We start from the raw sequence: 56,136 nt of genomic DNA, 5'->3' as shown, positions 1-56,136 counted from the left end.
ACGCCCAGCGACAGCGGGGTAACGTCGAGCAGCAGGATGCCCTCGACGTCGCCGGAGAGAACGCCGCCCTGGACAGCCGCGCCGATGGCGACGACCTCGTCCGGGTTCACGGACATGTTGGGGACCTTGCCGGTCATGGTCTTGGCGAGCTCCTGAACGGCGGGCATACGGGTGGAGCCGCCGACCAGGATGACCTCGTCGATCTGGCCGGTGGAAAGGCCCGCATCCTTCAGAGCGCGCTCGACGGGCTGCTTGCAGCGGTCGAGCAGGTCCTTGGTGATGCGCTCGAACTCGGCACGGGTCAGCGTGTAGTCGAGATGCTTCGGGCCGGTGGCGTCAGCGGTGATGAAGGGCAGGTTGATGTTGGCCTGGGTGGTGCTGGAAAGCTCCATCTTGGCCTTCTCGGCAGCCTCCTTCAGGCGCTGCAGGGCCATGGGGTCGGCCTTCAGGTCGATGCCGCCGTTGTCGGCCTTGAACTTGTCAGCCATCCAGTCGATGACGCGCTGGTCCCAGTCGTCGCCGCCCAGGTGGTTGTCGCCTGCGGTGGACAGAACCTCGAACACGCCGTCGCCCAGCTCGAGCACGGACACGTCGAAGGTGCCGCCGCCGAGGTCGAAGACGAGAATCTTCTGGTCTTTGTCAACCTTGTCGAGACCGTAAGCCAGAGCAGCGGCCGTGGGCTCGTTGATGATGCGCTTCACATCGAGGCCCGCGATCTTGCCGGCGTCTTTGGTGGCCTGACGCTGGGCGTCGTTGAAGTATGCAGGAACGGTGATGACGGCCTCGGTGATGGTGGTGCCCACGCGCTTTTCGGCGTCAGCCTTCAGCTTCTGCAGCACCATGGCCGAAATTTCCTCGGGAGTGTAATCCTTGCCGTCGATATCGACAACAGCACGGCCGTCCTTGCCGGAAACAACCTTGTAAGCGACGGTCTTCTGCTCTTCGGTGGTTTCAGCGAAGTTGCGGCCGATGAAGCGCTTCACGGACGACACGGTGTTCTCGGGGTTGGTGACGGCCTGGTTCTTCGCGGCCTTGCCCACCACGCGCTCGCCGTCTTTGCGGAAGCCCTCCACAGACGGGGTGGTGCGGTCGCCCTCGGCGTTGACAAGAATGGTGGGCTCGTTACCCTCCATGATGGCCATGGCGGAGTTGGTGGTGCCAAGGTCGATGCCAAGAATCTTGCCCATATGTATCAGTCCTCTCTTTTGTGCGAAGGCCGCTTTGCGCGGCCCCCACGGGCGGTTTCCCGCCGACTGCTATTACCTCGTTCAGGTTGCTCATCCGAATGCCGCCCACGACGGCGGCTTCGACGCCGAGCCTGCGCCTTCGGGGCTTAGCCCCTTCGGTACGATTGCCAATATAAAATCTAAGTCTAGCGTTGTCAACTTATCTCACAATTAATTGGGCATGTTACCTAACTGTCATGTTCGACGGTAATCTGAGCCTTCCGCTGCCGCCCAACGAAAAACCCGCCGCTGCCGTGATCGGCAACGACGGGTTAGAAGCGCCCGCTCAAAGGGAGGGAGGGGAAAGCGGGCGCCTTGGCGAAAAGCCGGGTGTATTTGCCTGGGTTCGCAGCATGCACCGCGCAACGCACGAATGCTGCAAGAATCGGATAAGTCGCACAAAAGCCGAAACGAAAGCCCTCGAACTAGATTTCACCTGCAAGCTTGCGGGCAACATGGCGGCCTTGAACCGACGAGCGGCCCGAAGCCACACCCACGATGTATTCGGGATAATTGCCCGAGAAGAAGCTGCCCGACACATCGCCTGCGGCATAAAAGCCGCCGATCGGCTCGTTTTTCGCATCAAGAACGCGGCACTCTTCGTCGATTTTCAGACCATCGAGCGTGGTAAGCAGCGTTCCGCCGAACCACAGGCCGTAAAACGGCGCGGTGCGGATCGCGGAAAGACGATAGGCCTCTTTGCCGAAGTCGTCGTCTGCCTGCGCGTCGAACTGGGCGTTGTAGCGTTCGACCTGCTCGAGAAAGGCGTCTTTCGCCTCGCCCTCGAAGCCGAGCTGCTCGGCAAGTTCCTCAAGGGTGTCGGCCTTCTTCAGGATGCCCGCATCCTTCGAAGCGGCGACGAACTCCTCGAGCGGCATGCCAGCGGCCATCATCTGTTTCGCGAAACCGGAGCATCCCATGGTGTCGAAACGCAGGATGTCTTCGGGAGCGTTCGCGTCGAACACTTCGCACCACACGCCGCCCGGCTGCTGGCCCGCCTGGAAGCACAAGAAGTCATACGGGGTGGATTCGTTGCAGAAGCGCACGCCCTTGCGGTTCACCTTCATGAACGGCTGGCTGCCGATGTTTTCCTGGAAGATGGTTCCGGGAAACGCCGCGTCGTCGCCTTCGCCCAGGTATCCGCAGTCGACACCCGCATCCACCGCGCCGCGGTCGAAAATCATCGGAGCGGCGTCGGCGTCTTTCACGCCGCCCGCCCAGATGCCGGCGCGCAGGCCCAAGCCGTCGTCGGAAAGATAGTAGCTCGATGCAGTACAGCATCCCACGGCCGCAGATTGCAAAGCATTCATCATGACGGGATTCGCAGGATATCCGCCCGTTGCCAACAGCGTGTTTTTCGCGTTGATGCGCACGTAGCCCTCGTCAGTCTCGAACACGGCGCCCGTCACCGAGCCTTCTGCATGGTCGAGCTTGACCAGCGCATGCTTGAAACGCACGCTGTCAGGGGCCTTCTGCTGAACGTGCTCGAGGATGACGTCGTTGCGCATGGGAGGCTGGTACGGGGTCAGATAGATATGCTGAAGCACCGGGGTCATGTAATCGGTGCCGCCCGTGGCGTGATCGCCCGGCATATCGACGACGACCTGCTTGCCTTGCGCCGTCATCATGGCGTCGACCCAATCGAACGTCTCGGCCGATTCGTCGATCCACATCTTAATAAGACCCTGGTTGCATTTGCCCGACGCATAGCGGGTGAGTTCGTTGAGAAGCTTCATGCCGTCCACTTCGCCACCCTGGGCAAGCGCAGGCTTGGAATTCACGATGCCCCAATATTCGCGCGTTTCGGGAACCTTGTCGTTTTTCTCAGCCACGATGAACTTCATGCCCGCATCGGCCGCAGTGCCCGCCGCACAAAGGCCCGCCGTGCCTGCGCCGATGATCAAAAAATCCGTCTCTTCGGTTTTCACGATGTCGGCATCGGCGATTTCGGGCTCTTGGCCAAGCCACGCGGGAATGTTGGCGGCGGCATCAGTCTTCGCAGCACCGGCTTCAGGCGCGCCTTTCGGAGCGCATCCCGTCATTCCCGCGCCGAACGCGGCAGCACCTGCCAAAGCCGCTCCGGCAACGAAATTACGACGCGTCATGCGCACGCCGTTTCCCTGGTTCGTTTTGCTCATAGCACCCTCCTCTGGTTCGTGCAGTGGATGCCCGAAACATTACGACCGCCTTGGATGCGTTGCGTCACCCTGCAGACGCGAACCGTCTTAACCCTCTTACGAACTGGTCTTTTACGGAAATTCATCAAGAAAATAGCCTTCAGGGGGTGAGAAGCGGCGCAATGTTTCCTCGCCTGTTCCGGTACGCTTTCCACAAAACAAAGGGCAGCCTGCCGCCCATGGCGAAGCGCCCGCCGAAAGAGCAAAAGACGCGCAACGCATGCGGCGAACGCCTCGCAACGATTGCCGCAGCGAGCAGGCGCCGTCGCGCCGCCGACAGGCGCAACTTCGGTGAGAATGCGATGCAGGCAGCGCGCGAAAGGACCTCGATGAAGCCTTGCAACACAAGCAGCCCCGCACAAGACGCGGGCTTTTCCGACGCCGCACGCACGTGCCTCGCCTTGGCGCTCGTGCTCGTTTCGTCCCACGTGCTGAACACGAGCATCTTTCCCGCCGTCGCCGAAGGCCTGCCTGCCGCACGCGAGGTTTCCACCTATGGCGGCGTGGCGTTTTCCGTCTTTCTTGCCGTTGCCGCCTACCGCAAACCATCCCTCTTGCGCGAACGGTTCTGGTCGATCGTCTGCCTTGGAGCAACCGCAGTCGCGGCGGCAAGCCTTTATGGGGGAATTTCCGGGCAATACACGCCCATGCTTGCAATGGGAAGCCCGTTCGGCGGAATCGGCGGAGCATGGGTGTCGGTGCTCGTCGGTGTTTCACTGGCGCAACGAGGCCCCAAACAGGCAGCACTTGCCGTTCCTGCAGCCTTCGTCATGCAATATGCCGCCAATGCGGCGGTCGATGCCCTTGGCAAGCCCTCTATAGAAGTCTCGATCGCGTTTTACGCCGTCACGCTTGCCGCCGCATGCCTGCTTGCACGCTCCGATGCGCACGCGGTCATGAAAACCATGCGCGACGCAAACGCCCCCGAAGTGCTGAATGTCACAAGCCCCTCTTCGTATCTTCCCTTTTCGCATCTGATCTTCGTATCGATCATGCTCTTCAACGTGGTCTGCGGCTATTCGCTCGCAAGCAGCGCGGCCGCCCTTCCCCTTGGATCGGCTGCCCTGTCATGCTTGCCCGTTGCAGCGGTTCTTGTGGCAACAATGCTCCGACGCTCCCCTTCGCTCGATACTTCCTACCGCGCGGCGGTTCTCTGCATCATCGCAGGGCTGCTTGCCGCGCCGTTTGCACTGCCGCTTTGCTACGACGCAATGGGGCGCCAGGCGCACGACATCTTGCTTTCCGCAGGATCCGACCTTTTCAACATGCTTGCCTACTGCATTGTTGCCGCCGTGGGATACCGCAATAAGCTAGGAGCCGTCTTCGTTGCATCGACGGTGCTTGCCGCCCAATGGCTCGGCATCGGAATCGGCGCGCCGATCGCACAGGCGGCAACGGCGGCCGCACAAATCGCCCCTTCGGCCCCATTGTGGACAACGGCAGCTCTGGCCTTCGTGTTCATTGCCTACAACTATGTCGTGTTACGCAATTTCAGCTTCGACCGCGCGATCGAATCGGTTTTGCCCGCACATGTCGATGAAAATGCAGGCGGCGAAAATTCCGCAGAGAATGGACTGGCCTCCGAAGTAGAACCTTCGCGAAACCAATCGGCAGACGCAGGCAGCGAAGCAAACGAACCCGAAACGGCGAACCCGGCCATAACAACCCAGCCCACCATCGACCCGATCGACGAAGCATGTTTGTCAATCGCCCGCACATGCAACCTGACGAACCGCGAAACGGACGTGTTGCGCCTCTTGGCGCGCGGGCGCACAAGCCCCTTCATCCAAGAAGAACTGGTGCTTTCGCGCAACACCGTGAAAACCCATGTGCGCCACATCTACACGAAGCTCGACGTGCATTCCCACCAAGAACTGATCAGCAAGGTGGAGAAGCAAAAGACCGGCCTCGAATAGCCGTTAGAGGAAGCGGGCAGTTCGATTCAGTTCGCAGCATGCGTCGTAATGCACGGCGCGCGGCGTTCGGAGCGCATCAGGACAAGCACTCTTTGAGAAGGAACTTCCATGCTGGAAGCACTTCGATGACGCAACCGTCCTCTTCAATCGTCTCCTCTTCGCTTTTCGTGACAATGAACAGGCGTTTCACTTCGGCATCAAGTCGGTGCAGCTTCACGAGATTTTCAATCTCGCGCCGCCGCGCGGGGCCCGCTATGGAATATGCCACCTGGACGGCGCATTTCACGTCGGGAAGATAGAAGTCGATGTCGATGCCGTGCTTGCTCGACTTGAGATAATGCAGGGCATCACCGTATGCATCACGCAGCGCAACGGCAACTTCGTTTTCCAGCAGCGCGGTGTCGCGGTCGGCCAAGAAGAGGTTCAGCAAGCCGTTGTCGGAGAAATAGTACTTGGGATTGCTCTCGCGCTCGACAAATTTGGTGACCGCATTTTTGATATCGAAGATAAGATAGGCCTCCTTTGCATACCCGAGATAGGCGATGAGCGTGTCTTTCGAAATGCCATAGCCGATCGATTTGAGCGTGTTGTAAAGCGACGAATACGAAACATCGCTGCGCACAGTTTCTGCCACCTTCTTCATAAGAACACGCAGGGCATCGGGGCTGCGAACCTGATTGCGCATTGCAATATCGCCGAGCAGCACCTTTTGATACACGCTTTCAACGTAAGCGCGGGGCAATTCGTAGCGCAACGATTCGGGAAAGCCACCGTTGCGATAAAAGCCATCGAAATGGCGCGCAATCCTGCCGATTTCCTTCGAAGTGAACAACGCCGCTTCGTCGCGCGGCTGACCTTGGGCATCGAGGTATTCATCGAAGCGATACGGGGTTACATGCTGGACGAAGTAGCGGCCACCGAGCGTCGATGCAATCTGGCCGCTTAACATGGTCGCATTGCTGCCAGTGATGTAAACGCGCTCGCCCGCGTCGGCCATACGACGCGCGAACTTTTCCCAGCCAGGAATGTTTTGCAGCTCGTCGAAAAAGTAAAAGCCGCGTTCGTCGCTCAGTTCGGCTTGGACCTGCGTGATGTCCTCGAAATCTGTCAGAGAGAAATCGGCGAGTCGTTCGTCTTCAAAATTGATATAGATGATGCGCGACCAGGCAACGCCCGATTCCACCAGCTGGCGAACAACCCCGTAGAGCAATGTCGATTTGCCCGCACGCCGCAAACCCGTGACAACATAATTGGCCTGCGGATCAAGATGATATCTGCGCGGAACGATCGCCGCCTCGCGAATGATCTGATGCTGGTCGAAGACCACTCGTTTGAGCATATCGTGATTCATCTGACATCCATTCTGTCGAGTATACTGGACAATATACTATCATTTTTGTCCAGTATACTCGACAACTAGACCACATTCGCCCGATTCCAATCATATGAAAAAAGGAAGGCACCCTCGGGTGCCTTCCTTGCGCAAATGCGTTTGTTATGAAACTGGAGACGGCGCAGCCCTTAGGCCTTGCGGCGCCACACCGTTAGCGCGACGACGGCGGCCACGCATGCGCACGCCGCAGTCGCGCCCGCAAGGGTCATCATGCCGTCGGAGGTCTTCGCGAACCCAGTAGCACCATCTTCCCCGTCAGCCGACTCGCCGGCGCCAGTGCCGCCGCCGCTGTCATTCGACGCGTCATCGCCCTGGCCGCCGCCATCGCCGCTAGGATCAGCCGGCTGGTCGGGGTCTTCCACATCAGGATTTTCGGGATCGGGGCCAGGTTCAGGCTCAGGGTCCGGATCAGGATCGGGGTCAGGATCGGGCCCTGGCTCAGGACCAGGCTCCGAAGCAATGTCGTCGTTGACAATCGTCCAGACATCACCCTCATGCGAAACGCTCGAGCTGAACCCTTCGGGAGCATCCACCTCTGCAACCGACCAGCTGTAGCGCCCGCTGAGACCGGTCCAGGTTTTGCTCCACCCGCATGCCTCGTCCAGCTGCGCCACATCGTAACGCTTGCCATCACGCAGCAACTCGACCGAAACGCTTTCGGACGGCTCGCCCCCGTCGTCAAGCTTCCAGGATTTGTTCACGGTAAGGCTTACGTCGATTCCTCCGCCATCCGGCACGCTCGACTTCGTGTTGGTGACAACGTAGCCGTCTGCGGCATTGCCGGAGATCGTCGTTGCATACCCGGGAACGCTCACCTCGGATACTTCGTATTCGTACTTCACGCCGTTCGCATCATGCGTCGGAAGGCCCGTGAACTCGCAAGCCCAGCCACCGTCGGCCGTAAGAGCAGCCGCATCAACCACCACGCCGTTGCGCAGCAGGTTGACCGTGATGGACGCAGGGCGGTCGGCTTCAGCATCGCACTGCCAGACCTTGGAAACCTTCACCAAGGTGACGTCGCCCTGGCCCACCACAACACCGCCGTTGGCGCCGATGCCGCCACCCTTATCGGCCGTGTTGCCTGCAATAACCAGCTTCGCCTCTTTCTCGGCCGCGGCCTTGGCCTCGTCGGAAAAAGGAACGGCCTTCAAGGCAATGCAGCTCACGTAGCTCTCGATCGTCACCGGCAAAGGATCGGCGCCTTGCTGGCCATAACGCGGAACATCTTCGTTCGTCGACGGATACACACCGGACGCGGGCAGATACACGGCGCCATCGTTATGCCACGCAACCGCACCACCGCCGAGCATGCGGTTTGCCAATGTTGCAGGGTGGTTGTCGACAGGACGCGACGAGAAAACGAAGTCGTCGCCCGCCGCCTTTTGGCCGATTGCACTGTCTTTCGCCACGTTGTCGAACATCGCAGCGCCTTCGGTCACATGCACCACGGTTTCGCCTGTCGCACAGAACCACATGCCGCCACCAAGGCGCGCGGTATTCTGGGCGATCAAGGCGTTGGAAAGATGCAGCGTGCTGTAATAGTCGTAGTTGCCTTCGCTGTACACGCCGCCGCCCATGTTGGCGGCCGTATTCTCGGCGATGCGCCCCGCCTTCAACTCGACGCCGTTGCTGTAAGAATACACTCCGCCGCCGGTATTGCCCCTGTTCTTGAGAATGGAGCCGCCTTCCATGACGAAGGCGGTGTTGCATTCGTCCGCCTGTCCGGTTTGCAGCTTTCCATCCACCACACATACGCCTGCGCCCTGAACGCCCTTGTTCTCGCTGATGGAGCCGCCCCGCATGACGAACTCGGCGTTATTTTCAACATGCACGGCACCAGAGCCCTGGACAGCGTTGATGGAAGTGCAGGTGTTGCCCGAAAGCGACGCGTCGCCCGTCAACGAAAGCTTTGTCCGGTTGTTGTCGTCGCTGCCGAACAGCATCACGGCCGACCCACGATGACCGCTATTGCCACTGATCGATCCGCCCGTCAGGTCTGCGGAAGCATGCCCCAGAAGCAGGATGCCGGAAGACGTATTCAGGGCATTCGACGCAAGGGCGCTGTTTCCGGAAATCTCTCCCCCGCTCATGCTCAGGCGCGCACCTTCGGCAATGCGCACGATTCCGCTATACGCCATGCCGTCACCGGCCAGAGCGTTATCTTCGACCACGCCGCCGGTCAGATTGATGGAGGCATTCGCACCCCGAGCATCGAGCACGCCCAGGCCGATCGGGCCAAGAGCGTTTGCAGAATCAGCCGCAAGCCTGGAGCCTTTCACCTGGGCACCTTCGCCCAGCTCGAAGGCCCCCTTGGTCAGCACCACGCTTCCCGTGTTGTGGCGACCGTGCAAAACAACCTTGCCCGACACCACCAGAGAACCGCCTTCTTCCACGACGAGCAGATTCTTCAACGTTGTCGCGCCTTGCTTGGTTCCGGAAATCTGAAATGCCTCGCCAGACGCCTCGTCGGCGGTAACGGTAACGGTTTCGCCCGCAGGAACAATGACGGGCGCGCTCAGCTTGACGTGTTTCTTCAGCACAACCGTACCGCCATCGGCTGCGGCTTTGTTCACAGCATCCTGCAAGGAAAGGGCGCCGGGTTCGCTCGAAATGGCATCGCCCACGTCATCGCCAATGGACGGCTGCGTGAAAATAACCGTGGCGCCTTCGGGAATGGCGCCGGCAGCAATGTTAACGTTGTCCTGGCTGTTGTCGAAAACGATTTCCTTGAGACCGTGCGACTTAAACGCACCTTCCGTAACCTCCCTCAAGCCGCTGCCGACCTCGAAGCGTTCCACCGACGTTTTCTCGAACGCACCCTTACCGACAGATGTAACGCCGTTGGGAATTTTCACGGTGCCCGTCAGATCCGACCCATAGAAGGCATAAGAACCTATCGACTGGAGCGTTACAGGGAATTCGACCTCGGTCGCGCCCGACCAAACGAACGCCCATTTACCAATCGACTGAAGCGTTTCGCTAAATTGGACAGGGATGACGGTGGAATACGTGAAGGCATGATCGGGAATCTTGTCCAGATTGGACAGGTTGACCTCTCCGGTCAGCTTCCTGCACTCATTGAACGCATAAGAGCCCATTTCGGTCACGTTGCCCAGGTCGACCGGGCCCGCAAGAGAGCGGCATTCGTTAAAAGCCGACCCCTCCAGCTTCGTGACCTGGGAAAGGCTGGGGATGGTGGTAAGAAGCGTGCACCCACTGAATGCACTCTGGCCAATCGAAACGATAGAGCCTTCAGCAGTAACGGCGGTAAGGCTAGTGCACCCTTCGAAAGTGCTCGACGGAATACTCGTGACGGATGCCGGCAAATTCACGCTCTTAAGCGCCGTACAACCAGAGAAAAGGCTTCCTTCCGTTATTTCAACCCCTTCGGGCAGCGTGATGCCCTCAAGAGCCGTGGCCCCGCCGAATACATGAGGCGCCGAGATGCGTTTAAGAGTCGTAGGAAGGTCGATCTGGCCCAACGCAGAACAATTATTCACCATGGAATTCGAGGCTATCTCTTCGACGCCCTCCCCGAAGGTGAGCGCCGTAAGGTTTTCCATATTCTGGAAACTGCCGTCGAACATCTTGACCGAACCTGGAATGGCCAAATTGGTCACGTTGGGGAACTTCCCGAAGCTTGCTCCGTTGACATGCGTCAAGGTGTCGGGCAAAACCAGTTCGGTTACATTCTTACGTTTGCTCGAGAAAAAGCCCCATTGCAGCTCCGTCGTGGTATACGAAGCGCCCTCATGCTCGAACGAAGAGGGAATCGTCACTGTTGCCTCGGCTGCCGGATCGGAAATGTCCGTAACACATGCCGTCTTAGCATCAACGTCCAAATCGGCCGTGAAGGTAATGCCATCTTGTTCGAACTCGATGTCTTCTAAAGAATTGGCCGCGAGAGCAGCACCCCCCCCTCGACCGCAAAGGCAACCTGGGTGCAACACGCCAGCGCCAACACCGAGACAGACAACACTCGAAGCAGCGTCGATTTTATTCTTCCCATACCGCGCGCATCCTTTCCGTAGCTCTTTATGTATCGCACGGCATTCTAGCAAAACGCATTTTCCCGCGAAGACGACGACCGTCTTTTCGTCGAGGCCCCTGACCTTGAGAGAAGGCGAAACCGGGTCAGAAAATCCGCGCTTTTCGGCATCGTTTCGCATCGCGCCCCATGAAAGAGCAAAAAGGAAGGCACCCGAGGGTGCCTTCCTTGCGCAAATGCGTTTGTTTGTGGGTTGAGCGCGACGGAGCCTTTAGGCTTCGCTTCGCGGCTCGCCGTCAGGCTGATCACTTGCGGACGAAGTGACCTCGACGGGCTTTTCGGGCTGCTCGGCCCGCTTTGCGCCCGCAGCGCGATGGCCTGCAGAAGCAACAGCTTTCTTCGCGCCCGCTGCATGAGCGCCACGCGGCTCGGCGGCAGCCTTGCGACGCCACACCACCAGCACGGCAGCGGCCGCACATGCACACGCCGCAGCGGCGGCAGCAAGAGCCATCATGCCGTCCGAGGTCTTCGCGAAGCCAAGAGCCTGTGCAACCTTGTCGGCCAGCTGACCCAGGCCTCCGTTGCCACCGTTCCCGGAACCCCCGTCAGACCCGTCGCCCTGATCGTCGCCGCCTGGGCCATCGGGGCCGTCAGGATCGGGGTTCGGATCGGGGTCGGGGCCAGGCTCCGGGTCAGGCCCAGGGCCGGGTCCAGGACCCGGATTGGGCTCTTCCACCTCGAACTTCGGCGACACTTCTACCGAATAATCAAGCGCGTCGCCCACACGCACCGGCACGCCGATAAGCATGGGGTCGCACGAAAACACGGCGTTTGCACTCGCCACCTCGTAGCGCTCGATCAGATAGATGCCTGGCTCAAGCGCAGCGAACGTCACCTTGCCGTCAGGCCCGGTGCGGTCTTTGCGAAGCGGCTCGATGCCCTGTTTGGCAGCATGATCGGCCACTTCACGCGCCGCCGCGCGCAAGCCCGCACCATCGAGCGCAAGCCAATCGCGGTCGACGACACGAAACGCCTCTTCGATGGTATAGACCGCCGAAGCGGTGTCTTCGAACACCTCGGCCGACGCCACCTTGGTCAGCGCATAACCGTCGCCCGTAAGCGGCACCTTGCTTCCACCACGGTCGACCGTGCACGTCAGCTCAATCGAGCCGAGCGTTGCCGCCGAAGCGGGGCGGAACTGCGCGGTGCACAGGAGAGCAAGCACGCAGGCAAGCGCGAATGCCGCGGTAATTTTCATGCTATGGATTGCGCCTTTTCGCATGCGCTCCTCCTTCCTTTCCGTGCGGGCCGCTTGAGCCCGGCCGCGCATACGACGCGCGCGACAATTCTTCGTACGTTCGCGAGCACGGCGCACCCGCCAAAGCCGCCGCCTGCATGGCGGCACGCGCTCTGTTCGAGCGCACCTTCAAAACGATCAGCACCACCGCAATTACCACCAACGCAAGCAAAAGCAGTGCATATGGCAGCGGAATGTTGATGAAGCTGCGCGTTTTGCCCACAACTTCGTCCATCGCCTCCACATAAGGAATGGCATGGGCATGCACCAGCAGGCGGTGGGAATTCACGCCGTATGGCGTGCAAGTGACCAGCGTGCACAGGTCTTCGCCTTCGCGAATGGCCAGGCTTTCCGTTTCGTGCGGAAGCACCGTTTCAATGCTGTCAACCTGATAGGCGCACGTTTCGTTGAGCACGCGGATGTAGAACTCGTCGCCCGTAACAAGCTTGTCAAGCTCGGTGAACAGCTTCGCCGAAGGCAAGCCGCGATGCCCCGAAAGCACCGCGTGGGTTGAAGGCCCGCCCACCGGCAACGACGTGTCGGGCAGATGCCCCGCGCCCACCTGCAAGACGGGCTCTTCCACCGTGTGATAGACGGGCATGGTCACATCCAGCTTGGGGATGGTGAGATATCCCATCACGCCGTCGCCGTTGAGGTTCAGCAGATCGTCGTAGGCCGGAAGCCCCTCGGATGCGGCGGCGGCATCGGCCGAAGCCGCAAGGTCGGACGAAGCGGCAGAACCCGATGAGGAATCTGCCGCCGCTCCGGCCAACGTTGCGAGGCGCTCGTTATACGCGTGCGCCTCGTCAAGCATTTGCGCATACTTTTCTTCGGTGAGATTTTCCACCGCCGCATCGTAGTTCTCGATGACACGACTTGAATTGCGCTCCACCAAGAAGTTGCTCACGGTGGGATAAAGCAGAATGCACAGCCCTATGCCCACCAGAATGAGCGGCAGAAAATCGCCAAGCCGTTTACGCATGCGCTAAGCCGTCCTAGCGAACGTTGCGCTTGCGGCGAACGGCCCAGACCACACCGCCGACGATCACAAGAGCGCCGACGACAGTGAAGGCGATGGTGCCCATGCCACCGGTCTCAGGAAGCAGGGCGCCTTTGTTGTTAGCAACCTGAATGACATGGGTGCCGTCCTGAGCGCTGCCGCCTTCTTTATCGGCCTTCCAATTCTGCAATGTTCCATCGGTATTGTAATTCGCGCTAATCACTACCGTAATGGGGTCCTTAAGCGGGTTGTAGCCTTCGGGGGCCTTCGTCTCGACAAGCTTGTACTTGCCCTCTTTGAGGCCGACGAACTGAAGTTTGCCCTGAGCGTCGGTTTTCACATCCTCGGCTGCTGCAACAGGCTGCTCGCCCTGTTTGGCGGGACGGAATTTGCCTTCCTCGACCTTCACGAGGTCGATTTTCTGTCCGCCCTCGGTCTGCAGCTCGAAGACAGCGCCCTCAAGCTTGGTCTGTGTGTCTTTATCAAACTTGTCGATGTCGAAGCCAAAGGTGTACGAATGAACCTTCGATTCCTCGGATTCGCCGGTTCCGCCCGTCGTGGGGTCGGTGGTGTACTCAACAGTAGCGTTATTGGGGTTGTCCTGGTCAAGAACAGCCGCATTCTCGTTGATAACCGCCTTATAAGTGACAGTGATTTCCCTGCCAGCGTAGTTCTGATAGTTGGTCTTATAGTCCGAAAGCTCGATGACAAGGTTACCAGCCTCGGGATTATCCTTAGTCACCTGATACAGCTGGGGGTCCACAGGAGCAGGCTCGTCTTTAACCTGGACCGTAACCGAGTTATCGACGAACGTCAGACCCTTAGACAACTTATCCTTGAACTTGAACGTATAGGTATTGTAATCGGCTGCGTTGGGGAGCGTGGACGTAAGGGTAAAGGTCACTTCGTCGCCAACCTGGGCGGACGCATGATTGTTGCCTTCGACCTTCTTGTCAACCGTGGGGAAGACGCTCTTGAGGCTGACGAGGTCCTCGTTCGTCTTGGTAACGTTCACCAGCATCGCGTCGCGCTCGACGGTCGTGCCAGCAACGTCAGGAGACATCACGTAGTAGCCGAAATCGAGACCCGTGAAAGTAGCCTGGTACTTATCGCCGACGGGACCCGTTGCCGTAGCCTCTTCCTTCGCCGTAAGGGTCTGCCCCGACGCCCATTTCGCTGCCTTCAAAGCAAAATCGTTCTTTTTGGCACTATTGTCCAGAGCAGCCACGTAATCGTATGCCTTCTGGGAAATCGTGTCATCGTTAGCCAAACTGAGGCTCACAAAGAAAGGTTTCCATTCGTCAACCAGGGTGTACGTCGCAGCGCCGCCATCCGCGTTGGCCTTGGCGTCGAACATCTTCCACGCCTTAACCGTTTTGCCGTTGAATGCCGGATTCGAGCTTTCAACGGTCAGCGTTGCATTTTCGCCCGCCGCATACGCCTTTGCGGGCGTGGCGACGAACGCCATGGCGAACGCCAACATCGCCGCGACGAAGACCGCCGCAACTTTTCTTGCTGTTGTCTGCATGATCCTTCCCTTCTCTTGTGACATGCATCTTCTTCTATGCAGAAATCGACACGCGTCGATGTCTTGCCTTGTTCATTGCGGACACAGCGCCGAACGCTGCGCCCATCCCGCGCCATCAGAGCGGCAAACCAAACAACGCCACCGGCATGAATCGCACAAAGCGTTCTCTCGCCGGCGCATTGCGCGTGGTCACGCGAGCGATTCGCCTCAGACGAAACGCTGCCCGTCCGAACTGCCCACACCACACAAGGACGCTCGGGTGGGCACGCCTCCCGAAGTTGGCGCGCCCGCTTCCCTCAATTGCCTTAGATGCGCGGCAGGTTCAGCACCACCGGCTTGCCCGACGCCCCGCCCGGCACGACAACGCCTTGCGCAACCGCCCCGAAAGCGAACGCCTCGCATGCGGCCTGCGCCGCCCTGCGCCTGCGATACCAAAGTGCGCCGCCCGCCATCAGCACGAGCGCCAGCATGACCAGCGGCCACACGCCCATGCCGCCCGTCTCGGGAAGCGGAAGCGCGTTGGTGACGGTGATCACGTAGTCCGTTTCGCCGTCCGAAACGGTATAGCTGTAGTTGGTGGCGGCGTCGTATGCCCCCACGCGCACTTCGGTTACCGAATAGGTGTAGTAGCGCACGACCGACGGATCGACCGTCGTGTCTTCGAACGCCACAGGCAGGCCGGTCAGCACCTTACGCCAGGTTTCGGACCACTCGGAGGCATCGGCCGCGGTCAGCTTCACCTCAAGCACGCCGTTCGTACCGAACGTCGGATCGTCCACAACCATGTCGTTGGCGTTGGTGTAGGTGCGCTTCAGCTTGAAGGTCACTTCGCCAGGACGCGTGTTGCCCGCATTCGCGTTGTCTTTCCACACCTTCTGCAGCGTGATATCCACTTGCGCCTTGCACGGATCTTGGCCCTCGCCCGGCTCGGGTGTGATGCCGCCGGTGCCGGGAGTGTTGAGCGCGTCATCCATAAGCACGGCCTTCGCGGGAGACACGTAGGCATCCATGGCAACCGGCGCGGTGCCAACGGCGCCCTGCATAACAGCGCCTTGAAGCTCATCGAAGCTCGAAATCTTGTCGTAGTGCTGAACCTCGTAGCGGTTGTAGTCCGTACCGCTTGCCGTGTCTTGCTGAGCATGCGAGAAAATGCCGTCAGCCTTCGCCACAGCGTCGGTCAGCGCAGCGTTCATATCGCGATAAATCGAATACAGGTTGTAGCGGCCTTCGTTGTCTCTGCCCTCGATGGTGCTCGCGTTATCGAAATACACCGACTGAAGATTGGTCATGCCCGAGAACGGGCCCACCAGCTCGGAGGTTCCGCGCACCACGTCGCAATAGACCATCTGGTTGCCCTCGAACAGGCCTTCTTTGTTGTGACCAACGAAGCCGCCGGCATAACCCGCGTTGTCGGGGCGCTGGTTCTCGTTTTCCGGCAAACCGCCTTCCACCGCCGCACCGTCGGCATCTTGCGTGGCGCCGCCGCCGAACACGTCGTAGCCCGCATGCGCGCCCGTGACCTTGGAATTAGTCACCGTGGTACGGTTACCCTTGATGAGCGTGATTTCCAGGTTCGCCTTGTTTTCTTCAGGGTTCAGCAGGCCGTCCTTGTTGCACGGCAGCTTGATGGTGGAATCGCCAATGGTGATGATGGCGGTGTCCGACTGCGTCGGGTCGTTCGGATCGGCCTTAGCAAGCGCCACGCCGATGCGCAGGCCCAGCAGGTTCACGTAAAGCAGATCGCCGTCGGAAAGGATCTTCAAGCCCAGCAGCTCGCCCAAACCGGGAATGATGAAGCCGCTCAGGTCGATGACGCCCAGATTCTGAAGGTCGTCCAGATACAAGGCCTTCACCAGCTGGTCGACGATGACCAGCAGCAGCTCCACCACGATGGAATCGACCTGCGTGTTCACGATGAACGACATGTCCGTTTGGCCGATGAAGCCCGCCGCAACCTGGTCGCTGCGCACGATGCCCAGGTTCGACACTTCGCACGCGTCGATCTTGGACAAGTCACCCAGGCCCACGAAGCCGCCCGCGATGTTTTGCGCGGCATTGTTGCCCTGCTCGACGATAGGCCGCTTCACCTCGCCGCCGCTCGTCACCGTGAAGCCCGAGGCTATGCCCTCGACACGGCAACGATCGGCATGCGATCCCCACACGTCCAACGCTCCGGCCTGCAGTTTCAGCAAATCGAAAACGCCCTTAACGCCAGCGGTCGCCTCATCCACGTCGACCGTGGAATTCTTGCCCATATAGCCAGCAAAACCACCTGCGTAGCTCGGTGCCGCCACTGCGGAAAGCCCGCGCACGGTACAATCCTTGACCGAGCCGTTCAACAGACTGCCCGCGAAGCCGCCCGCGTTGCCGAAATAGCGCAACGACGCCATGGTGCCGACGGTATCGGCCTTATTGGCGCGCACCTGGGCGCCGTCGGCCACACCCGTCACATCGGCGTGATACACGTAGCTACGGAACGCATCAAGCACACTGGCGTTGCCAAGCCCGATCAGGCTCAGGATAGAAGTCTTGTTGGTGCTGGCATCTGTGCCGCCCACATCGGCCACGCTTCCCACGTCGGCAAGGCCCACGAAACCGCCTGCGTTCTTGCCGCCGGAAACACCGCGCAGGCCGCTAACGGAAAGCTTCGAAGCGCCTTCCTTACTGCCCAGCACAGCAGATTCGCAGCTGCCCACGAAGCCGCCCGCGGCCGTAGCGAACTCCGTCGCCCCAGCCTGCTGGCGCGATCCGTCAACCACAAAGCCCCACGCCTCGTCGGCGGGCGTCACTGACGCGCCGCGAATAGTGGTCATGGTGGCTTCAAGCACGTTGGCGACTTCGCTCGGCTGTTTGATGACGGTATCGAGAATGCCCTGCAAAAGGCCATTGCTTGCATTAGTGTTCGCATCGGTCGCAGAACCAGGAGCTGCAGTGCCCGCATAGCCGCCCACCGTATTGGAGCCTTTCACCAGGCGCAGGTTACCCACGTTACAGCCCGTGGCGCCCTGGGTGTCGCCCCAAATCTGTGCGCCTTCGGCATAACCCACATAACCGCCGGCGTGACCAAGATCGTGCTTGACGTCATCGGCCGCAACGCCCGTTCCAAGCGCCTGCACGGTCATGCCTTCGCGGTAACCGACCGTGGAAGACGAACCTTGAATGCTGGGTACGAACACCTCCGCGGCGGAGACAAGCTGGCCCACATTGAGGTTGAGGCCTAGAATGCTCACGCTGCCCAAGTTCGCCGCGCCGCCGCTTTCCATGAAGCCCGCATAGCCGCCTGCAGCGCGCATGCCGCGCACGAGCTTTGCGTCGTTGGCCGCACCGTCGCTAACCACGCCGCTGCGCATGATGCCAACGTAGCCGCCGGCCACGCCGCCATCGCATTCGTTTGCGGTGATGCTGTACGCATCGCGGCCCGCCACCACGTTGAAGCCATAAACGTAGTCGGCGATCTTGGCATCGAGTTCCCCTTGCGAGCTCACCTTGCCGCCCTGAGCCAAATCGGCGCCGAAGCCGCCGTTCACGCCCACGAAATCGACCCACTTATTCCACGTGTCCATATCGACGCCGGACAGCGGTCCCGTCACGCGCGTCTGACGCTGCGTGGGGTAGACGACCGACAGCGCGGAGGCGAGCGTATCGACCTTGATCAGGCCGAACAGCAGGCTCAAGCTGCCGGTGTCGGCCGTATCGGCAGGACGCATATAGCCCGTATAGCCGCCCGAAACTTCGGTTCCGAACACCGAGCGCATACGGTCGGCAAACGCCGTGCGCGTAGGACCGGCGTACGCCGCAGCCTTCCAATCCCGCGTGTCGTTGCCCCAAATCTGGCCGCCTTCGTTGTAGCCCGCATAGCCGCCCGCCATGCCGCGCATGACGGCACCGTCGGATTTAGCCTGCGCACGCACCACGCCGCCGCAGGGCACGCAGTCGGTAGAGCTGTTGCGCACCGTGGGAACGAAGTCTTCCACTAAATTCGCCAAGCTGTCGATGTTGACGAGCTTCTTCAAAACACTGCTCTCACCGCCGCCCAGCACGCCTGCCGCGCTGCCGGGCTCCATGCCGCCAGCGTAACCGCCCGCAGCAATACGGCCCACCACATGAGAGAACGAATGGGCGCTCGAATCCTGAATATGCGCTCCGGTGATACGTCCCGCGAAACCGCCGGCATAGCCTTCCGCGCCATTGGCCGTAGTAGCACGCACCGCATAACCGCCAGGCATGCCATATACATCGGAATGCTCGACGGTCGACACCATCACGTTGAGCGCGGAAAGCACGTCCTTCAAGTTGATGGCTGACCCAAGAATTCCCAGGCCTTCGCCCACCGATGCAGTAGAGCCGATGTCCAATCGACCCGCATACCCGCCCGCATAACGCAAGCCGTCGATAGCCCAGCGCGCCGCGGGGTCGTAGTAGGCATCGATGACATAGGCCTCAAGATCGCTCGGATCGACAATCTTGGTATGCGCGACTTTGTTCACGTCGCAATTCGAAATTTGGGCACCCGAAGCATAGCCCGCAAAGCCGCCAGCGGCACCGGAATTCGCATCGAGCGCATCAATGCGGCTCGCGCGCACCGTGAAACCCTCAGGCGAGTTCACACCCGCGTCCGACACCGTGGCCACATACGCATCGATCAAGCTGAGCAAGTTGGACAAGTCGACTTTCAGGCCCTTGATGCCGCCCAAAATGCTCAAACCGCCGCCGCCATCGGCCGCAGCCGCAAGCGCACCCGAGGTAAGAAAGCCCGCGAAGCCGCCGGCATAGCTACCGCCCTCGACGCTCTTCAGGTTGTTGACCGCCCATTGATCGGCATCCGCATCGTCAGCCGGCATACCCTCCACCACGCCGCTGCGAAACACGCCCGCGAAGCCGCCGGCCTCGTCGGCCTCGACGGTAGCGTCGCCTGCGTAGGTCACGTTGCAGTCACTGTATTTCGGAATAAGATACGGAACGGCTTCCAGCAGACCGGCAATAGACCCCAGTTTGAGAATGGCCGCGTCGTCGGCGACGTCGGCCAAGCCGCCCGTTTCCGAATTTCCCACGAAACCGCCCGCGGCGCCGTTATCGACATCGGCAAAAACGCGATGCAAGCCCACAACATTACAGTTAGAAAGCTGGCCGCTGCGGTTATCCGCCACGAACCCGCCGGCAAGCGCCGCCGAAACACCGGCATCAGGAGCCGCATCGGCAATCGCCTCGACTGCAAAACCGCTCGCGTGGCCCGCAACCGAGCAATTATCCGCTGTCACATTGACGCCCTCACCCACGGCAAGCAAGCCCTTGATGCTCACAGCACCCAAACCAAGCAGGTCGAGCCCGCCGCCGCCCGCCAAGTTGCCAGGGCCCATGACGCCCGCGAAGCCGCCAGCGCCCGTGCCCGCCCGAACAGAACCGATGTTGCCGATATGCACGTTGACGCACGAACCGCCCGTCGCATTGGCGACGGCTCCGCCCGCATACGCATCGCCGGCCACCACGGCTGCACTGTCGGGAACGCCCGCCACCGTGACGTCGCTCAACTCGAACGCCAGATAGCCGCCCAAACCAATCGTATTGTTGATAATGCCGCCCACGGAAGCCGTGCCGAGCGAGCCGGCAATGCCGCCGGCGCAAGACCGAGCGGCCTCTACCGAACGCAAGCCCTTGAGCACGACCGCCCTTCCGCTTGCTGGATGCGTCACGGTTCCCTGGCTCCAGAATTTGATGCCATTGAGATGCGGCTGATCGGCCGCGGCAATTACCACGCCGTCACCGCGGCCGACGATGCCGCCGGCGCAATCGTTTGCAGAATGCACGGTGAAATCGCCGGTCATCTGCACGCCCAGCAACTTGGACTCTTCGACGCCCACCAGTGAAAGCAGGTCCTGGGCCGCTTCGGGATTGCTCGTCAGCAGGCCGTTAAGCAAGCCGTTGACGCCTGCCAGCAGGTCGGAGTCCTTACTTTCGCCGCGACCAAGATCGGTCACCCAACCAACGGTGGCCGCGCCGGCGAAGCCGCCGACAATCGCCTTGACCTTATGCACATTCTCGATGATCCATTCGTGACCCGTAGCCGAAACATTCACGGCGCCTTCGACGGAATCATCCACGGCGTAGCTGTTCGCCATAGCGCCTGCGAAGCCGCCGGCGTAGCATTCCGCCGTCACCGTGACGCCCGAACGCACGGTGCATCCCACCGCCACGCTTTGCGGCTGAGCGACACGCACCAGCTCGCCGAGCAACTTCGAAAGAGCGCCTTTCATTACGTCGTTGCGCATAAGACCCGCGAAACCGCCGGCGTACAGGCGGCTTTTCACGGCATACGCATTAGCGCTTTCAACGAAGCAATCCTGGGCGATGGTGCCCACCATGGCTCCGACGAAGCCGCCTGCGTAGTCCTTGTCGACGGCGGTGGCCACTTCGTTCGCGGAAAAATCCTTCACGCCGCAAGCGGAAATGACAGGATTCATATAATCGATCGGAATCAGCTGCCCCGCCTTAATCACATTGCTATCAAGCAAAAGCGTAATGACATCGCCCAGGCCGACTCCCGGTATGACATTCAAGAGCCCAGCAAGCAACTTGACCAAACCGTTCGCCAAACCCGAAATCCCGTCATAGAGCGTTTCGCCCTGAACGTATCCCACAAAACCGCCTGTGTAGGCATTGATGCTTTTCACGGATACATCGGAAACCTCGCAACCCGAAATTTCGACAGGACCGACAACGCGGCCCACAAAAGCACCCGTCGCAAGCGACGTGGGGTCTGCGGCTCGAATATGCAGCAAATTGGAAACAAGCTTCGGCAGGTCAGGCACGCCCAAGGCCTCCAGCACGGGACCAAGAACGAAGTCAAGAAGGCCTCCGACCAGATCGCCAAGCAGACCGGCAATCGCGCTGACCAAAGACTGGTCAACGTACGCCTCGGTAAAACCGTTATCCACTTTCACGCCCTTGAGGGTGATGTTGCTGACCGTCGCAGTTCCAGGGCGCGCGAACATATCGCTATCGTCGTGATCGGCCGAGATGGTTCCGAAAAAGCCGACGCCCATCTGCTCGCCGACGCTGAGCCTGCCCGACTGAAGAACACTCACGTTGCTGATGACGGGATTGGCGACCTTCGTAACATCGGTAATGACTTTGCCATCGGCGCTGATGCAGCCCCACAGGCTACCAGCCGTGCCGGGCGCGTCGCTTTTCGCGCCGAGCATCGTACCCGAGAACATCAGCGGCTTCCAGGCGACACCGCCCAGGTCGATGTCGCGGAAGATGATGTAGTTAGCATCGGATGAGTATTTGAGGCCCGTCGTCGGATCCTCATTGCGCGAGCCATCAGGGTTTTTGGTGTAATACAGCGTGCGCACAGCACCTGGAAGCAACTCAAAACCGCCATTATGGAATTCCTTGCCGTGAAGCTCTTCACCGGAAGAAAGATCGGCATCGCCATTGTATTCGAGCGTTTCTACATGCCCATCTCGATCGAGCCATTCCCCCAGACCGGCGACGCCAACAAAGACCTGGCTAATCGAGTACACAGCACCGCCAACGACATCCTTATCAGACCCGATCGCACGCAGCTGCTGCTCATTGCCGATGAGGATGTACTGAGTTCCATTGATTTCTTTGACGACTTGCCCCTTGAAGTCGCGACCGCCGAGCGCATCCACCGCCGCGCGGTCGACAAGCAGCACGTTGCCCGTTTCGCCATCGCCCTGCTGCAGTACCTCGGCGCCTTCGATTGCCGCGGCATCCTGCTGAGCATCTGACGCCTCGCCCGAAACGGCGGCATCCTGGCCGGAAGCGGCTTCGTCATTCGCCGCAGCATCTCCCTGCACAATCTCATCACGAGGCGCGGATTCTTCCTGAATGTCATCAAGCGGTACAATATTCACATCTGAATCGGCGGCCTGATCGCCAGGATTCGTCAGCGGAGAAATGTCGAGTTCGTCATCCGGATAAGAGCACAGCGCGGCATCGGTAACCGCAAAATCAACCGCGGACTGGAAATCGAAAACAGGACTCGCCTGAGCATCACTCTGCTCGGACGAACCCCCCCCCGTGAGGTTATTCTGCTCGGAAATCTTCGCCGAGGAATTCTCGTCGATCGCAGGACTGTCGGCATATGCCCTATAACTTGTCGGAGACCATCCCAGCACCAGCGAGAAGGTCAACACTGCTGCCATGGTTTTTCGAAAAAACACGCGCTTCTCCTGGAAGTAAAAAATTGCCAATTATAGCGGATCTAAAACGGATACATAAACAATCCAAATCTAAAACGGATACATAAACAATCCAAAGAATCCCTTTTATATATTGGCTCTTTTGTGTTTTTCGTCAACTCAAAAGCAAAGTTTATTCCATTAAACGGTATGGAATGTGTATTTACTCCATAACTGATACAAATTGACTCACATTAAAGGCGTGCATCGATCCATTCGTTGAACGATCCGAAGCGCGCTTCGACCGAATCGACGAATACCTTCAGATACTCTTCTCGGGCCTCGAACATGGCGGCCAGCACCTCAACGGCGTCCGGCGGCATAAGACCCGCGTAATGCGCCAGGTCGCGCTTATTCATTTCGGCATTGCATTCATTGGTTAGCAGATAATCGGCCATAACGGCTTCGCCCGGCACGCCGCAGACGAGCTGCGCGCTGGCGCACACCACGCCCACACGGTCTTTTCCGTTGGCGCAATGCACCAATACAGGTTTGTCGTCGGACAGAATGGCCGCCACGATATCGCGGACCGCGGCCTGATGGTCGGCCATGACGCCATACAAGAACAGCATGCGGTCGCCCGGCTTCCCGTAGGCGGCCTTCACATGGCGCGACTTGGTTTCTTGCGTGCGCGCGGCATCGTCCTGCAGATCAACCGGGCAGGTTCGCACGTCGAACGCCTCGCACACGATCGCAGGCTCGGGGTTCGCCACGCACTCCGTTTCCTTGCGAAGGTCATATACCGTTTCGATGCCAAGGGCCTTCAGCGCCGCCACGTCATCGGCCGTCGCATCGCTCAGCGCACGCGAGCGAAACAGCGTAGGACGTCCTTCGCAGCCGTCAAGGCCGGCGCACGAGCGCAGACCGAATTTTTCACGCAGAACGGCGGGGGCGTCCACCATCATGGCATTCACCTGACTTTCGACGGATATTCGCAATGCATGTACAAACCGCCTAGCCAGGCGGGTATTCAAACCGGAATCGCGGCTTGCAAACAGCCGTCGGAAAACGCCGAATTAACGGCGCGCGAAACGCTACGCCGGCTTTCCGCCATCGTCGCGCCCAAGCAGCAACGCCATCATTTCCTGGCGGTCGTGCACGTCGAGCTTGGCATAAATATGCGCCACATGGGTTTTAACGGTATTGCCGGAAAGCACCAGGTCTTCCTGAATGCCAGCACGCGTGCGGCCGCGAGCCATGCAAGCGAACACTTCGCGCTCACGCGGCGAAAGGCCGTAACGATCGGCCACCTCTTCGCAGCGCTGCGAGATAAGCGCGTGCAAGCGCGCCGTGGCGTCGCCTTCGGCAGGCGCCTCATCAGCCGCCGCGGGCTCGGATGCGGCAGGCGCGGGCTTTTCGGAAACAGCGGCGGGCTGCACCGACGAAACTGCACACTGATCGGCTACGGAAGCGGCAGGGGCCGCGGGGGTCGCGCAAGCAGCGGGAGCCGCAGACGAACGGCGCCAATTCACGCGCATGGCGAACACCACCACGGCGTAAGCGGCCAAGAGCACCAGCGTGGTGTCGATCACCGTCGCATGGCTCATCAGCACCACCCATGCAATAGAAACGCCCGCATACACCGCACACGCGAAACCGATCACGCGATACGACGGAACGTCGAGCACATCCAACGCAGCAATGACCACGCACCAGAACAGCAGGTGCGCGAACAGCTCGTCAAGCTGTACCACGATGCTCAAAAACGTAGCCGCAGGACTGCCCGGATCGACATACAGCGCCATGGCGAACATGCCGGCAAGCGTCACCAGGATGGCGGGCTGGAAGCGCATGGACATAGGGCGCTCCTGCACGCCGATCAATGCGAAGCGGGCGAACAGCACCAGGCACACTCCACCCAGAATCAGGCTTGAAATCCACGCGATCGATTCAGAAAGGCTCGTATGGGTATCGCCCCACATGCCCAAGAAGCTCATGGCGCGCACCACGGCCAGCAGAATGCCGGCAACGGCCACGATGGCAAGCAAGTCGCGCTTTTCCGAAAGGCCCATGGCCATGATGCGCGGACGGCTGGGAATGCCGAATTCGGTACGGGTGCGCGACGTGCGCGCGGCAATGCCGGGATCCACCCAGGGATTACGCTCCGCCTGGCGTTTCGCGGCAACGCGGGCTATTTCGAACACAAGCGCCGACACGATCGGCAGCGCCACGGCAACGCCCACCTGCAAGCCCGAATCGAGCGACGCTCCGAACGCTTCGACAAGCACGAGCTTGGCGAACAGCGCGCCCACGATGCTCCATACCGCGCATGAGAAAAGCTGGGTGCGCGCAAGCAGCAGGTTGTAGCGCGCCACAAGCCAGAAATACCCCACGCCAGACACGCACAGGCCGAAGGCGGCCAAAGCGCCCGGATCGCACAGGTCCTGGCGATACGCCAGCGCGAAACATGCCGTGCCAGCCGAAGCGACCAGCGGAAGCGTAGACATGAAAAGCCTGTTCCAGCGCCTCATTCCATGAGGAAACGCTGCGAACAGGATGCTGATTACGAGAATACCCGCCAGAAAGAACGCACGCGGGTTGGTCCAGCCCTGCATGCCGTCGGCGGCAGGCATGAAACCGAGCGTGTGCCCCATGAGCGTGCACCACACAAGATTGAGACAGGAGCCGAAAGCGCACAGCGCAACGCACGCGTTCGGACGCGATTGAACAACGCCCATGCGCACCCCCTCGATTCCTCTTGCGACAAAAGACGTTCAGCCGATTCTATCCCAATTTCTGCATAAAAGGAAAACAAAGAGTCCACCGATCGCACATCGATCCCATCGAGAACGCGCTGATGCAGGATTTCGACGAAGCGTCCGAGGCGCAGAAACCAACGCCCCGGCAAAGCGCAGGACAAAGACGCCCGTCCGCGACGTCACCCCCGCCAAAAGGAAGGCCGAACGACGCTCACCCATATGGGCGATGGCTTTTGACCTGGACTTTTCGAAATCGTATTCCACGGCGATACAAAGAAGCGACACGGCCGGATAGTATAGCCCCCAGATAACGCGCGCAGCGGTTTTACGACGAGACCCTCCTACCCTCTCGGAATTCCGTCCTGCGCGCGTTTTCGTCTCGCCCGAAGAGAGAAGGGAGGTAGGGGCGAGCGATTCCGCAGGCGCGTCCGCGCCACCACATGACAAACAAGGGGGAATTATGTCCATCAAAAGCAAGATCGCGGCGACCACGGTCTGCCTTGCTTGCATGCTTTGCTGCATCGCCGGCTGCGCGCCGCAGCAGCAGGAAGAGCAGGCTCCGGCAAGCACGCCCGCCGCATCCGAGAAATCCGAAGAATCCACCGTCACGCCCGAGCAGCAGAAGGTCATCGACGGCGAAGAAGGCATCACCAACGCCGACATCAACGAAGACGCCTATCCCGGCAAGGAATACCTGGACGGCCTGTGGGACCGCTGGGAAACCATCGGCGAGGAGCATGCTCCTGAAATCCGCACCCTGCCCGACGGCAAGATGGTGCAGCGCACTCCTACCGAGTACGAAGTGAATCCGGACGCTTGGCAGATCCAGGCAGGCTCCAATTCCTATAACACCTACTGGCTCGGCGCCGACGACCGCGGCTGCGAATCCTGCCACGCCGACCTGGACGCCCTGCTGAAGAACCTGCCCTACGAGCATCCCGTGGCATGGAACGACACCCTGGACAACGAGACCACGCTCCAGCAGTGCCTGTTCTGCCACTCCTACGCTCCCGGCTACATCGCCAAGCAGTACGAATTCGGCACCCTGATGCACGGCATCCACTACACCGGCCCCGGCAAAGGCAAGTTCGACGGCGAATACGAGGGCAACTGCATGTCCTGCCACAACGCCACCGAAAACGGCCAGGACATGGAGCTGTGGGACCTCACCAAGTACGATCGCCTGTGGGGCATCAACAAGGTTGAAGACGTCCAGGGCGAATTCAGCGTCGAGCAGGAAACCGTCCACAGCCAGGACGAAGTGTTCTCCTACGACTGGATGCACGCTTACTACGACAACATGCGCCACGGCGCAGGCGTCAACGGCCTGAACCTCGAAATGCCCCAGAGCCTGTTCGACAACTGGGAGATCACCATCGAGGGCAACGTGCCCAACCCCTACACCGCCAAGCTTCCCGACCTGATCGCCGAAGCTGAAGAGGCCGGCGTCATCGTGACCAAGGCTTCCAAGATGGTCTGCGACTGGAACCCGGTCGGCGGCGGCGGCGTTACCAACACCGAAGTCACCGGCATCCCGGTGAGCTGGCTGGTCGAGAAGGCCGGCGGCTACCTGAACGACACCACGGGCGTCCGCGTCCTGCGTGCCGACGGCAGCTCCAAGCGCGCCTTCCCGAAGGATAAGCTCGATGACAACGAGGCCCTGCTCGTCTACAAGATCGGCGGCGAGTACCTCGACGCAACGCGCGGCTACCCCTGCACCAACTGGGTCGAGGGCGTCGACGCTCAGATCAACTCCAAGCAGGTCGCAAGCTACAAGGTGACCAACGAAGACATCGACTACACCGACAAGTGGGCCGGCAACCCCAACGCCTGGCATAACGAGAACGGCGACGCGATGAACAAGCCCAATGCCACCATCCTCGGCATTCCCGACGGCCTGCTCATCCAGAACGGCGAGCCCTTCACCTTCAACGGCTACGTCGATGCCTACGACAAGAAGATCGCCAGCATGGAGTTCTCCATGGACCAGGGCGAGACCTGGACCAAGTTCGACCTGCCCGAGACCGACGTGAACAAGATGGTCTGGTGGAACTTCACCTGGACGCCGGAGAAGGAAGGCGCCTACTGCCTGACCGTCCGCGCGACCACCGAAGAGGGTGAAGTGAGCTTCGAGACCCAGACCGTCATGGTCAACGTCAAGGACGTCATGCCCACTCCCGAGCAGACCACCGTCCTCGAAACCGCAAGCCTGGTTCCTGCCAAGCCCGCAGCAACCGCCGAAGAAGTGCAGTAAGGAGGCCAAGCCATGAAGTTTTCTACTCCTAAGAAGATTTTCGCCGGAGCGGCCGGCGTCGCCCTTGTCGCCTCGGGCGCCACGATGGCATTCGCCGACAAGGCCCCGCAGGCCGACGGCCTTTCGCACGACGTCGACGGCAACACCATCGACTCGCACCGTCTGACCATCGACAAGGACTTCACGCACGTCGCCGACGTGCAGGGCACCTTCGCTTTCAACCAGGAAGGCGTCACGCCCAACGACGAGCTGTTCAACGTGTTCGGCACCGCACTCACTTCGATGTGCTCCAAGCCGTCCATCGAGATGCTCGACAACGGCGAAGGCGTTGCCAACTACTACATCAACGTGGGCGGCAACATCAAGAAGAACTTCACCGTGAACGTGTCCGAGATGAAGGATTCCGAGCAGACCGCCCTCATGGGCTGCTCCTGCGCCACGGGCAAGCCGTTCGGCCAGGCCGCAGTCGTGGGCGTGCCGCTGGAGTCGATCGTCGGCATGGCCGACCTCGAAGAGGGCGTCAACACCGTGACGGCCTACGGCGCCGACGGCTTCGGCCAGGCCCTGCCTCTGCAGTATGCCCTCGATAAGAAGGCCATGCTGGTCTACGAGGTGAACGGCGAAGGCCTGAAGTCCACCGACGGATCCGCCGTGCAGATGTGGCTGCCCGAGACGGTCGCTCGCTACTTCACACGCAACATCGTGAACATCGAGCTGACCCGCCAGGCCGAAGAGCCTTCCGTGCAGCAGGTCGACCCGCAGTTCCGCAACAAGATCGACATCCACAACACTTCCGAGGGATGCGTCTTCAAGGCCGGCTACGACATCACCTTCGAGGGCGTGGCCGACGACTGCGGTTCTCCGATCACCGCGATCGAATTCTCGTTCGACGACGGCGCCACCTGGACCAGCTGCGCCACCGACGGCGCGACCGCTGATAAATGGGTGAACTGGCAGTTCACCACGTCGTTCGCGGAGCCTGGCGACTACAGCGTCTCCGTCCGCGCGAAGACCGCCGACGGCGTCGTGTCCCCGCTCGAGTCCACGCTGACGTTCGAGGTCATCGAGTAGCGCAAGCCGCACATCGATGCGACCGTCGGAAGCGAACCGACGCATATATAAGAAAAGGGAGCTTCGGCTCCCTTTTCTTATGCGCGCATGTTTCCTAAGCGAGGGCGATAGCCGCGAGTCGACGTGGCACCGAACGGACGCGGGGCCGGCAAGGCTGTGGAAAAGCGCGGACCGAACGCGCAGCGGCCCGGCGCTCGGGGCCGATTCGCGGGTCCGACTCGCCGGCCGGCGCCGCGGCGGGCTTTCTTGGAAAAAGAGGGGCTGTCAGGCCATTTTTTCGAGGTTCTGCCACGCGAAGAGGCGGCTGCGGCGCGCTTCGCTCCCGTATACGCCGAAATGAACGACGCTTTTCTCTTATATGTGGACTAACTCCGCACCGATACGGGGCCGCCGCCGACATTTCGTGCCAAACCTCGCATTTTTTGGCCTCAGACGCCCCTTTTTTCCAAAGTGCGCCGCCGAGGGCGCCGCGGCCGCGATCGCTCCCGGTCGAAACGCCGACACCAAGAAGAAGCCCCCTCGAGCGCCCCCACGCAGCTTCGGCCGCAAACGCAACGAGGCCGCCCGAAGGCGGCCTCGTCGGAGGAGGATATCGACCTAGCCGATCATCTTCATGATGGTATCGGCGACCACATCCGCGTGGATGCCCGCCGCAAGAACCAAGAAGCGCAGGGCGCAACCACCCACAAGCGCTCCGATAGCTCCGATCAGCGTAGGCACGTCGACGGCTTTCGCGCCAGAACCCGCGGGCTCGCCTTTCGAAAGCAAGCCCTTAAGCGCCATGGCCAGCGGCAAAGCAAGTCCCAAAACCGCGACCAGGCCCCAGAACCACACGGCCAACTGGCCCGACACGAACATGCCGGCCGACGCCACGGCGGCCGCCCCGACGGGCGTGCTCGCATCGGCGAGCAGCATGCCGCCCAAGAACGCCGCCAGAACCACGGCCTCGAGCACGACCAGCACCACGACGCACTTCTCCATGAGGCGCTTCGCATCCGGGTCGATCGCCTCCTTCTTGGCGAGCGCGATCGCCACCACTTCCACAAGCGCCACGCCCGTGTCGAACGCCGACACGGTGAACAGCGCCGGCAAAAGCAGGGTGTCCCAGAACGGAACGCTTCCCGCCGTCATGAGCAGCATGCCCGTGTAGAACGCCACGAACGCGCCCAGGGCGATGCCCGCGAAAGCGAGCACCTTGCGAACGCCCTGTTCGTGCTGCGCATACCAAGAGCATTTGCCCGTCAACCACGCGCCGGCCTTCGGAGTGGCCAACACCGCCGAAACGCCGAACGCCGCGATGGCGCCGAACGCGCCCCATGCGCCGTAGGTCATCCACGACGTGAGGTGGCTGAAGCTCTGCCACATCAGCAGACCGCGCACAGGCGTGACCAGCTCCATCAACAACAGCAGCAGGCCCACGATAAGGCTGATCGTCGCCGCCCACATGGAAACGCACACGATGCGCGCGTTGCGTTCCCGATCCTTCAAATACAGGATGGCCGCCATGATGAACGCGCCTGCGCCCATACCGCCCAAAAACAGATAGAGCGCGGGCTGCCATCCCCAAACAGATTGCAACTCCATGGCCCTACTCCGTTCCGAGCACCAGGCACGACGGGTCGTTCAGTTCGGCGATAGGCACCGCCGACCCGTTCGTGGCCTCGAGCAACTCATCCAAAGGCCCGAATTTCAGCGCGCCGAACTTGCACGCACGCACGCAATACGGGTCCTCTTCGCCCAATGCGACGCCCGCCTTCTGGCAACAGTCGCATTTGTCCATCGACACCGAGTTGTACTGCGGCACCTCGTACGGGCACGCCTGATAGCAGTACTTGCATCCGATGCACAGGTCGGGATCGACCTTCACCACGCCATGCTCGTCTTTCGAGATGGCTCCCGCGGGACACACCTTCATGCAGCTCGGGTCGGCGCAATGCATGCACGACGTCGAAATGAAGAAGGTCCTGCCGCGGCTTCGCTTGAACGAAGACACATGCCTTCTGTCGGGAGTATCGTCGGAAAGACCGTTCTCCTCTCTGCACGCCTCGACGCACCGCCCGCATCCGGAGCAGCGCGAGAGCGCCGTGAGGAAGCCGTACCTGACTTCCTCGGCGTTCGAGCCTGAGCTCGCCTCGCTGGCGGCCGCCTCGTTTCCAGAGACGGCCGCTACGCCGAGAGCAAGCGCGCAGGCGCCTGCGGCCGATGCCGTCAGCATCGCCCTGCGCGTCATGTTCACGCTTTCTCCCATTCGAATTCCTCGCTTTCACCGCCCGAAGGCGGAAGTACTTACTCTTCGACCTCGAACACCGTGCTCGAGCCGAGAGGAGACACCGTTCCGTCCTCGGCCACGGCGCGCACGTCGAGCTTGTAGATGCCAGCCTGTTCGGGGGTGTAGTCGAAGTGCCAATACACCCAGTCTTCCGCATTGGAAGAAGACGTGTCGAACGACGTCCAGGTCTCGCCGCCGTCGAGGGAGAACTCGACCGCGGTCACCTTGGTGCCGCAGTCATCGGCATAGCCTTCGAATGCGATCAGGTCGCCAACCTTGAAGCTGTCGCTCACGGTGTTGAGGATGTTCACCTTGGCGCGATAGTCGGCGTCGGGGCCTTCGACCTCGGGAACCTCCTCGGAAACGGACAGCTCGATTTCGGCCACGGCGCGCGTGAAATACTTCGCCACGGTGTCGGGAATCCACACCTGCAGGCGCTCGCCGTCGGAGAAAGGCTTGTCGCCAACCTGATAGACCAGCAGCGCCTCCTTCTCCATGACGTAGGACAGCGGCATGGGCAGGCCGTAGCCGTCTTTGTCCTTGAAGGTGATCGTATTGGCGCCTGCGCCCACGCCTGCCATTTCGACCAAGTCGGACACCTTGACGCCCGTGACGCTGGCCATAGCCACGGCCGGGCTCATGCCGCACGTGCAGCGCATGTCCTTGCGCTCGGCCTCCATGCGCTCGATCTCATCGAGGCCGATGGAGTACACCTTGTCGACGACGCCGCCCACGTTGACGTAGTAGTCCTCGTGCGTCACCTCGTCGAACGCGTAGCCGGGCTTCGCGCAGATAGTGGTCGTCGCAGTGCCGAACAGGTTGAACACCTCGTCGGCGGGGGTCAGCGTGTCCTGCGTGAACGTGAATCCGCCCTGAACGTTGGCGACCTTGTCGTAGTCGACCGCCGCGCGCTGCCACACATCGATGGGGCCTTCTTCTTTATCGCTGCTGCCCGCAAGAGCCGCATTGGGCATCATGGAGCCGATGCCGCCGAGCACCATGGTGGCGCCCATCGTGCATCCCAGCACTTTCACTCCGAAAGAACGTTTCATCGCTATTCCTCCACGTTCGTCTTCGCGGTGACCATGACCTTGTGGATGTAGCCCTCGTCGGTCACCAGGCCGGTATCGGTGGTGCCGCGGGTCATGAGCACGTAGCTGCCGTCGGTTTCGGGCGTCCAGGTGAAGGTCCACCACACCCACTGACGCGGGTCGGTCTGGCCCAGGTCGAACGCGGTCCAGGTCTTGCCGCCGTCCATCGAGAACTCGATCTTCGTCACGGCCTCGTCGAATGCATCCGCATAGCCTTCGAAGGTGAAGGGCTTGCCGGTCTCGATGATTTTGCCGTCAGGCACGCCGAGCGTGGTGACGTTGGGTTTGTTCATGTAGGGGCCCTCGTCGTAGCTGTCGAAGCCGTTCTCGGAGATGGCCGCCCAGTCCTTGTCCTCATCGGTCAGGTGATAGCCCACGCACTGCTTGACATTGCCCTGGGCGTCGTTGGCCTCGATCCAGTTGAGGCAGGGAGCGCCGGCGCTCACGCTCAGCGGCTCGCCGCCGATTTCATAGACCAGATAGACATCGTCGAACTTCTCGGGAGCAGTGCCGCGCGTGCTGTGATTCTGCGCGCCGTCGGTATGGAACTCGCGACGGTCGATAGTCACGCCGGTCACGCCTTCCTTCAGACCGCCGCCGCGCTCGATGAGCCAGTTCAGCGGAATGCCGGTGATTTCGACGTTGGAGATGCCGCCGCCGCCAGGCATGTTGTCGAGGCAGTGGATCTTCGAAATCTTGGTGACCGTCGCGCCTTCGGCCTCGGCCTCGGAGATCAGGTCTTTGAGCTTAGCGGTGTAGGGCTGGTTCACCAGACCGGTGATGTTGATTTCCCAGTTGTCCACCATTTCCTGGGGCAGGGGCAGGTCTTCGCCGTTCTTGCCCATGATGGCCAGCAGGTGGTCGTAATCGGAATGGATCCAGTCGTAGGTGAACATCTCGTCCATGGTGTTGGTCGTGGTCTGGTCGAAGGTGAATTCGCCCTGAACATCCTCTTCCTTGACGATGCCGTCCATGTGGTCGTACTTGACCTGGTCCCAAAGCTCGACGCCTTCGCCGTTCTCGGTCATGTTGTGGCAGCTCTGGCATTCGCCGCCGCGCTGCTCGAAGTTGGCGTTATTGCGTTCGCCGTAATGCACGGCATGCATGAGCGTGCCCATTTCGTAGCCGTCGTCATCGCTGTGGCACAGCATGCACTGGTCGACGGTGATCCAGTTGTTCAAAGCCGGATTGAAAATCGTGAGGTGCGAGTACTCCATGCCGGCCAGCGTGTCCTTCAGGTCCTCGTGGCAGGCGTTACAACCGCGGTTGTCGGCGTCCAGCCAGTAAGTGTTGTAGGAGTTGCCGTTCGTGTACGGACGGTTCCAGTGATATCCGCGATACTCGGTAGGCGTACGCTGCACCTTGGTGCCGTCTTCAAGCGTACGAATTTCCGGGGCGTATTCTTCGTTGATCTTGTTCTGGCGCTCGTTGATTTCGGCCAGAATGCCCTCCGCCTCTTCGTACGTGTCGGAGTATTGGGTTTCGTTCGCCGCAGCGTCGGTCTCGGCAGCGTCCTGCTGTACGCAGCCGGCGGCCATCATGGACCCGGCCGCAAGCGTCACGGCCGCAAGCGCGAGTTTCCCCTTGACTCCCCTTCCTGTTTTCCGCATTGTTCCCCCTTTCCTTTTGCGCGTCATGCGCATGTCTCGGCGCCCTCCTTTTCGCGGCGCCGGAAGAAAACCCTACCCTCCGGACAACCGCGCTTCCATCGACGTAAAGGGGCGAACTTTATATAACCCCAGGTGGAAGGCATAACCCGGTTTGGTTGATGCCTTGTCAGAAATAACTTGTCGGTTAGAATAGGGACGTTCGTGAATAAAACGCCATCGGCGCGAAGGGAGAACTATGGCACACCGCCTAGGCGCCTCGGCGCTTTGTTCTGCATATGCGGCAGTCGGCCTCGTACTGGTTTTCGTATGGTCGGCGCTGTCCGATCATGTGTTCGGCCTGCGCAGCGCACTGCCCGAATTCCTCGTGGTGAACCCTCGCGTCTTCTTCCTTGCCGGCATCCTCGCGCTCAGCATCGCCTTCGCCGCGAAGCCTAGGCTGCCCCGCGCCGCCGACGCCACGCTATCGGTGCTTTTGCCGTTCATCGGCGCCACCGGCACCGCCTGCATCGCGCTGGCATCCAATCAGAATCTATTCCCACCTGCCATGCTCTGCATCACGGGCCTTCTGGCGCTCGGTGCAGGATATTGCTGGTTCGTGGTAAGCTACGGGTTGCTGCTCGCGCGCACGGGTTCGATCGCGCGCATCGTATACTGCCTGGCCGCCGCGCTTTCCATGGAGCCCGTTGTCAGGCTGGTCATCGAATCCACCTTCTCGCAAACGGCCATTTCCGCCATTGCGGTATCGCTGCCGTTCATATCCATGGTCCTTCTGACGCTTGTGCGCTCCATGGTCGAGCGCGAGGAGCGACAAGACCCCGATGCCGAGGCAAGCGCTCGCGGGTTCGAGGGCGGCGCGAGCGACGTCGAACCGGTCGAATCAGGAAGAGAAGCGCTCAAAAGCAGGACGGGGAAGACCTTCGTCCTGCTGTTCGCCACCGCCGTCCTTCTTGCCACCGTACGCACGCTGAGCCCCTGCGGCACATGGGACGCCAAATTCGACCCCGCACCCATGACGTCGTCGTTCGGCCTCGTTGCCGCATATGCGGCGGGGGTGTTCCTCTTCGCCTGGTATGCGCTCGTACGTGCTGAAAGCCGCCCCGTGCTGACCCGCTTCCAGCCGGCGTTCCTTCTCATCGTGCTCACGTTGTTCGCATCGCTGATCATGCTGTTCTCGCAAGGTCCGCAGTCGGCGCTTCTGTACACGTTCATGATCTTGGACGATTCATTCGCGCACATGCTGTTCTGGGCATCGATCGTCTGCACGATTGCAAACGCCGCCATGCCCGGCCGCAGGGTGGTCGGCCTTGCCATGGGCGTTTACGCGGCGGTATCGACCGCCTGGCTGTTCCTTTTGGGCGATAGCGACACGCTGGATGCGCCCGTCATGGCCGTCGCCATTACGGCCATCTACCTGCTCACCATGATCGTCTCCCATACCAACACGGGCAATGTCGACATGGCGGAAAAGGGCGAGCAGGACGAAGCGCAAGAGGAATCGACCGCCCTTGCCGACCGCATCGCGGCCAGCATCGAAGAACGCTGCCTGGAAATTTCGAACGAATACAAGCTGTCGCCCCGCGAAACCGAGGTGCTCGTGCTGCTTGCCCAAGGGCGCACCCGCGTCTACATTCAAGACGAACTCGTCCTGGCGGAAAACACCGTGAAGACGCATATCGCGCATATCTACAAGAAGCTCGACGTAGGTAATCGCCAAGAAATGCTCGACCTGGTGTTCGGCAAGAACGAGGAACCCGGAGGCGCCGAACCCGCCGAAGCCCGCTAAATGCGCGGGAGGGGCCCGCGGTATGAGGGCCGATTCGCGGGTCCGACCCGCCCGCCGGCGCCGCGGCGGGGCTTTCTTGGAAAAAGAAGGCCTGTCAGGCCATTTTTTCGAGGTTCTGCCGCGCGAAAAGGCATCCGCGGTGCGCTTCGAGCTCATATATGCCGAAATACACGACGCTTTTCTCTTATATGTGGACTAACTTCGCACCGATACGGGGCCACCGCTAGCATTCCGTGCCAAACCTCGCATTTTTTGGCCTCAGGCGCCCCTTTTTTCCAAAGTACGCCGCCGAGGGCGCCGCAGCCGCGATCGCTCCCAGCCGAAACGCCGACGCCAAGAAGAAATCGGCCGCCGAAGCTCGCTAAATGCAGGAAAGGCCCGCGGTGTGCGGGCCTTTCCTATGCGGGCAGTATGTACGCCGCAGGAGCGCGGCAAGCCCTGGCAGCTTTGCAGCGTCGAGCCGTTGCGGCGGCTGGAAGGCCGTCGCAACTCTTTTACTTCATCAGCTTCGCGATTTCGTTGGCGAAGGCGACGGGATCTTCCAGAGGCATGCCCTCGACCAGGAGAGCCTGGTTGTACAGCAGGCTGGCATAGCTTGCCACCTTGTCGGCATCGCCCGCCTCCTGCGCGGCCTTGAGCGTGGCGAAAATCGGATGCTGCGCGTTCACTTCGAGCACGCGCTGGCTCCTGATGTCTTCGCCGCCGTCGGGCATCTGAGACAAAATCTTCTCCATCTCGAGCGACACAGGACCCTCAGCGGTGATGCACGCGGGCGCATCGTCGGCCGCGGCCAGGCGCGTAGACACGCTCACCCTGGACACGTGCTCGCCCAGCGCGTCCTTCATGGCGCCGAACAGGCTCTCATTTTCCTTCGCAGCCTCTTCGGCGGCCTTCTTCTCGTCTTCGGTCTCGAGGCCCAGGTCGCCCGACGCCACGTTCTTCAGCGGCTTTTCGACGAACTCCTCGCCTTCGGCGGCGGGCTTGCCGTAGCCCATCATGGCCTGGAAGCAGAACTCGTCCACATCCTGCGTGCACAGCAGCACGTCGTAGCCCTTGTTCATGACGGCCTTCACCACGGGCATCTTGACCAGGCGCTCGACCGATTCGCCGGCGGCGTAGAAGATCGCATCCTGGCCCTCGGGCATGGCGGCCACGTATTCGTCCAGCGTGACCATCTTCTCCTCTTTGGCCGAATAGAACAGCAGAAGGTCGGCCAGCTCGCCCTTGTTCATGCCGTAGCTGGTGTAGATGCCGTACTTCAGCCCGCGGCCGAACTGCTCGAAGAACGCCTCGTAAGCTTCGCGGTCGTTGTCGCGTATGTTCGCCAGTTCGCCCTTGATCTTCTTCTCGAGCTTCTTGGCGATCGCGCGCAGCTGGCTGTTGTGCTGCAGCGTTTCGCGGGAAATGTTGAGCTGCAGGTCCTGGCTGTCCACCACGCCGCGGACGAAATTAAAGTGATCGGGCAGCAGCTCTTCGCACTTCTCCATGATCATGACGTTGGAGCTGTACAGCGCCAGACCTTTCTTGAAATCCTTGCTGTACAGGTCGTACGGCGCGCGCGTGGGGATGAACATGAGCGCATCGTAGGTCAGTGCACCTTCGGCGTGGACCCTGATCGTGCGCGCGGGATCGGCCCAATCGTGGAAGTCGGACTTGTAGAACTCGTTGTATTCCTCTTCGGTCACGTCGGATTTGCTGCGCTTCCAAATCGGAATCATGGAGTTGACGGTCTCGGTTTCGGTGTAGTGCTCGAATTCGGGCTTATAGTCGTCGCCGGCATCTTCGGGCTTGGGCAGCTCGCGCGTCTTTTCGCATTCCATCTGGATGGGATAGCGCACGTAGTTGCTGTATTTCTTGATGAGATTCTTCAAGCCCCACTCGGACAGGTAGGTGTCGTAGTTTTCCTCGTCAGCGTTGTCCTTGAGGACGACCACCACGTCGGTGCCGTGGTCGGCGCGCTCGGCGGGCTCGATCGTGTAGCCCTCCACGCCGTCGCTCACCCAGCACCAGGCTTCATCGGAGCCGTAGGCGCGCGAGGTCACGCGCACCTCTTTGCCCACCATGAAGGCGGAATAGAAGCCCACGCCGAACTGGCCGATGATATCCACGTCGTCGCCCTGGGCCTCGGCGTTGTCGGTCTTGAACTCCAGGCTGCCGGAATGCGCGATGGTGCCCAGGTTCTTCTCCAACTCGTCTTTGGCCATGCCGATACCGGAATCGCTCACCGTGACGGTGCGCGCGTCGCGATCAAAGCCTACGTGAATGGCCAGCTCATCCTTGCCCACCTTTACGTCGGAATCGGTGAGGCTCTTGAAGTAAAGCTTGTCCACCGCGTCGGAAGCGTTGGAAATGAGCTCGCGCAGGAAGATTTCCTTGTTGGTGTAAATCGAGTTGATCATGAGGTCGAGCAGCTTTTTGCTCTCTGTCTTGAACTTCTTCATGGATGAAGCCTTCCTTCTTTCATGCATCGCGCGGGCGGGCCGCAACGTTATGACCGTAGGGAAATGGGCGATGGCGCCGGCATGCGAGTCGCGCTTGATGTCCATCGCATGCGGACGGTTCGCCGCGAATCGCTTTTTTAGCACTCAAGAGATGTGAGTGCTAACCTAGATTGTAGTACTGACCATTGCGCTGTCAACCGAAGCCCAAGAAGGCTCCATGCAATGTTGACGTTTCGTTGCGAAAACGAAAAAGCGCGGCCGAACCCCGACCGCGCCTCATTCCGCACAAACGAACTGCGCCGCTATTTCACGAACACGAAGGAGTCGTTCGTCGATGACTCCTGGTCAAACGCATACCCCGCCGCATCGAAGCACTTGAAATCCTCCGCGCGCTCGATCGCGTTTTCGGCGCACCAGCGCACGAAGGTGCCGCGCGCGGCCTTCGCCTCGGTCGAACGCTGCACCAGCTTGCCGTCGCGAAGCGTGCCAAACAGGCAGGTCGCCACGCGCACGTCGCCGCCCGCTTTCGCGGCGGCCTTCGCATGCGGCAGCACGGCCTTGGCGTATTCGACCGACGCCAGGTTCACAATCGTGCGTTCGCTGGCGGCATCGCCCTCCTGACGCGCCAAATCATCCGCCAGCGCCTCGTACAGGCGCGAATCCCAATAGCCGTAGAGGTCGCGCGCGCCGCCCACGGCAAGCTTCGCCTGCATTTCAAGACGGTAGGGCGCCACCGCATCGAGCGGGCGCAGCGCACCGTACAACCCCGACAGGATGCGCAGGTGCCGCTGCAGATAATCAAGCTGCTCCCCCGTCATGACCCGCGGCGCCATGTTCTGATACTGGATGCCTTCGTATGAAAACACCGCCGGCGTGCACGCCGCGCCACACGCGGGATCAATGCTGCGCACGCGTTCGTAATTCAGCTCGGCCAGCGCGTCGCTGCACTTCCACAGCGCCTTCGCCTCGTCGTAAGAAAGCGCGCGCAGCGCCTCGATCAGTTCGCACGCCTGCGGAAGAAAGCGCGGCATGTCGCGCCACGCGAACGCATCGCTTGCGTCCACCATCTTCTTGGCAGGAGAAATTATGAACAGCATGGTGTTTCTTTCTGTCGCAGCAAATACACGAAGCTAGCGTCGCGCGGCCCATCAGTCCGATATCCAATACGTATTAATCCGATAAAAAATAGCGCATTTCTTTATCGGATTATCTCGTTTTCAGGCGATCCGATAAAAAACGTTATCAAATCGCGGGTGCCTCATCGGAAGCTCGACGCGCGATCGCCTTGCCGATGCGGTGCACCACGTCCACCACGAGCGCGTTGCCCATGCAAAACGCACGGTGGCCGTCGGTCATGCCCGTGGCGGTCCAGCCTTTCGGGAAGGTCTGCAGCCGGTCGAGCTCGTCGGGCACCAGGCGGCGATATCGGCCGCTTTCGGTTTTCACCACATGCTTGAAGCGCGACGCGCCCGCGCCGCCTTCGCCCGTCAAAATGGTACGCGACGGCTTGTCGAGCGCATCAGGAAACGTCATGCCGCCTTCGCTGTACATGTACGTGAAGCCCGACGCGTGCGTGCGCTCCTCTTTCTTGGCGCCCTTAAAATACTCCCAGCGCTCGAGCTTGTCGTCGTCGATGAAAAACGCCTCGGGCACCTGCTCTTCGGGGATCAGCACGTCGCCGAGCGTGGCGAAAGGACCGCCGTACACGGGCGTCACCTCCGCGGTGAACACCTCGCCGTTCTGCATGGCGCCCGCCCCGTGGAACGGCGACGCCTTCAGGCCTTTGCCGAAGTTCTCGCTCACCTCGTACGGCTCGCCCTGCACCGCGAACGCATTCACCTTCGTGACCAGGCGATTGATGGGAAACGCCTCGGCCATCACGCCGGCTTCGCGCACGCGCTCCTCGATATTCCACGCAGGCGCGTCCTTTTCGGCATACACGTACACGCGGCGGCGGCGCTGCGGCGCACCGTAATCGGCCGCATTCACCACGCGCCACTCCACCGAATAGCCGCGCTCGTTCAGACACGCCAGCATGATGGCGAAATCGCGGCCGCGCTGCGATGCTGGCGACTTCAGCAGACGGTCGACGTTTTCAAGCAGCACGTATTTCGGCGAGCACAAGTACAGAAAGCGATAGATCTGCCACCAGAGCACGCCCTTCTTGCCCTCGATGCCGCCCGACTGGTTCTTCGGCCGCGCCACCGAGTAGTCCTGGCACGGGAAGCCGCCCACCAGCATGTCGTGCGCGGGCATAGAGCGCTCGCCCGCCTCTACCTGGTCGAGCACGCGTTCGATATCTTCATTGACGATGGATCCTTCGCCGAAACGCTCGGCATAGCAGCGCGCCGCGAACTGACGCGTTTCAGTTCCAGGAGGCTCCCACTGGTTCGCCCAGACGGTTTCGAAATCACCCGCCGCCGGCAAATGCCAGCCACGCTTTTCATCATCGTATCCGTCAAGCGCAAGACGGAACCCGCCCACGCCCGCAAACAGCTCGGCAACGCGAATCTTCGTCATGCAAGCCTCCATAGCATTCGTTCGTACCGGATCCATGATCGCAAATAGAACCCGCTCCGTCAAGATCGCACGGGCGGGCGGTGCGAACCGCATACGCCCCGGACGCAAGAAGCCCCGGCGCTCGAGGCAACCGGGGCTTCGCAAGCAAGCTATCGAAGGGTCACGCTGGAAGGCCTACGCCTGCGACGCGCCTTCCTGGGTGAGTTCGGGGTCGATCATGAAGTAATCGAGCACGTCTTTGTCGGCCTTCACCAGGTCGGCGATGTTCATGCAGCTCGTACCGACGCGGCCGATATCGTAAAGCAGCCTGTTGAACACGGCGGTCATGGCAGGCGAACATTCCTTCGCGGCCATACGCTTCATATGCGCCTTGCGTGCGCCGGTCTCGGCCTCGACCAAGCTGGCGCTCGCAGAAAACACGCGCTTCGCATCGGCGGAATCGCCCGACGCCAGGGCTTTCATGGCGCCAGCGAACATCTCTTCCGCGATAGCCATCGCCCTCTGGGCTTCGTCGATCGCGGCCTCGGAATACTTCACGCCCTTGCAGGACTTCACGATATGCCCGCACAACGCCGCCACGCGCTCCACATCGTTCAAGCCGCGCATCAGCTTCATGGTATGCGCCGCCTGGTCCTCGTTGAGAGCGCCCGCCGCGAAGATTTCGGCAAGGTAGTCGGTCACCTTTTGGCACAGCTCGCCGGCCGCCTCGGCCTTACGCGCCGCCTCGTCGATGCGCTTGGAATCGCGGTCGCGCAGGGCTGCGGAAATGTCGTGGAGCGACACGCGGATCGTTTCGCCGCAGCGCTCGATTTCCTGAGCGACCATCTGCAGCGCGACCACAGGCTGAGACATAAGACGATCGTCGAGATACATGGGCTCGGCAGGATCGGACACGACCTTCGACCCCGCGCGCTTCTCGGGAATGATACGCATGACGATCTTCACCATGAGCCAGATGAACGGCAGCCAGAGCAGGGTCATGGCGACATTGAACGACGTGTGGGCGTTCGCGATCTGGCGCGAAATGACCTCGATTTCGGGGCCCGCAGGCGAAATGGCCTGAATGAATGCAGCGAATGCGGGGATGAACCAAATGAAGATCAGGCATCCGGAGATATTGAACAAGCTGTGCGACACGGCCACGCGCTTGGCGTTGCGGCTCTGTCCGATGCTGGCAAGCAGGGCCGTGATCGTGGTGCCGATGTTGTCGCCCAACAGCACGGGAATCGCGCCCGTCAAACCGATAACGCTCGTCACGCCGTCGGGGCCGGCGGTGGCAGCCAGGTTCTGCAGCACCGCGATGGTGGCAGAACTGCTCTGGACGATGACCGTCATGATCGTGCCTACGGCAACGCCCAGAATAGGCACGTCGACCACCTGGGAAATCATATCGATGAACACGGGGCTCGTGGCCAGCGGCTTCATCGAATCGCCCATGGTCTCGATGCCCAGGAACAAAAGACCGAAGCCCAGGATGCTCAGGCCGACGCTCTTCACACGCTCGGTCTTGGCGATGAACGAAACCAAGAAGCCGATGAACACGAACGCCAAGATGTAGTCGGTGATTTTGAAGGCGATGATCTGCGCCGTGATCGTGGTGCCGATGTTGGCGCCCAAAATGATCGAAATGGCCTGGGGCAGGCCCATCAGGCGCGCGCTCACGAAGCCGATCGCCATGACCGTCGTGGCGCTCGAGCTCTGCAGCACGGCCGTCGTCAACGCACCGGCCAAAACGCCGAGAATCGGATTTTTAGTCAGAAGGGAAAGGATGCTCTTCATCTTTTCGCCGGCAACCTTTTGCAGGTTGTCGCTCATCATATTCATACCGAAGATGAAGATGGCAAGGCCGCCAAGAAGACCCAAGGCGGTAGGAAGCACGGTGTCCACGAAAGCGTTCTCCTCAGTTCGTACGGGGGCATCTGCATGAAACCATCGAGGGAGCAGTATAGCGGCCGAAACGATTCGCGTAGACTTTGCAAATGTAAAATAAATGCAAAGTCGCGCGGAGCAAAACGAGGGGCTTATGCGCTCTTATCTGCGTAAATGCAATATTGACGCCTATTTTGCATAAAAGGGCGCGCTTCGTTACCGCGATATGCATCCGAAAGCAGACACGGCGTGCAAAATGCGCCGACTAGGCAAGATGGCGACGTCGCCCAACTGCGGCGCAATCGAAGCGCCAGACACGAAGCGCTTTCGCAAAACGCGAAAAAGGCGGCCCGAAGGCCGCCTTCCCATACATATAAAACGCGATGTCCGCGCGAACGCTACGGCCTCAGGCCGCTGCCGCCCTGCAGGGTCAGCGTTTCGCCGGAAATATAGCTGGCGTCCTCGGAGCACAGGAATACGGCCGTGCGTCCGATGTCGCTTTCGGCATCGCCGAAGCGACCCGCGGGAATGCCCTGAATGGTCTTCTCGTAAGCCTCGGGATACTCTTCCTTCCAGGCGGCGAGCTGGCTGGTCATGACCAGCGGGCAAATGACGTTGCAGTTGATGCCGTCGGGGCCCCACTCGGTGGCGGCGACGCGCGTCATGCCGCGGATGCCCTCCTTCGCCGCAGCATAAGAGCTCTGGCCGTACCGGCCGAACAGGCCTGCGCCCGACGCGAAGTTCACCACGGAACCCTTCGCTTCCTTAAGGTAGGGATGGCAGTGCTTCATATAGAAGAAAGCGGCGTACAATCCGGAGAACACGGCCTTGTCGAAATCTTCTTTGGTGTGCTCGATCAACGTAAGGCCCGATGCGGAATTCTGGGCGTTATTGATCAGGAAGTCGATGCGGCCGAATTCATCGGCTACCTGCTTGACCGCGGCTTCGACCTGGGCTTCGTCGCCGCCGTCGGCCTGCAGGCACAGCACCTTGATGCCGTACAGGCGCTCGAGCTCTTCCTTGGCGTCTTCGAGCTTTTTGACGTTGCGACCTGTAATGGCCAGGTTGCAGCCCTCTTTGGCGAATGCCGTGGAAAGGCCCCAGCCGATGCCGCCGCCTTTGCCGCCGCCCGTGATGATGGCTACTTTGCCGTCGAACTTGCCCATGAAAGCCTCCTGACTTCGGGTGTTTCTTTTTACGGTCCAAACGTAATAGCGAATTGCCGGCACATGGCGCGCAATTCGCCGAAGGGCGTTTTTTCGGGCGCATACAGCACGGGTTTCGCGGAATGAAACACGCCGGAAACACTGACGGCGAGCGCGGTGCTCGATGTACGGCTTGCCGTCCGGCCGAATACAGCACATGGCGGATCGCTCGACCGCAAGGCGGCAGCAGTGCATGCACGTATAAAAAATGGGCCGACGACGAACCGTCGGCCCATCGCACAAACGCGGCGAAGGCGTATTTCGGCTACAGACGCGGCCTACATGACGAACACGACAGGCAACGCGGCCATGACCACCAGGTAGCGCAGCAGGAAGCCGCCCACCAACACGCACGCATCCACGCCGACGCTGATCATGCGAGCCTTGGAAGACTCCTCGAACTCCTTCGGAGCGAAGAAGAGCAGCCAAGTCTCGACGGCGGTCGGAGCCACCAGGCCCACGACCACCAGGCCCAGCCAGAACAGCGGAGCCCAGGAGCCGCACACCAGACCCATCACCGAATCGAATCCAGCAGTGGAGTTGTAGCTGGTGATGAAGCACAGCGCAGCCACCAGCACGATCTCGATCAGGGGCAGGCAGTAATGCGCCTTCTTCAGCAGACCCACGGCCTCGAACTCGTCGGCGAAACGTAGCGCGCCCACCAGCAGAACCGACGCCGCGCCCGCCGACATGGCGGACACCAGGAACAGAATGGGCAGCAAGGCGTTGTTCCACAGGGGGAACGTCTTGCACACGCCCAGCAAAGCGCCCGTGTACATGGCGACGCACACCGCGAATACGACGCCCGCGATTTCCAGCCATGCGGGAACGCGCTTTTTCAGGAAATCGAGCAGCAGCACGACCAGTGCGATTACCATGAAGGCCGCCAGGAACACAACACCCCAGGTCATGACCGAGAACGGATTGTGCAGCAGCAACGCGAAGCGCAGCGGGTTATGCAGGCCGGCTTCGGCGTCGACCATCAGCAGTACCAGACCGATCATCACCACGACAGGCGCGATGATATGGCCCGCCTTGCGCATGTTGGCGGCCTCGGGGTGACGCCAGCGCAGGAACGCCGACGTCACGAACGCGCCGCCGCCCAAACCGGCAAGGAACAGGTACCAGGCGATGGGAGCGCCCCAGATAGGTTCGAATGACATCCTTCATCACCTCACGTAAAAGACTTTAGCTTCGGTCAAGTCGCCGTCGATAGGCTGGGCGTTCAACTCGGCGATCTGCTTGGAAACCTCGGACTCGGGATCGTCCAGGTCGCCGAAGACGCGCACGCCGGTAGGACACGCCGTCACACACGTGCACATCTCGGTGCCGTCGAGCGCAGACACGGTGCAGAAGCGGCACTTGTCCACCGCACCCGTCTCCTCGTTGACCACGCGAGCGCCGTACGGGCAGGCGGCCATGCAGTATTTGCAGCCGATGCAGCGGCCGTGGTCGACGCACACGATGCCGTCCTCGGTGGTATACGTCGCGCCGGTCGGGCACACCGCCTGGCACGGAGCGTCCACGCAATGCATGCACTGCGTGGGAACGTGCTCGATCGTCACGTTGGGATACGTTCCACGCTCGAATTCGTGGAACTTGATGAACGATTCGTTCGGAAGCAGGTCGTTCTGCCTCTGGCACGCCGTGCGGCAGGCGAAGCAGCCTACGCACTTCTTGGTATTGATAAGCATTCCATAGCGGGCCATTACGCACCTACCTTCTTAACCGTGACCAAAATCTCGTGCGACATGGTGGAGCCGTAGCCGTTCTCGAGCTGATAGGCCTGGAAGTCGGTCGAGCGGAGGCCGATACCGTAAGCCGTATGCTGGTCCTTCGACGAGCAGCCATATGCCGGCGGCAGGAAGACGGCCGTGGGGTTGAGACGCTGGGTCACCTTGACGCGGCAGCGACCGGTGTGCCGGTCGTTGGAGACCTCCACCTCGTCGCCGTCGGAAATACCGAGCTGCTCGGCACGATCGGCATTCATCCAAATGCGCGTGAGGTCGTAATCCTGCGTGATGGCCATGAGCGGCTCGCAATTCGCCGTCATGGTGTGGCTGTGCATAGCCTGCTTGCCCGTGATCAGACGGAACTGATTGCCGCCCGCGGGCGTGACCGCAGGTGCGACCCACGTCGGCGCGGGGGTATAGCCCGCAGCGGCGCACGCCTCGCTGACGAACTGGATTTTCTCGGAAGGCGTCTTCCACTTCGGCGTCTTGCCGTATTCGAACGCCTTCTCAGGGAAGGAAATCGTACCGACCTCACGCAGCGCGTCCAGGCTCAGGCCCACCGACTTCAGCTGCGCATCGGCAAGCTCCTCCACCGTGAACGGGAAGTATTCGCCGACCCCGCACGCCTCGGCAAGACCCGTGAAGATCTCGTCGCACGGCTTGGTATTAGGATGCACGATGTCGAGAACCTTGTCGCGCAGCGAAACGGAAGGCACCATGCCGCCGTTGAACGCGGGCAACTCCAAGCGCTCGAGGAAGCTGCACTCGGGCAGCACGTAATCGGCGCACAAGGCGGTTTCCGACATCTGAATGTCCACGACGACGCACAGATCCAGGGCATCCAGGCACTCCTGCAGATACACAGGGCTGGAATAACCCGCAACCATATTGGAGTTGTAGAAGAACATGCCCTTGATCGCGCCCTCTTTCGCACGCTGGGCAGCGAACACATTCACGCCCATGCTCGAAGAAGCAAGCGGATATTCCTCGGAACCCACCTTCTTACCCTCGGGCTTCGGAACGGCGGGGAACTTCTCTTCGTCAAGCTTGCCTGCGGAAACGCTGGGAAGGAACAGCGCGCCGCCCTTTTGGTTCCAGCAGCCGAGCAGCGTATTGAACACGGCGATGGCGCGAGCCGTTTCGCCGGAGTTGGCATACTGATTGCCGAAAGCGCCGCGCCATCCTGCGTCGATGCATGCAGCAGGCGCCGCCTGGGAAAACTCGACGGCCAGGCGCTCGATATCGGCGGCGGGAATGCCGCAGATCGCCTCGGCCCAAGCAGGGGTGCAGTCCTTCACGCCGGCGGCGAACTCATCGAAGCCCACTACGTTTTCGGCCACGTAGGCGGCGTCGTAGATGCCATCGCGGATGAGTACATGGCTCATGGCAAGCAAAAACGCAAGGTCGGTGCCGGGATTGATGGGGAGCCACTCATCGGCGAATACCGTGGAGTTGTTGCAACGCGGGTCCACCATGACGACCTTCGCGCCGTTGTCGTGCGCTTTCTGCAGCGCCAGCAAATGGGCAGGACGGACGGCATCGGCCACGGAGCGGCCGATATACATGATCATCTTGGAGTTCTCGACATCGGCGGAAAAATCGCCCGCACCGATGACCTGCGAAAAGCCCGATGCCTTGGAAATGTTGCAAGCGGCACCGTGGGTGTAGTAGTTCGGCGAGCCCAGCGCGTCCATGAAACGCTTGGTGTAATATGCTCCGCTCGGACGCGGGTCCTGCACCATGGCGAGCGCCTGAGGGCCGTCCGAATCCAGGATAGCCTTCACCTTGTCGCCGATTTCCTGATAGGCCTGCTCCCAGCTAATGACCTCGAATTCGCCCTTGTCGTTCTTCTTCAAAGGATCGGTCAAACGGTCCTTTGAATAAACGATGGCGGGATAGCCGTAGCCGCGCGCGCAAATCTTGCCCTGGGCATGCGCATCGTATTCGTTGGGAATAAGCTTGGACAGGCGGCCGCGCTTGACATAGGCCTTGTATCCGCACTTGCTCGAACAGGCGTTGCACATGCTATAGGCAAACCAAGAACCCTCGTCGGACGCGGGTTCGTCAGCGCACGCCTGCTTCCACGCGCCGAAGCTCATGTATCCGCCCGCTGCGGCAAGAGCGGCCACTCCTGCGCTGCCGGCCAGAAAGCTTCGCCTTGTAATAGCGTTTTCTGACATTCTCGGTTCCTCTCTTATAAAGAACGTTTTCTATGCCGACATGTCGCCGGACGCACACGAATCCGCCGCGACGGATGCCGCCTTCGCTGCTTCGCCGCCTACGATGCCGACCAAGGCATCGACAAGCGCGACGAAAAACGGTGCTGCGGGATCATCGAGGCTCGCGAGGCGCCGACGGTAATCGGCCAGCCAACCGAAACGCTCCGACAGAAACGAACGGGCCTCGGATTCGCACCCCGACCGCTGCAAAACGGCCAGCATGTCCAGCTCCAAGGCAAGATGATCGGGCCACGCCCGATAGGCGGACGGAAGGGAAAGGCCCATGCGTTCGATGAGCTCTTCCATATAACGAGCCGGCTCGGCGCCATAGCCTGCACCGCGCGCGGCGTCGGGCGCGGCGTCGGGGCGATACAGCGATTCGACCGGCAGTGCCGACCCGGGAAGCCCTCCCGTGAAATGACGGCGGCAAAAACCGTCGTAATCGGCGAATGACGGCGGAGTCTTCAGAGCGCCGATCCAACAGGCGCCCGAACGGCCGTCCGATGCGCAAGTCCCGACCGAGGCGCCGAGTCCTTCAACGAAGCCCTCCCATACCTCGGGAGCGGTCAGCTCGACATAGCCCGCTTCGTCCATTCCGGCGAAGCACTGCGCCGCGACCGAAAACACGGCTGGATTGCCCATGGCGTCATCCCCTTTTTCGTTCGTCCTCTTCGAAACGTCGTGATGTTTCCGGTAGGGCGCTACGCTTCGACGAGCGTGGCGGTGCGCACGATGCCCTTGTCAATGGCCTCCTGCGCAATGTCTTTCCAGTCGACGAACTTGATCGCGCCGTTCGGGCACTGTACGGCGCAGCGGCCGCACGCGATACACTTCGTGGAAACGCCCGTCTCGGTATCGACGACCGGCATATTCCAGGGGCAGGCCTCATGGCACATACCGCAGCCGATGCACGCCTCGGGATCGACCACGCGGGCGCCGGTCTCGGGGTCGGGAGCAATGGCATGCACGGGGCAGTTCTTCGCGCACCATGCATCCTTGCACTGCTTGCAATGCTCGACGGTGAACTGGCAGTTGCCGAAAATGCCGTCCTGGCTTTCGCCGCCCGGCCCGAAGTTATAGTTCTGCCACACGCGCACGCGGGCGGTGTTCTGGCACGCGCGACCGTCGTTGCGAAGCGAGCACATGAGCTCGCAACGCTGGCAACCCGAACAACGGGCGCGATCGGTCACGATAAGTTTCTGCGGCATGGGATCGAGCACGATGCGGCCCGATGCGATGCTGTCTTCGACGACACCCCATTTCGCAAGCGCGCCGCCCGCGATGAGGCCGGCCAAGCCGACGCCGACGCCGCCGATGACGACCTGACGACGAGTGAAGCCCCCCTGCGCTGCCTTGCCTTCGGTCGATGCCTTCTCGGCGGAATCGACCAGCTGCTCTGAAGCGCCCTTCTTCTCCTCCATCGAATGTTCCTTTCCTAGGTCCTTCTGAATCAAGGACACATACCCCCTCAAAACGCACTTCGCACAGCAGCCATAATGCCGCTCCACCACTGAAGGCCGTACCCTCCTTCGGGGCAAAATCGCAGATGAGCAACAATCCCCTCAAAGAGGGGACACGAAAAACAAGGGACTGCGCATAATGGCAACCGACCGGAAACGGTCGCATACGCACATGCCTCCGCACACGTCGCTTCACGTCACTGTTTTCAGACAAGACTTGGAGATCAGACAATGGCAAAAGAAGACAACATCTCGTTCGGCTGGGCCGGCAAGATCGCGCGCGTCAATCTGACCACTGGCGCCATCTCGGTCGAATCCACCGATCCGTACAAGCAATATATCGGCGGCATGGGCATCGCCAACAAAATCATGTACGACGAAGTGCCCGCCGGAACCGACCCGCTTGCTCCGGAGAGCAAGGTCATTTTCGCCGTGGGCCCGCTGACCGCATCGGGCGTGCCTCTGGCCGGCCGCACCACGCTTGCTCACCTGTCCACCTTCACCAAAGACCACCTGGTGGTCGATTCCCACATGGGCGGCATGTTCGGCGCCAAGCTGAAGCTCGCCGGCTGGGACGCGCTGATCGTCGAGGGCGCATCCGACGTTCCCGTTTTCATCAAAATCATCGATGGCGATATCACCATCGAATCTGCCGACGGCGTATGGGGCCTTGGCACCCGTGCCGCGACCGAGGCGCTCAACACTCTCGTCTCCGACAAAGCGTGCGTCGCCACCATCGGCCCCGCGGGCGAAAACCTGCTGCCGTACTCCAATATCATCAACGCCCGCAACCATTCCGCAGGCGCAGGCGTCGGCGCAATCCTCGGATCCAAGAAGTGCAAAGCCGTCGTCGTCGAGGGCAACGGCTCCGTGTACGTCAAGGACCCGAAAGCCGTGGCAGAGCTGTCCGACTACATGCTTGCCGACATCATCGGCTCCAACAACAACCACGTCGTTCCCTCCACCCAGCAGGAATGGGCGGAATTCTACGACGAGGGCAGCCGTTGGACCGCTCGTGACGGTCTGACCTGGGCTCTGGCCGAGGGCGGCCCGATCAACACCGGCGAGCCCAAGCCCGGCGAGCTCAACACCGTTGGTTACCGCTGCATGAAGTCCACCAAGGACCTCGGTCCCGCAGCCGAAAAGTACACCGTAAAGATGAACGGTTGCCACAGCTGCCCGATCCACTGCTACTCCGACCTGCGCGTCGAGGCGGCAGGCTCCACCGCGGGCTTCGAGACCGTCGGCAACACCTGCGCGGCCAACTTCCCCGTTTCCATCTATATGAAGAAGATCTTGGGCCTCGAAATCGCCGATGACGAGAGCGTGCTGTGGGACATGACCACCCAGGCCACGATGGACAACCTGGGCCTGTGGTGCAACTACGCGCAGCTCTACCGCGACATCGCCCACTGCTACCGCGCCGGCGTCTTCGAGAAGAACCTGCCCGCCGAGGAGTACGCCTCGATCAACTGGGCCGGCTTCGAGAACGAGTCCAAAGACCCCACCGTCATGGTGGAGATCCTGACCAAGCTCGCGAAGAACGACTCCGAACTCGCCTACATCGGCTACGGCCCCTTGGTATGGTGCGAGCGCTGGAACGACCAGGGCTGGTTCGACACCGCCACCTCCACGCTGATCAACTACCGCGGCTGGCCCGTGCATCACGCCATCGAGTGCTTCGGCCAGGTCGGCGCCGTGTACAACATGATGTTCAACCGCGACGACATGATCCACTCCGCCGTCAACTTCCAGGGCTGCGGCCTTCCGTGGGAAATCAAGCAGCAGATCGCCAAGGAGGTCTGGGGCAGCGAGACGGCCATCGACCAGAACAAGAACTACACGCCGATGAACGAGTACAAGGCGAAGTTCTGCTGGTGGAGCATCGTCACCGACGTCCTGCATGACTGCCTGACCCTGTGCAACTGGGTGTGGCCGATGACCATGTCGCCCAGCAAGTCCCGCGACTACCGCGGCGACCTGGACCTCGAGGCGAAGTTCTACACCGCCGTCACCGGCGAGGAGATGACCCGCGACGAGCTATACAAGCGCGCCGCCTCCGTCATGACGCTGCAGCGCGCCAACACCGTGCGCGGCATGGGCACCAACGACATGCGCAACGAGCATGACACCATCACCGAGTGGGTGTTCACGAAGGATCCCGAGATCCAGCCCTTCACCGCAGGCACCGACAAGATGGAGCGCGAGGACTTCCAGACCGCTCTGGGCATGGTCTACAGGGAATTCGGCTGGGACGAGCAGAAGGGCTGCCCGACCGCCGCATGCCTCGACGACTACGGCATGGCAGACGTCAAAGACGAACTGCAGTCTCTCGGCCTGCTGTAAGACCGCCCCTTCTCTTCCTCGTGGCCGTCGGCGCGACGCACGGCGGCCACGACCCGGACCAAGGGAAGTCGGCATCCTCTAACGACGAAAAAAGGCTTCCGGACCGGGTCCGGAAGCCTTTTTCTTGCAATGATCGCGAAAGCGCTACTCGCGGGCCTTCGCCTGCCGCCAGAGCTCTTCCATCTCGTCCATGGAAAGCTCGGACACGTCGCAGCCCTTGGCCCACGCCGCGCCTTCGATGAAGGACCAGCGGCGACGGAATTTCGCGCACGAGCGACGCAGGGCGCCTTCGGCATCCACGTGGTGCCAGCGTGCCACGTTGACCAGCGCGAACAGAATGTCACCGAACTCGTCCTCGGCCTCGTCGGCGTTGGCGGCGGCCTTGAACTCCGCGACTTCCTCCATAACCTTGCCCCACACGCCGTCGACATCATCCCATTCGAAGCCTGCAGCGGCCGCCTTTCGTGAAATCTTCTGAGCCTGCATCAGCGCGGGAAAGCTCGTCGGCACCCCTTCGAGCAAGCCCGTGTGCTCGAATGCCTGCGCATCGGCGCTTTGCTTCTCCTTCATTTTCACGGAATCCCAGATATCGAGCACCTCGGCGCTGTCGTGCGCGGCCTGCTCGCCGAACACGTGCGGATGACGGCGGATCATCTTGGCGTCGACGTCGCGGCACACGTCGTCGATCGTGAACTCGCCTTCGTCGGCCGCGATCTGGCTCTGCAGCACCACCTGCAGCAGCACGTCGCCGAGCTCTTCACGCAAATGAGCCACGTCTCCCGACTCGATGGCGTCCACCGCCTCGAACGCTTCTTCGATCATGTTGTGCGCGATGCTTTCGTGCGTCTGTTCGCGATCCCACGGACACCCGTCGGGCGCGCGCAGGGCCGCAATGGTCTTCACGAATGCATCGAACGCCTCTCGACGCCCCTCAGGCGCCTGTCCTTTATCGGCCATGGGCCTCCCTTCGTCATGCGGCCGCGCCGCATCTGCGTTTCCGCACCGAGCATAGCGCAGCGTCGGGCGGCGTGGCAGGCGCGCGCGGCGATTCGCGCGAAAGGCGGCCGCACGGAAACGCCGGAGGCTAGTTCTTCGCGAAACGCAGCGAGATGCGCTGGTCGCGCAGCGAGCAATGCTGGCAAATCGAGCACGCCACGCTGCATTCATCGCACGGCACGCGCTCTTCGATCCAGGCGATATCGCGGCCGGCGCGGATATAGAAATCGCCGATAGCCGCACGAATAGCGCATGCAGCAAGGTAAGGCCTTGTCACACGGTCAGCAGGCATTTTACCCATCTCTTTTTTCAGGTCGTTCGCCGTAACGGCCAAAGCTTCGTCGATCGTCTTGCCCTCCACCGTTTCGGCGGCAAGGCTCGCCGCGGCGATCGTGGCCACGTCTCCACGGCAACGGAAGCCCGCGCGCACGAACGTCTCGGTGTCGGGGTCGATCGTGGCGAACAGCTGCACGGCGCGTTCGCCATGCTTGGAAACGCCCGCCATGGATGCGGCGTTGCAATCCTCGGGAATGCCCGCATGCTCGAAGCGGCCCGCCAGCTCCACGATGCGCGGCGAATAGACGCTCATGTCCTCTTCAGGGTCCACCTGATAGATGTCCTGCGTTCGGATGATGCGCACCGTCTTGCCACTGGCCTGGTGTTTCGCAGGCTCTGAATCAGAGAAGTCGATGTTTTCGTGACCTTCGTAATCGTACATGGAGCCTCCTACATGTTGGCGCGACGCTCGACCGATTCCCATTCGGCCAAAGCCTTCGCCTGCGCGTCGCTCAGATAATCGATGGAATAGAAATACACATCGCCATTGGATGCGCTGCACGTTTTCACATCAGGATACAGGCCCGATTCCTGCACGGCCTCGAACGCGGCCGCGATGCGCTCCGCGGTCATATAGACCGGGCGGTTCGTCAGCGATTTCGCCTTCATAGGACGCGGATAGACTTTCGACTCGTGGCGCGCGTTTTCGACCAGCGTGGCCACGTCATCGTTCTCGGCGGCAAGAAACGCCCAACGCGCGAACGATTCGCTCATCTCGTCGGTCGAATACAGATAGACGCTCGAGCCCTCCAGAACCGCGATGTCGTCGAGCTCCCAAACCTCTTCCAGAGCCTCGGCCGCAAGGCCGTGCTCCTCTGCGGCTTCGCCGGACCCGCCCGCAGCGGCTTCGGCCGTCGCGGACGTGACGGGCTGAACGGCGGGTTCCGCAGAAGCATCCGCCTCGGAATCGGCAGGCGCCGGCGCGTCAGCGCCCTGGCGAGCCTCGGCGCCGGAAGCCTCGACGGCTGCAGCGTCCGCAAACGAAGCTTCTTTCGCCGCAGCCTCTGCCGCCTCGCGACGCTCTTGGGCCTTGGCCTGCGCGTCGATAATCGTATCGAATACCAGCGCCGTGAACGGGCCCGCCTCCATGTGCTCGGGAACAAGGCCCACCGACTCCCAATAATCGGGAGTAGTCAGTTCGCCGCCGCGAGAACGCAGGCGGATGTCGTCGAACACGGTCTGCAACGCCTCGTGCTCGAAATACGCCTCGCGCTGGGCGTCGTCCATCGCGGCGATGCGCTGTTCTTCGGCCGCGCGCGCCTCGTCGGGATCAACCAGGTCGGACACGTCGCGACCGGAAAGCATGGCAGCGAGGAATTCCTCTTCCGGAGTGCGTTGCATAGCCTCCGCGTCGAAAACGCCGCCCCCGGCGGCCACATCGGCCTGACGGCCTTCGAATGCCTCGTTCATATACGCCCCTCTTTCAATCGCTCGGGCAACGCGGCGACAGCCGCGCATGCAAAACAACCAATGCGCCCATGCTGCCACGACCTCGGACAAAGCCTGTACCCTCTTTCAGGATATATAACATCCTTCTTGTGGAAACCTCCGCGAAACCCGGCGGAAACCGCATCGAGCGCGACGAGCATGCGGCACGGCTCGAACGTCGACGCCGATGCGGCGTTATAATGGCAGTTCTTAGTTCTGGAGGGGGAACTTTCATATGACGCGACATGCCGAAACCAGCAAAACCATGTCGGACATCGCCCAGGCCTGGCGGCTTCTCGCCCCGACGGTCCTCGGCCTGATGTGCGCGCGACTCGGCCTGATCGTGGCCACTTACGGAAGCTACGCAAGCACCGATGCCGGCGTATTCACCGACGGCAGCAGCTTGGCCGCCATGGCGCCGATCGTCATACTCATGCTGTACCTAGGCGCCACACGCAAACGCCTTCCTAAAAAAGCCGTCTTCATACTCACCGCCGCAGCCATAGCGATCCAGTCGACAGCCACCATCCTGCTGGGCGTACTCATACTCCTGCCCGAAACGTGGCGCTTCTTCGAACTCGTTCTGTCAACGATAATCACGCTTGCAAGCTGGATAGCCATCTTCTATTGGCTTCGCAGAGCGCGGGGCACATCCTCGTCGGCCGCAGCAGCAATCGCATTCGGGTCGCTTCTGCTCAGCGAACCTATCATCTACGTCGCATCGCTGCTGCCGCGAGGCATGGCATGCATCGCCGTAGGCATGGCGGCATCCCTTCAATTCTTCTTCCAAAAAAAGGCGCGCCTCAAGCCTCTTCCCGAAAAGGCGCACGCAGACAAAATGCCGATCGGATACTTCGGATTCGCCAAGCGCACGCAAGATGGCGTGCACGTGCTGGGCGTTCTTGCGTTCGGCATGTTCGTCTTATCGATCGCCGTGGGCGCGTTACGCGGATTTCCCAACGGCCAGGCCGTGCCGTTCCAGCCCGCTACCCGCATCGGATACATGCTCGTCGTCATGACGTTTTTCGCCGTGCTGATCTGGCAATCGTTTCGTGGATCACGCAGCATCATGTCCACTACGATCTGGCTCATGCTTGAAATGTTCGGCATCTTCGCCGTGGCGGCCTATGCGGCCTTCCCCGATGCGCCCGACATCGGTGCGATGTTCACAACCGTGTTCAACGCAGGCATGACAGGATTCATGTGGTACCTGGTGATCGCGTTCTCGAGCTTCGGCAAACGCGACCCCTATTATTACGCGGCCGCAGGATGGACCGTCTATATTCTTCCGCGCGCCCTTGCGCGCTCGGGCATCGTGGCGATCGCCCCCTACGCCTCGGGCGACGCCCTGCAAACGGCCATCGTGGCCGGGCCCATCCTGGCAAGCGCCCAAGTGGCATTCATCCAACTGGTCTGGGTGGACCATCGCGAAAAAGACGGCGCCGACAGCAGCACGTCGAAAAGCATACAGACGCTTCTCGGCCTCGACGACGTCGATGACGTTCCCGACGACCCCGAGAGCATCCGCCGCGCCCTTATGCAGAACAACACACGGCAGCTCCAGGAACAGTTCATGCTTTCCGACCGTGAAACCGAAGTACTTACGCTGTACGCGCTCGGCCTGACGCAGCGCAAAATCGCCGACGAGCTATGCATCTCGCCCGGCACCGCGCATACGCACATCAAGCGTATCTACGCAAAGACCGACCTCCACTCACGCCAGGAGATTCTCGACTACATCGCCCAATACACCGCCTAAACGCACGAAAGCCGCCAGAAGGGCGGCTTTCGACTCCGATGCAATGTACGCGAAAAAGCGAGTTAGTCCTCGACGATTTCGGTGATGCAGCCCATGGGACACTCTTCGACGCAGTCGCCGCATGCGATGCAAGCGTCTTCGTTCTCGAGCACGACAACGCCGCCGGCGATCTCAAGAACGCCCTGAGGGCATGCGTCGACGCAGATGCCGCAGCCGATGCATTCATCGGTTTCAAGTACGGGATGAGGCATAACATACTCCTTTTTCCATCGGATACACCGGCGCTCGCAGCAAGACGAGCTCCTATCGTCTGCA

General features: G+C 61.0%; 34 protein-coding genes. 6 read left to right on the top strand and 28 right to left on the bottom strand.

Annotation, left to right across the window (positions count from 1 at the left end; all coding sequences use genetic code 11):
- Together dnaK and Q6E04_RS05510 are read right to left on the bottom strand one after the other, a co-directional pair.
- A partial coding sequence (dnaK, locus tag Q6E04_RS05515; protein WP_303249807.1) for a molecular chaperone DnaK occupies window positions 1-1,187 on the bottom strand: 1,187 nt, incomplete at its 3' end.
- Window positions 1,188-1,651: 464 nt separating this feature from the next.
- Entirely contained in the window at window positions 1,652-3,364 is a 1,713-nt protein-coding gene (locus Q6E04_RS05510; protein ID WP_303249806.1) for an FAD-binding protein, read from the bottom strand.
- Window positions 3,365-3,732: 368 nt separating this feature from the next.
- Here Q6E04_RS05510 and Q6E04_RS05505 point away from each other — a divergent pair, with 368 nt between their 5' ends.
- Window positions 3,733-5,319: a response regulator transcription factor gene (locus Q6E04_RS05505; RefSeq protein ID WP_303249805.1), complete on the top strand. Its 1,587-nt coding sequence runs from the start codon at window positions 3,733-3,735 to the stop codon at window positions 5,317-5,319.
- Window positions 5,320-5,395: 76 nt separating this feature from the next.
- Here Q6E04_RS05505 and Q6E04_RS05500 read toward each other — a convergent pair whose 3' ends face one another.
- From Q6E04_RS05500 to Q6E04_RS05465, 8 genes are all read right to left on the bottom strand, one after another.
- On the bottom strand, window positions 5,396-6,670 hold the full coding sequence (locus tag Q6E04_RS05500) for an ATP-binding protein (RefSeq protein ID WP_303249804.1): 1,275 nt from the start codon (window positions 6,668-6,670) through the stop codon (window positions 5,396-5,398).
- A 170-nt stretch (window positions 6,671-6,840) separates the two neighbouring features.
- A complete protein-coding gene (locus tag Q6E04_RS05495; RefSeq protein ID WP_303249803.1) occupies window positions 6,841-10,554 on the bottom strand; it encodes a leucine-rich repeat protein in 3,714 nt (1,237 codons plus the stop codon).
- Between the two features lie 417 nt (window positions 10,555-10,971).
- Entirely contained in the window at window positions 10,972-11,958 is a 987-nt protein-coding gene (locus Q6E04_RS05490; protein WP_303249802.1) for a hypothetical protein, read from the bottom strand.
- Window position 11,959: 1 nt separating this feature from the next.
- Entirely contained in the window at window positions 11,960-12,979 is a 1,020-nt protein-coding gene (locus Q6E04_RS05485; protein ID WP_303249801.1) for a class C sortase, read from the bottom strand.
- Window positions 12,980-12,992: 13 nt separating this feature from the next.
- Window positions 12,993-14,525, bottom strand: coding sequence for a SpaH/EbpB family LPXTG-anchored major pilin (locus Q6E04_RS05480; RefSeq protein ID WP_303249800.1), 1,533 nt, complete (start codon window positions 14,523-14,525; stop codon window positions 12,993-12,995).
- Between the two features lie 305 nt (window positions 14,526-14,830).
- Window positions 14,831-22,696, bottom strand: coding sequence for a Cna B-type domain-containing protein (locus Q6E04_RS05475; RefSeq protein ID WP_303249799.1), 7,866 nt, complete (start codon window positions 22,694-22,696; stop codon window positions 14,831-14,833).
- Between the two features lie 230 nt (window positions 22,697-22,926).
- Window positions 22,927-23,637: a tyrosine-protein phosphatase gene (locus Q6E04_RS05470; RefSeq protein WP_303249798.1), complete on the bottom strand. Its 711-nt coding sequence runs from the start codon at window positions 23,635-23,637 to the stop codon at window positions 22,927-22,929.
- A gap of 129 nt (window positions 23,638-23,766) precedes the next feature.
- Window positions 23,767-25,410 (bottom strand): response regulator transcription factor, encoded by a 1,644-nt coding sequence (locus Q6E04_RS05465; RefSeq protein ID WP_303249797.1) that lies wholly within the window; start codon window positions 25,408-25,410, stop codon window positions 23,767-23,769.
- A 481-nt stretch (window positions 25,411-25,891) separates the two neighbouring features.
- On the opposite strand from Q6E04_RS05465, the gene Q6E04_RS05460 reads away from it, so the two are divergent.
- A complete protein-coding gene (locus Q6E04_RS05460) occupies window positions 25,892-27,685 on the top strand; it encodes a molybdopterin-dependent oxidoreductase (protein ID WP_303249796.1) in 1,794 nt (597 codons plus the stop codon).
- 12 nt (window positions 27,686-27,697) lie between these two features.
- On the top strand, window positions 27,698-28,756 hold the full coding sequence (locus Q6E04_RS05455) for a molybdopterin-dependent oxidoreductase (protein WP_303249795.1): 1,059 nt from the start codon (window positions 27,698-27,700) through the stop codon (window positions 28,754-28,756).
- A gap of 597 nt (window positions 28,757-29,353) precedes the next feature.
- Here Q6E04_RS05455 and nrfD (Q6E04_RS05450) read toward each other — a convergent pair.
- The 4 genes from nrfD (Q6E04_RS05450) to Q6E04_RS05435 are packed head-to-tail and all read right to left on the bottom strand — an operon-like array spanning window position 29,354 to window position 33,726.
- A complete protein-coding gene (gene nrfD / locus Q6E04_RS05450) occupies window positions 29,354-30,340 on the bottom strand; it encodes an NrfD/PsrC family molybdoenzyme membrane anchor subunit (RefSeq protein ID WP_303249794.1) in 987 nt (328 codons plus the stop codon).
- A gap of 4 nt (window positions 30,341-30,344) precedes the next feature.
- Complete coding sequence (locus Q6E04_RS05445; RefSeq protein WP_303249793.1) at window positions 30,345-31,004, bottom strand: 4Fe-4S dicluster domain-containing protein; 660 nt, start codon at window positions 31,002-31,004, stop codon at window positions 30,345-30,347.
- Between the two features lie 38 nt (window positions 31,005-31,042).
- Window positions 31,043-32,077: a molybdopterin-dependent oxidoreductase gene (locus tag Q6E04_RS05440; protein WP_303249792.1), complete on the bottom strand. Its 1,035-nt coding sequence runs from the start codon at window positions 32,075-32,077 to the stop codon at window positions 31,043-31,045.
- A 2-nt stretch (window positions 32,078-32,079) separates the two neighbouring features.
- Complete coding sequence (locus Q6E04_RS05435; RefSeq protein ID WP_303249791.1) at window positions 32,080-33,726, bottom strand: molybdopterin-dependent oxidoreductase; 1,647 nt, start codon at window positions 33,724-33,726, stop codon at window positions 32,080-32,082.
- Window positions 33,727-33,961: 235 nt separating this feature from the next.
- Between Q6E04_RS05435 and Q6E04_RS05430 the strand changes: the two genes are divergently transcribed.
- Complete coding sequence (locus tag Q6E04_RS05430; protein WP_303249790.1) at window positions 33,962-35,509, top strand: response regulator transcription factor; 1,548 nt, start codon at window positions 33,962-33,964, stop codon at window positions 35,507-35,509.
- Window positions 35,510-36,003: 494 nt separating this feature from the next.
- Here Q6E04_RS05430 and htpG read toward each other — a convergent pair whose 3' ends face one another.
- From htpG to Q6E04_RS05380, 10 genes are all read right to left on the bottom strand, one after another.
- The gene (htpG, locus tag Q6E04_RS05425; protein WP_303249789.1) at window positions 36,004-37,950 is read right to left on the bottom strand and encodes a molecular chaperone HtpG; all 1,947 of its coding nucleotides are present in this window, start codon (window positions 37,948-37,950) and stop codon (window positions 36,004-36,006) included.
- A gap of 302 nt (window positions 37,951-38,252) precedes the next feature.
- Window positions 38,253-39,047 carry a peroxide stress protein YaaA gene (gene yaaA, locus Q6E04_RS05420; protein ID WP_303249788.1) on the bottom strand — a complete coding sequence of 265 codons (795 nt, stop codon included), beginning with the start codon at window positions 39,045-39,047 and terminating at the stop codon, window positions 38,253-38,255.
- Window positions 39,048-39,192: 145 nt separating this feature from the next.
- Window positions 39,193-40,470, bottom strand: coding sequence for a DNA (cytosine-5-)-methyltransferase (gene dcm / locus Q6E04_RS05415; RefSeq protein WP_303249787.1), 1,278 nt, complete (start codon window positions 40,468-40,470; stop codon window positions 39,193-39,195).
- A gap of 174 nt (window positions 40,471-40,644) precedes the next feature.
- Entirely contained in the window at window positions 40,645-42,357 is a 1,713-nt protein-coding gene (locus tag Q6E04_RS05410) for a Na/Pi cotransporter family protein (protein WP_303249786.1), read from the bottom strand.
- 380 nt (window positions 42,358-42,737) lie between these two features.
- Complete coding sequence (locus Q6E04_RS05405) at window positions 42,738-43,505, bottom strand: SDR family NAD(P)-dependent oxidoreductase (protein ID WP_303249785.1); 768 nt, start codon at window positions 43,503-43,505, stop codon at window positions 42,738-42,740.
- A gap of 317 nt (window positions 43,506-43,822) precedes the next feature.
- Entirely contained in the window at window positions 43,823-44,707 is an 885-nt protein-coding gene (nrfD, locus tag Q6E04_RS05400; protein WP_303249784.1) for an NrfD/PsrC family molybdoenzyme membrane anchor subunit, read from the bottom strand.
- Window positions 44,708-44,713: 6 nt separating this feature from the next.
- Window positions 44,714-45,253, bottom strand: a complete 540-nt coding sequence (locus Q6E04_RS05395) for a 4Fe-4S dicluster domain-containing protein (protein WP_303249783.1) — start codon at window positions 45,251-45,253, stop codon at window positions 44,714-44,716.
- Window positions 45,253-47,457, bottom strand: a complete 2,205-nt coding sequence (locus Q6E04_RS05390) for a molybdopterin-dependent oxidoreductase (protein WP_303249782.1) — start codon at window positions 47,455-47,457, stop codon at window positions 45,253-45,255. Before Q6E04_RS05390 ends, Q6E04_RS05395 begins: the two co-directional genes overlap by 1 nt.
- A gap of 30 nt (window positions 47,458-47,487) precedes the next feature.
- Window positions 47,488-48,138: a molecular chaperone TorD family protein gene (locus Q6E04_RS05385; RefSeq protein WP_303249781.1), complete on the bottom strand. Its 651-nt coding sequence runs from the start codon at window positions 48,136-48,138 to the stop codon at window positions 47,488-47,490.
- Between the two features lie 59 nt (window positions 48,139-48,197).
- Window positions 48,198-48,917, bottom strand: coding sequence for a 4Fe-4S binding protein (locus tag Q6E04_RS05380; RefSeq protein ID WP_303249780.1), 720 nt, complete (start codon window positions 48,915-48,917; stop codon window positions 48,198-48,200).
- Window positions 48,918-49,187: 270 nt separating this feature from the next.
- Here Q6E04_RS05380 and Q6E04_RS05375 point away from each other — a divergent pair, with 270 nt between their 5' ends.
- Entirely contained in the window at window positions 49,188-51,302 is a 2,115-nt protein-coding gene (locus tag Q6E04_RS05375; protein ID WP_303249779.1) for an aldehyde ferredoxin oxidoreductase, read from the top strand.
- A gap of 144 nt (window positions 51,303-51,446) precedes the next feature.
- Here Q6E04_RS05375 and mazG read toward each other — a convergent pair whose 3' ends face one another.
- From mazG to Q6E04_RS05360, 3 genes are all read right to left on the bottom strand, one after another.
- Window positions 51,447-52,259, bottom strand: coding sequence for a nucleoside triphosphate pyrophosphohydrolase (gene mazG / locus Q6E04_RS05370; RefSeq protein WP_303249778.1), 813 nt, complete (start codon window positions 52,257-52,259; stop codon window positions 51,447-51,449).
- 127 nt (window positions 52,260-52,386) lie between these two features.
- Complete coding sequence (locus Q6E04_RS05365; protein ID WP_303249777.1) at window positions 52,387-53,016, bottom strand: iron-sulfur cluster assembly scaffold protein; 630 nt, start codon at window positions 53,014-53,016, stop codon at window positions 52,387-52,389.
- 8 nt (window positions 53,017-53,024) lie between these two features.
- Window positions 53,025-54,044 (bottom strand): hypothetical protein, encoded by a 1,020-nt coding sequence (locus Q6E04_RS05360; RefSeq protein ID WP_303249776.1) that lies wholly within the window; start codon window positions 54,042-54,044, stop codon window positions 53,025-53,027.
- 253 nt (window positions 54,045-54,297) lie between these two features.
- On the opposite strand from Q6E04_RS05360, the gene Q6E04_RS05355 reads away from it, so the two are divergent.
- Window positions 54,298-55,821 (top strand): response regulator transcription factor, encoded by a 1,524-nt coding sequence (locus tag Q6E04_RS05355; protein WP_303249775.1) that lies wholly within the window; start codon window positions 54,298-54,300, stop codon window positions 55,819-55,821.
- Between the two features lie 62 nt (window positions 55,822-55,883).
- Here the strand turns inward: Q6E04_RS05355 and Q6E04_RS05350 are convergent, their stop codons facing one another.
- A complete protein-coding gene (locus Q6E04_RS05350) occupies window positions 55,884-56,072 on the bottom strand; it encodes a 4Fe-4S binding protein (protein WP_123198312.1) in 189 nt (62 codons plus the stop codon).
- Between the last annotated feature and the right edge of the window lie 64 nt (window positions 56,073-56,136).

It is taken from the genome of uncultured Slackia sp. (assembly GCF_959608125.1).
GTDB lineage: Bacteria > Actinomycetota > Coriobacteriia > Coriobacteriales > Eggerthellaceae > Slackia.
This window is presented reverse-complemented; position numbering and strand designations above follow the sequence as displayed.

Coding starts and splice junctions, on each gene's coding strand:
- yaaA (WP_303249788.1), bottom strand. CDS start 39,047: ATGCTGTTCATAATTTCTCCTGCCAAGAAGATGGTGGACGCAAGCGAT.
- mazG (WP_303249778.1), bottom strand. CDS start 52,259: ATGGCCGATAAAGGACAGGCGCCTGAGGGGCGTCGAGAGGCGTTCGAT.
- Q6E04_RS05485 (WP_303249801.1), bottom strand. CDS start 12,979: ATGCGTAAACGGCTTGGCGATTTTCTGCCGCTCATTCTGGTGGGCATA.
- Q6E04_RS05390 (WP_303249782.1), bottom strand. CDS start 47,457: ATGTCAGAAAACGCTATTACAAGGCGAAGCTTTCTGGCCGGCAGCGCA.
- Q6E04_RS05405 (WP_303249785.1), bottom strand. CDS start 43,505: ATGGGCAAGTTCGACGGCAAAGTAGCCATCATCACGGGCGGCGGCAAA.
- Q6E04_RS05500 (WP_303249804.1), bottom strand. CDS start 6,670: ATGAATCACGATATGCTCAAACGAGTGGTCTTCGACCAGCATCAGATC.
- Q6E04_RS05465 (WP_303249797.1), bottom strand. CDS start 25,410: ATGGGCGTTGTTCAATCGCGTCCGAACGCGTGCGTTGCGCTGTGCGCT.
- Q6E04_RS05490 (WP_303249802.1), bottom strand. CDS start 11,958: ATGAAAATTACCGCGGCATTCGCGCTTGCCTGCGTGCTTGCTCTCCTG.
- htpG (WP_303249789.1), bottom strand. CDS start 37,950: ATGAAGAAGTTCAAGACAGAGAGCAAAAAGCTGCTCGACCTCATGATC.
- Q6E04_RS05445 (WP_303249793.1), bottom strand. CDS start 31,004: ATGGGAGAAAGCGTGAACATGACGCGCAGGGCGATGCTGACGGCATCG.
- Q6E04_RS05475 (WP_303249799.1), bottom strand. CDS start 22,696: ATGGCAGCAGTGTTGACCTTCTCGCTGGTGCTGGGATGGTCTCCGACA.
- Q6E04_RS05440 (WP_303249792.1), bottom strand. CDS start 32,077: ATGAAACGTTCTTTCGGAGTGAAAGTGCTGGGATGCACGATGGGCGCC.
- nrfD (WP_303249794.1), bottom strand. CDS start 30,340: ATGGAGTTGCAATCTGTTTGGGGATGGCAGCCCGCGCTCTATCTGTTT.
- Q6E04_RS05460 (WP_303249796.1), top strand. CDS start 25,892: ATGTCCATCAAAAGCAAGATCGCGGCGACCACGGTCTGCCTTGCTTGC.
- Q6E04_RS05510 (WP_303249806.1), bottom strand. CDS start 3,364: ATGAGCAAAACGAACCAGGGAAACGGCGTGCGCATGACGCGTCGTAAT.
- dcm (WP_303249787.1), bottom strand. CDS start 40,470: ATGACGAAGATTCGCGTTGCCGAGCTGTTTGCGGGCGTGGGCGGGTTC.
- Q6E04_RS05380 (WP_303249780.1), bottom strand. CDS start 48,917: ATGGAGGAGAAGAAGGGCGCTTCAGAGCAGCTGGTCGATTCCGCCGAG.
- Q6E04_RS05375 (WP_303249779.1), top strand. CDS start 49,188: ATGGCAAAAGAAGACAACATCTCGTTCGGCTGGGCCGGCAAGATCGCG.
- Q6E04_RS05470 (WP_303249798.1), bottom strand. CDS start 23,637: ATGATGGTGGACGCCCCCGCCGTTCTGCGTGAAAAATTCGGTCTGCGC.
- Q6E04_RS05455 (WP_303249795.1), top strand. CDS start 27,698: ATGAAGTTTTCTACTCCTAAGAAGATTTTCGCCGGAGCGGCCGGCGTC.
- Q6E04_RS05505 (WP_303249805.1), top strand. CDS start 3,733: ATGAAGCCTTGCAACACAAGCAGCCCCGCACAAGACGCGGGCTTTTCC.
- Q6E04_RS05385 (WP_303249781.1), bottom strand. CDS start 48,138: ATGGGCAATCCAGCCGTGTTTTCGGTCGCGGCGCAGTGCTTCGCCGGA.
- Q6E04_RS05480 (WP_303249800.1), bottom strand. CDS start 14,525: ATGCAGACAACAGCAAGAAAAGTTGCGGCGGTCTTCGTCGCGGCGATG.
- Q6E04_RS05365 (WP_303249777.1), bottom strand. CDS start 53,016: ATGTACGATTACGAAGGTCACGAAAACATCGACTTCTCTGATTCAGAG.
- Q6E04_RS05355 (WP_303249775.1), top strand. CDS start 54,298: ATGACGCGACATGCCGAAACCAGCAAAACCATGTCGGACATCGCCCAG.
- Q6E04_RS05395 (WP_303249783.1), bottom strand. CDS start 45,253: ATGGCCCGCTATGGAATGCTTATCAATACCAAGAAGTGCGTAGGCTGC.
- Q6E04_RS05430 (WP_303249790.1), top strand. CDS start 33,962: ATGGCACACCGCCTAGGCGCCTCGGCGCTTTGTTCTGCATATGCGGCA.
- nrfD (WP_303249784.1), bottom strand. CDS start 44,707: ATGTCATTCGAACCTATCTGGGGCGCTCCCATCGCCTGGTACCTGTTC.
- Q6E04_RS05360 (WP_303249776.1), bottom strand. CDS start 54,044: ATGAACGAGGCATTCGAAGGCCGTCAGGCCGATGTGGCCGCCGGGGGC.
- Q6E04_RS05435 (WP_303249791.1), bottom strand. CDS start 33,726: ATGCGGAAAACAGGAAGGGGAGTCAAGGGGAAACTCGCGCTTGCGGCC.
- Q6E04_RS05350 (WP_123198312.1), bottom strand. CDS start 56,072: ATGCCTCATCCCGTACTTGAAACCGATGAATGCATCGGCTGCGGCATC.